The organism is Pseudomonas sp. NPDC089392 (assembly GCF_044749595.1).
In the GTDB taxonomy this organism is placed as follows: Bacteria; Pseudomonadota; Gammaproteobacteria; order Pseudomonadales; family Pseudomonadaceae; genus Aquipseudomonas.
In genome coordinates this window covers 10562-67456 of sequence record NZ_JBIVIF010000029.1, presented here as the reverse complement: position 1 = coordinate 67456, position 56895 = coordinate 10562, and the positions used below count along the sequence as shown (strand labels likewise).

The 56895-nt window shown below is 59.1% G+C and carries 51 protein-coding genes and 1 pseudogene; 35 read left to right on the top strand and 17 right to left on the bottom strand.

Features of this window, described 5'->3' with window-relative positions:
• The first annotated feature begins 166 nt into the window (after positions 1–166).
• The gene (locus ACIP1G_RS22075) at positions 167–439 is read left to right on the top strand and encodes a DUF3509 domain-containing protein (RefSeq protein ID WP_346646575.1); all 273 of its coding nucleotides are present in this window, start codon (positions 167–169) and stop codon (positions 437–439) included.
• 138 nt (positions 440–577) lie between these two features.
• On the opposite strand, the gene ACIP1G_RS22070 is transcribed toward ACIP1G_RS22075, so the two are convergent.
• The 3 genes from ACIP1G_RS22070 to aroC all read right to left on the bottom strand — a co-directional run bounded on the left by ACIP1G_RS22070 (position 578) and on the right by aroC (position 3491).
• On the bottom strand, positions 578–1114 hold the full coding sequence (locus tag ACIP1G_RS22070; RefSeq protein WP_400740760.1) for an oxidase: 537 nt from the start codon (positions 1112–1114) through the stop codon (positions 578–580).
• Positions 1114–2268, bottom strand: coding sequence for an MFS transporter (locus tag ACIP1G_RS22065; protein WP_400740758.1), 1155 nt, complete (start codon positions 2266–2268; stop codon positions 1114–1116). The genes ACIP1G_RS22070 and ACIP1G_RS22065 overlap by 1 nt, the downstream gene beginning before the upstream one ends.
• 131 nt (positions 2269–2399) lie before the next feature.
• On the bottom strand, positions 2400–3491 hold the full coding sequence (gene aroC, locus ACIP1G_RS22060; RefSeq protein ID WP_400740756.1) for a chorismate synthase: 1092 nt from the start codon (positions 3489–3491) through the stop codon (positions 2400–2402).
• Positions 3492–3727: 236 nt separating this feature from the next.
• On the opposite strand from aroC, the gene ACIP1G_RS22055 reads away from it, so the two are divergent.
• Both ACIP1G_RS22055 and ACIP1G_RS22050 read left to right on the top strand, forming a co-directional pair.
• Complete coding sequence (locus tag ACIP1G_RS22055; RefSeq protein ID WP_400740799.1) at positions 3728–4690, top strand: alpha/beta hydrolase; 963 nt, start codon at positions 3728–3730, stop codon at positions 4688–4690.
• Positions 4691–4876: 186 nt separating this feature from the next.
• Positions 4877–5659 (top strand): hypothetical protein, encoded by a 783-nt coding sequence (locus ACIP1G_RS22050; RefSeq protein WP_400740754.1) that lies wholly within the window; start codon positions 4877–4879, stop codon positions 5657–5659.
• A gap of 124 nt (positions 5660–5783) precedes the next feature.
• Here the strand turns inward: ACIP1G_RS22050 and prmB are convergent, their stop codons facing one another.
• Complete coding sequence (gene prmB / locus ACIP1G_RS22045) at positions 5784–6692, bottom strand: 50S ribosomal protein L3 N(5)-glutamine methyltransferase (RefSeq protein ID WP_400740753.1); 909 nt, start codon at positions 6690–6692, stop codon at positions 5784–5786.
• Positions 6693–6872: 180 nt separating this feature from the next.
• Here prmB and ACIP1G_RS22040 point away from each other — a divergent pair, with 180 nt between their 5' ends.
• The 5 genes from ACIP1G_RS22040 (at position 6873) to ACIP1G_RS22020 (ending at position 9635) form a co-directional block, all read left to right on the top strand.
• The gene (locus ACIP1G_RS22040; RefSeq protein WP_400740752.1) at positions 6873–7463 is read left to right on the top strand and encodes a cysteine hydrolase family protein; all 591 of its coding nucleotides are present in this window, start codon (positions 6873–6875) and stop codon (positions 7461–7463) included.
• An 86-nt stretch (positions 7464–7549) separates the two neighbouring features.
• Entirely contained in the window at positions 7550–7870 is a 321-nt protein-coding gene (locus ACIP1G_RS22035) for a hypothetical protein (RefSeq protein WP_400740750.1), read from the top strand.
• A gap of 157 nt (positions 7871–8027) precedes the next feature.
• Positions 8028–8588: a Smr/MutS family protein gene (locus ACIP1G_RS22030; RefSeq protein ID WP_400740748.1), complete on the top strand. Its 561-nt coding sequence runs from the start codon at positions 8028–8030 to the stop codon at positions 8586–8588.
• Positions 8589–8658: 70 nt separating this feature from the next.
• Entirely contained in the window at positions 8659–9204 is a 546-nt protein-coding gene (gene folE / locus ACIP1G_RS22025; protein ID WP_012271077.1) for a GTP cyclohydrolase I FolE, read from the top strand.
• 59 nt (positions 9205–9263) lie between these two features.
• Positions 9264–9635: a glutaredoxin family protein gene (locus ACIP1G_RS22020; RefSeq protein ID WP_400740746.1), complete on the top strand. Its 372-nt coding sequence runs from the start codon at positions 9264–9266 to the stop codon at positions 9633–9635.
• 160 nt (positions 9636–9795) lie between these two features.
• Here ACIP1G_RS22020 and ACIP1G_RS22015 read toward each other — a convergent pair whose 3' ends face one another.
• Positions 9796–10398: a glutathione S-transferase family protein gene (locus ACIP1G_RS22015; RefSeq protein WP_400740744.1), complete on the bottom strand. Its 603-nt coding sequence runs from the start codon at positions 10396–10398 to the stop codon at positions 9796–9798.
• A 144-nt stretch (positions 10399–10542) separates the two neighbouring features.
• Between ACIP1G_RS22015 and ACIP1G_RS22010 the strand changes: the two genes are divergently transcribed.
• Entirely contained in the window at positions 10543–11733 is a 1191-nt protein-coding gene (locus ACIP1G_RS22010; protein ID WP_400740743.1) for a benzoate/H(+) symporter BenE family transporter, read from the top strand.
• Between the two features lie 302 nt (positions 11734–12035).
• On the opposite strand, the gene ACIP1G_RS22005 is transcribed toward ACIP1G_RS22010, so the two are convergent.
• Both ACIP1G_RS22005 and ACIP1G_RS22000 read right to left on the bottom strand, forming a co-directional pair.
• Positions 12036–12899: a methyl-accepting chemotaxis protein gene (locus ACIP1G_RS22005; protein WP_400740797.1), complete on the bottom strand. Its 864-nt coding sequence runs from the start codon at positions 12897–12899 to the stop codon at positions 12036–12038.
• Positions 12897–13094 (bottom strand): annotated as a pseudogene (locus ACIP1G_RS22000) (HAMP domain-containing protein); the annotation flags it as partial. The gene ACIP1G_RS22005 and the pseudogene ACIP1G_RS22000, both read right to left, overlap by 3 nt.
• 1287 nt (positions 13095–14381) lie before the next feature.
• Between ACIP1G_RS22000 and ACIP1G_RS21995 the strand changes: the two are divergent.
• On the top strand, positions 14382–15125 hold the full coding sequence (locus ACIP1G_RS21995) for a hypothetical protein (RefSeq protein ID WP_400740741.1): 744 nt from the start codon (positions 14382–14384) through the stop codon (positions 15123–15125).
• Here the strand turns inward: ACIP1G_RS21995 and ACIP1G_RS21990 are convergent.
• Entirely contained in the window at positions 15115–16524 is a 1410-nt protein-coding gene (locus ACIP1G_RS21990) for a PLP-dependent aminotransferase family protein (protein ID WP_400740740.1), read from the bottom strand. The genes ACIP1G_RS21995 and ACIP1G_RS21990 overlap by 11 nt on opposite strands.
• Before the next feature lie 226 nt (positions 16525–16750).
• Here ACIP1G_RS21990 and ACIP1G_RS21985 point away from each other — a divergent pair, with 226 nt between their 5' ends.
• Positions 16751–17926, top strand: coding sequence for an MFS transporter (locus ACIP1G_RS21985; RefSeq protein ID WP_400740738.1), 1176 nt, complete (start codon positions 16751–16753; stop codon positions 17924–17926).
• A 252-nt stretch (positions 17927–18178) separates the two neighbouring features.
• Here ACIP1G_RS21985 and ACIP1G_RS21980 read toward each other — a convergent pair whose 3' ends face one another.
• The gene (locus tag ACIP1G_RS21980) at positions 18179–18940 is read right to left on the bottom strand and encodes an SDR family oxidoreductase (protein WP_400740736.1); all 762 of its coding nucleotides are present in this window, start codon (positions 18938–18940) and stop codon (positions 18179–18181) included.
• 176 nt (positions 18941–19116) lie between these two features.
• Between ACIP1G_RS21980 and ACIP1G_RS21975 the strand changes: the two genes are divergently transcribed.
• Positions 19117–20118, top strand: coding sequence for an NADP-dependent oxidoreductase (locus ACIP1G_RS21975; RefSeq protein WP_400740734.1), 1002 nt, complete (start codon positions 19117–19119; stop codon positions 20116–20118).
• Positions 20119–20927: 809 nt separating this feature from the next.
• On the opposite strand, the gene pyrF is transcribed toward ACIP1G_RS21975, so the two are convergent.
• Positions 20928–21629, bottom strand: coding sequence for an orotidine-5'-phosphate decarboxylase (gene pyrF, locus ACIP1G_RS21970; RefSeq protein WP_010952851.1), 702 nt, complete (start codon positions 21627–21629; stop codon positions 20928–20930).
• 358 nt (positions 21630–21987) lie between these two features.
• On the opposite strand from pyrF, the gene ACIP1G_RS21965 reads away from it, so the two are divergent.
• On the top strand, positions 21988–22155 hold the full coding sequence (locus ACIP1G_RS21965; protein WP_346645854.1) for a DUF2897 family protein: 168 nt from the start codon (positions 21988–21990) through the stop codon (positions 22153–22155).
• A 192-nt stretch (positions 22156–22347) separates the two neighbouring features.
• Here the strand turns inward: ACIP1G_RS21965 and ACIP1G_RS21960 are convergent, their stop codons facing one another.
• The 3 genes from ACIP1G_RS21960 to ACIP1G_RS21950 form a co-directional block, all read right to left on the bottom strand.
• Positions 22348–22710 carry a type II toxin-antitoxin system YafO family toxin gene (locus ACIP1G_RS21960; protein ID WP_400740795.1) on the bottom strand — a complete coding sequence of 121 codons (363 nt, stop codon included), beginning with the start codon at positions 22708–22710 and terminating at the stop codon, positions 22348–22350.
• Between the two features lie 66 nt (positions 22711–22776).
• On the bottom strand, positions 22777–22932 hold the full coding sequence (locus ACIP1G_RS21955) for a hypothetical protein (RefSeq protein ID WP_400740732.1): 156 nt from the start codon (positions 22930–22932) through the stop codon (positions 22777–22779).
• A gap of 156 nt (positions 22933–23088) precedes the next feature.
• The gene (locus tag ACIP1G_RS21950; protein WP_400740731.1) at positions 23089–23424 is read right to left on the bottom strand and encodes a ComEA family DNA-binding protein; all 336 of its coding nucleotides are present in this window, start codon (positions 23422–23424) and stop codon (positions 23089–23091) included.
• An 819-nt stretch (positions 23425–24243) separates the two neighbouring features.
• On the opposite strand from ACIP1G_RS21950, the gene ACIP1G_RS21945 reads away from it, so the two are divergent.
• Complete coding sequence (locus ACIP1G_RS21945; protein ID WP_400740730.1) at positions 24244–24519, top strand: DUF3077 domain-containing protein; 276 nt, start codon at positions 24244–24246, stop codon at positions 24517–24519.
• 285 nt (positions 24520–24804) lie between these two features.
• Here the strand turns inward: ACIP1G_RS21945 and ACIP1G_RS21940 are convergent, their stop codons facing one another.
• Complete coding sequence (locus ACIP1G_RS21940; RefSeq protein WP_400740729.1) at positions 24805–25518, bottom strand: hypothetical protein; 714 nt, start codon at positions 25516–25518, stop codon at positions 24805–24807.
• Between the two features lie 333 nt (positions 25519–25851).
• On the opposite strand from ACIP1G_RS21940, the gene ACIP1G_RS21935 reads away from it, so the two are divergent.
• On the top strand, positions 25852–26241 hold the full coding sequence (locus ACIP1G_RS21935) for a hypothetical protein (protein WP_400740728.1): 390 nt from the start codon (positions 25852–25854) through the stop codon (positions 26239–26241).
• A gap of 325 nt (positions 26242–26566) precedes the next feature.
• Positions 26567–27928: a phosphomannomutase gene (locus ACIP1G_RS21930; protein ID WP_400740727.1), complete on the top strand. Its 1362-nt coding sequence runs from the start codon at positions 26567–26569 to the stop codon at positions 27926–27928.
• 353 nt (positions 27929–28281) lie between these two features.
• Here ACIP1G_RS21930 and pgi read toward each other — a convergent pair whose 3' ends face one another.
• Positions 28282–29946, bottom strand: a complete 1665-nt coding sequence (pgi, locus tag ACIP1G_RS21925; RefSeq protein WP_400740726.1) for a glucose-6-phosphate isomerase — start codon at positions 29944–29946, stop codon at positions 28282–28284.
• 553 nt (positions 29947–30499) lie between these two features.
• Between pgi and ACIP1G_RS21920 the strand changes: the two genes are divergently transcribed.
• The 10 genes from ACIP1G_RS21920 to ACIP1G_RS21875 all read left to right on the top strand — a co-directional run bounded on the left by ACIP1G_RS21920 (position 30500) and on the right by ACIP1G_RS21875 (position 41562).
• Positions 30500–31201: an ABC transporter permease gene (locus ACIP1G_RS21920; RefSeq protein ID WP_400740725.1), complete on the top strand. Its 702-nt coding sequence runs from the start codon at positions 30500–30502 to the stop codon at positions 31199–31201.
• A gap of 13 nt (positions 31202–31214) precedes the next feature.
• Positions 31215–31868, top strand: a complete 654-nt coding sequence (locus ACIP1G_RS21915) for an ABC transporter ATP-binding protein (protein WP_400740723.1) — start codon at positions 31215–31217, stop codon at positions 31866–31868.
• A 58-nt stretch (positions 31869–31926) separates the two neighbouring features.
• Positions 31927–33033: an ABC transporter permease gene (locus ACIP1G_RS21910; protein ID WP_400740721.1), complete on the top strand. Its 1107-nt coding sequence runs from the start codon at positions 31927–31929 to the stop codon at positions 33031–33033.
• Positions 33026–34117: a polysaccharide biosynthesis/export family protein gene (locus tag ACIP1G_RS21905; protein WP_400740719.1), complete on the top strand. Its 1092-nt coding sequence runs from the start codon at positions 33026–33028 to the stop codon at positions 34115–34117. Before ACIP1G_RS21910 ends, ACIP1G_RS21905 begins: the two co-directional genes overlap by 8 nt.
• 30 nt (positions 34118–34147) lie before the next feature.
• Positions 34148–35578, top strand: a complete 1431-nt coding sequence (locus ACIP1G_RS21900) for a mannose-1-phosphate guanylyltransferase/mannose-6-phosphate isomerase (protein ID WP_400740717.1) — start codon at positions 34148–34150, stop codon at positions 35576–35578.
• A gap of 81 nt (positions 35579–35659) precedes the next feature.
• Positions 35660–37102, top strand: a complete 1443-nt coding sequence (locus ACIP1G_RS21895; RefSeq protein ID WP_400740715.1) for a hypothetical protein — start codon at positions 35660–35662, stop codon at positions 37100–37102.
• A gap of 6 nt (positions 37103–37108) precedes the next feature.
• Positions 37109–38662: a glycosyltransferase gene (locus ACIP1G_RS21890; RefSeq protein WP_400740713.1), complete on the top strand. Its 1554-nt coding sequence runs from the start codon at positions 37109–37111 to the stop codon at positions 38660–38662.
• Positions 38663–38685: 23 nt separating this feature from the next.
• A complete protein-coding gene (gene kdsA / locus ACIP1G_RS21885; RefSeq protein ID WP_400740711.1) occupies positions 38686–39528 on the top strand; it encodes a 3-deoxy-8-phosphooctulonate synthase in 843 nt (280 codons plus the stop codon).
• A 29-nt stretch (positions 39529–39557) separates the two neighbouring features.
• On the top strand, positions 39558–40844 hold the full coding sequence (kdsB, locus tag ACIP1G_RS21880) for a 3-deoxy-manno-octulosonate cytidylyltransferase (protein WP_400740709.1): 1287 nt from the start codon (positions 39558–39560) through the stop codon (positions 40842–40844).
• 43 nt (positions 40845–40887) lie between these two features.
• The gene (locus ACIP1G_RS21875; RefSeq protein ID WP_400740707.1) at positions 40888–41562 is read left to right on the top strand and encodes an acyltransferase; all 675 of its coding nucleotides are present in this window, start codon (positions 40888–40890) and stop codon (positions 41560–41562) included.
• Between the two features lie 129 nt (positions 41563–41691).
• On the opposite strand, the gene ACIP1G_RS21870 is transcribed toward ACIP1G_RS21875, so the two are convergent.
• Positions 41692–42789, bottom strand: coding sequence for a glycosyltransferase family 61 protein (locus ACIP1G_RS21870; RefSeq protein WP_400740706.1), 1098 nt, complete (start codon positions 42787–42789; stop codon positions 41692–41694).
• Positions 42790–42894: 105 nt separating this feature from the next.
• On the opposite strand from ACIP1G_RS21870, the gene galU reads away from it, so the two are divergent.
• Complete coding sequence (gene galU, locus ACIP1G_RS21865; RefSeq protein WP_400740794.1) at positions 42895–43734, top strand: UTP--glucose-1-phosphate uridylyltransferase GalU; 840 nt, start codon at positions 42895–42897, stop codon at positions 43732–43734.
• Between the two features lie 54 nt (positions 43735–43788).
• Here the strand turns inward: galU and ACIP1G_RS21860 are convergent, their stop codons facing one another.
• Positions 43789–44721, bottom strand: a complete 933-nt coding sequence (locus ACIP1G_RS21860; RefSeq protein ID WP_400740705.1) for an SIS domain-containing protein — start codon at positions 44719–44721, stop codon at positions 43789–43791.
• Positions 44722–45316: 595 nt separating this feature from the next.
• Between ACIP1G_RS21860 and ACIP1G_RS21855 the strand changes: the two genes are divergently transcribed.
• The 8 genes from ACIP1G_RS21855 (at position 45317) to ACIP1G_RS21820 (ending at position 56096) form a co-directional block, all read left to right on the top strand.
• Positions 45317–46375: a phosphotransferase gene (locus tag ACIP1G_RS21855; protein WP_400740703.1), complete on the top strand. Its 1059-nt coding sequence runs from the start codon at positions 45317–45319 to the stop codon at positions 46373–46375.
• A gap of 284 nt (positions 46376–46659) precedes the next feature.
• Positions 46660–48681 (top strand): capsular polysaccharide biosynthesis protein, encoded by a 2022-nt coding sequence (locus ACIP1G_RS21850; RefSeq protein WP_400740702.1) that lies wholly within the window; start codon positions 46660–46662, stop codon positions 48679–48681.
• A complete protein-coding gene (locus ACIP1G_RS21845) occupies positions 48621–49940 on the top strand; it encodes a capsule biosynthesis protein (protein ID WP_400740701.1) in 1320 nt (439 codons plus the stop codon). Before ACIP1G_RS21850 ends, ACIP1G_RS21845 begins: the two co-directional genes overlap by 61 nt.
• Entirely contained in the window at positions 49937–50713 is a 777-nt protein-coding gene (locus ACIP1G_RS21840; RefSeq protein WP_400740699.1) for an SDR family NAD(P)-dependent oxidoreductase, read from the top strand. The genes ACIP1G_RS21845 and ACIP1G_RS21840 overlap by 4 nt, the downstream gene beginning before the upstream one ends.
• Positions 50714–50720: 7 nt before the next feature.
• Positions 50721–52292, top strand: coding sequence for a sulfatase-like hydrolase/transferase (locus ACIP1G_RS21835; RefSeq protein WP_400740793.1), 1572 nt, complete (start codon positions 50721–50723; stop codon positions 52290–52292).
• Positions 52293–52296: 4 nt separating this feature from the next.
• The gene (locus tag ACIP1G_RS21830) at positions 52297–52863 is read left to right on the top strand and encodes a GNAT family N-acetyltransferase (RefSeq protein WP_400740697.1); all 567 of its coding nucleotides are present in this window, start codon (positions 52297–52299) and stop codon (positions 52861–52863) included.
• 62 nt (positions 52864–52925) lie between these two features.
• On the top strand, positions 52926–55049 hold the full coding sequence (locus tag ACIP1G_RS21825; protein ID WP_400740792.1) for a capsular polysaccharide biosynthesis protein: 2124 nt from the start codon (positions 52926–52928) through the stop codon (positions 55047–55049).
• Between the two features lie 3 nt (positions 55050–55052).
• Entirely contained in the window at positions 55053–56096 is a 1044-nt protein-coding gene (locus tag ACIP1G_RS21820; RefSeq protein ID WP_400740696.1) for a phytanoyl-CoA dioxygenase family protein, read from the top strand.
• Positions 56097–56895 lie beyond the last annotated feature (799 nt).

Sequence of the window (56895 nt, the reverse complement as noted above, 5' to 3'; positions counted from 1 at the left end):
GTGCAAATTGCACTGTGCAAAATGCACGACCATGCAACCTGCACGGCACCGCTTGCGCAAATACCGCTTAATCGCCTGTATTTACTGGGCTTTTTCCAAATCCTCTTTCTGGCACGGTCGCTGCAACCATCAACTCACGTCTGCCCCCCAACAGCCAGGAGTTGATATGGACCTCATCCAGCAAAAGTTCGTCTCGGTATTTTCGGCCTACCAGGTGAATACCCAAGCCCGCCCCGACGGTGGTGTGCTGCTGACCCTGCGTGCGGCTGATGGCAAGGTCACCCGCCGGGTGCTGACCTACGGGCAACTGCACAGTGCCGAGCAGCTGTCCTGGGCGATCAGCGCCATCCGCCGGGACCTGGCCGAGCAGGCCAGTGAGTTGCCGGTGATTTCCATGCTGCAGAGCCAGCAGCGGTTTGCCTTGCCGACTTACCGCTAAGTATTGTGTTGGCTGGTCTGGCCTCTTCGCGGGTAAACCCGCTCCTACATTGAATGCGCGATGCCTGAGGGCGGCGCAACCTTTGTAGGAGCGGGTTCATCGAGGCGTCGAACCGCCGCGAAGAGGCCGGCAAAGCCATTACAACTCGTCGATCCCCAGGAATGCCCGCGCAGTCTCATCCCCGGTCAACCGCGCCTGCACGCCCTCCTCACTGCCATACAAGCGCAACGCCAGGCAGAACGGTGTATCACCCAGCTCCACCCAACGCCGGGTCCCGGCCGGCACCAGCAACTGGTCGCCCTTTTCGCACAGCACCGAATACACCCAATCCCCCAAACGCAACCCAACCTGGGCACGCCCGCTGACCACCGCAAACACCTCATCGGCGTCATGCACATGCTCATCGCGCACATCGACCTGCGCCGGGTCTTCACCGTCGCGGTTGAGTAGCACAAAAGCCTTGCTGCCATGCGCGGTCATCAACTGGTCCAGGTACTCACGGCAGGCGCCCAGCACCTCGTCCGGCGCGGTACCCGGGCGCACCCGCAAGCCATGCTCGGCATGCACAAAGCGCACGCCCTGCTCGGCCAGGGTGGCGGCGATGTCGTCGTGGTGGGTCAGCAGCTTGTTCGGCAGCGCCGGGCTGGCGGGGTGGAAAACGCTGAGAATGCTCATCAGGGGCGGGTCCTGGTCGGTTGCGAACAAAAGGCAATGATAACGGCTGCGGCCAAGGCTGCGGCACTGGCCATACCAAAGGTGAAGGCGGGCCCCAGCAGTTTCCAGCTGTAGCCCGAGTACAACGCCCCCAGCGCACCGCCGGTACCCGACAGCGCCGCATACAGCGCCTGGCCCTGACCTTGCTGGCGGGCGCCGAAGCTGGCCTGGACAAAGGCGATACTGGCGGCGTGGAAGCAGCCGAACGTGGCGGCGTGCAGCAACTGGGCAAAGATCAGTACCGCCGGCTCCTGGGCCAGGTTGCCCAGCAGCAGCCAGCGTAACGTCGCCAGCAGAAAGCTGGCCAGCAATACGCGCTGCACGCTGAAGCGGGCGAACAGGCGGCTCATGACCATGAACATCAGCACCTCGGCCACCACCCCCAGTGCCCACAGCAGGCCGATGGCACCACGGCTGTAGCCCAGATGCTCAAGGTGCAGGGTAAGGAAGGTGTAGTACGGCCCGTGGCTGAGCTGCATCAACGCCACACAGGCGTAGAACGCGATCACTCCAGGGGCACGCAGCTGCTGCAAGAAGCCGCCCGCGCCGCTGCGCTCGCCCTGCTCCACCGGCTGGGCATTGGGCACCCACAGGCTGGCGGCGACGATGCCGGCCATGATCGTGACCAGCGCTACCGGGTAGATGTCCAGGCTTAGCCATTCGAACAGCCGGCCCAGGCCAACCACGGTGAGGATGAAGCCGATCGAGCCCCACAGGCGCACCTGGCTGTAGCGCGCGGTTTGCCCGTGCAGGTGGGCCAGGGTAATGACCTCGAACTGCGGCAGCACCGCATGCCAGAAGAACGCGTGCAGGGCCATCACCAGCGCCAGCCAGGCATAGCTTTTGCCGAAGAAGATCAGCGAAAAGGTAGCCAGGGTGCACAGCGCGCCAAGGCGCACGATCAGCAGGCGCTGGCCGGTGCGGTCGCCCAGCCAGCCCCACAGGTTGGGGGCGATGCAACGCATAAGCATGGGGATGGCCACCAGTTCGCCGATGCGCGCCGGGGAGAAGCCCAGGTGGTCGAAGTACAGCGCCAGGAACGGGGCGGTGGAACCGAGCAGGGCGAAGTAGAACAGGTAGAAGCTGGACAGGCGCCAGTAGGGGATGGGTTGCATGGGGTGGCCTTGTGGTGCCTGTGCCGGCCTATTCGCGGGTAAACCCGCTCCTACAGGGATATCACAGGCCCCGAGGGCAGCGGGATACCTGTAGGAGCGGGTTTACCCGCGAATAGGCCGGTGCAGGTGAATCAGAGCTGGCCCAGCACCGGGGTATTCACATGCACATCGGCATTCTGCGCACGGTGGCGCAGCAGGTGGTCCATCAGCGCAATGGCCATCATCGCCTCGGCGATCGGCGTGGCGCGGATGCCCACGCACGGGTCGTGGCGGCCCTTGGTGATGACATCCACCGGGTTGCCGTCGATGTCGATCGAGCGGCCCGGGGTGGTGATGCTGGAGGTTGGCTTCAGCGCCAGGTGGGCAACGATCGGCTGGCCCGAGGAAATACCGCCGAGGATGCCGCCGGCATTGTTGCTGAGGAAGCCTTCCGGGGTCAGCTCGTCACGGTGTTCGGTGCCGCGCTGGGCCACGCTGGCGAAGCCCGCGCCGATTTCCACGCCCTTGACCGCGTTGATGCTCATCAGCGCGTGGGCAAGCTCGGCGTCCAGGCGGTCGAAGATCGGCTCGCCCAGGCCAGGCATCACGCCCTCGGCGACCACGGTGATCTTGGCGCCTACCGAGTCCTGGTCACGGCGCAGCTGGTCCATGTAGGCCTCCAGCTCTGGCACTTTGCTGGGGTCGGGGCTGAAGAAGGCGTTCTGCTCCACCGACTCCCAGGTCTTGAACGGGATTTCGATCGGGCCCAGCTGGCTCATGTAGCCACGCACGGTAATGCCCTGGGTGGCCAGGTACTTCTTGGCGATGGCACCGGCGGCCACGCGCATGGCGGTTTCGCGGGCCGAGCTGCGGCCACCGCCGCGGTAGTCGCGGATGCCGTACTTGTGGTGGTAGGTGTAGTCGGCGTGGGCCGGGCGGAACAGGTCCTTGATGGCCGAGTAGTCCTTGGACTTCTGGTCGGTGTTGCGGATCAGCAGGCCGATCGAGCAGCCGGTGGTACGGCCTTCAAACACGCCGGAAAGGATTTCCACCTCATCGGCTTCCTGGCGCTGGGTGGTGTGCCGGCTGGTGCCGGGCTTGCGCCGGTCGAGGTCGTGCTGCAGGTCGGCGAGGGAAATTTCCAGGCCTGGTGGGCACCCATCGACAATGGCGACCAACGCCGGGCCATGGCTTTCGCCAGCGGTGGTGACAGTGAACAGCTTGCCGTAGGTATTGCCGGACATGGACGCTCCGCGAGATCTGCCTGAAGTGGACGAAAGGGGCAGTATACAGATGGTTTGATCGCCTGTGCTGGCCTCTTCGCGGGTAAACCCGCTCCTACAGGGATCGCACAAGCCCGCGGATTGTGGTGACCTTGTAGGAGCGGGTTTACCCGCGAAGAGGCCGAACCTGCCGAGCACACCCCGAGAACCTTCCCGCAAACATTGGGTCAAACCCACATCTCCCCATGTAGTACCGCCTGATGCCGCGCCTAGTCGCCCTGTTCTTCCTGCTGTGCACCGGCCTGGCCCAGGCCGCCGCCCCCACCGTGCTGCAACGCCCGATCGACCTGGACACCGGCCAGGGCGTGCTGCACGGCAGCCTGTTGCTGCCGCAACAAGCCACCCCGCCTCCGGTGGTGCTGATCATCGCCGGCTCCGGCCCCACCGACCGCGATGGCAACAACCCGGCCTCGGGCAGGGTCGACAACCTCAAGCGCCTGGCCCTGCTGCTGGCCAACGAGCACATCGCCAGCGTGCGCTACGACAAGCGCGGGGTGGCCGCCAGCCAGCCGGCCACGCCCGACGAACGTGACCTCAGCGTGGAGCGCTACGTGGCCGATGTGGTCGCCTGGAGCCGCAAGCTCAAGGCCGACCCGCGGTTTGGCCCACTGATCCTGATCGGCCACAGCGAAGGCGCCCTGATCGCCAGCCTGGCCGCCGAACAAGCCGGTGCCAGCGCGGTGATTACCCTGGCCGGCAGCGGCCGGCCGCTGGCCGACGTGCTGCGCGAGCAACTGGCCCAGCGCCTGCCGCCTGCGCAAATGGCCGGTAGCAGCGCCCTGCTCGACCGCCTGCAGGCCGGGCAGACCAGCCTGGAGATACCGGCGCCGCTACGCCAGGTGTTCCGCCCCAGTGTGCAGCCGTACCTGATTACGCTGTTCCAGCAAAACCCGGCTGCCGCCTTTGCCCGCCTGCCCATGCCCGCGCTGATCGTGCAGGGGCGCAACGACGTGCAGGTGGGCGTAGTCGACGCCGAACGGCTGAAAGCCGCCAAGCCGGATGCGCAACTGGTGCTGATCGACGGCATGAACCACATGCTGCGCATCAGCCCCAAGGCCATGAGCCAGCAGCGCGACAGCTACCTCAACCCCGAGCTGCCGTTGGCGCGCGAGCTGGGTGAGCGAATTGTGACGTTCATCCAGCATTTACCGGCGGTCTGACCCTCAGGTCTTGGCCGGGACGGCCGATAAGAGGGGTAACGGTGAGATTGGGGCCGCTGCGCGGCCCATCGCGACACAAGGCCGCTCCTACAGGGGATCGCGTTTTCTGTAGGAGCGGCCTTGTGTCGCGAAAGGGGCACGCAGTGCCCCCTCTTGCAGCCGGCACGCACTTGAGGACAAGCCCTGATGACCACCGCCCCCGCCGCCGTAGAGCCGGCCGAAGAACCCCATGAACACCCTGCCCTGCCCTGGGCCGACTTGGGTGCAGAACACTTCCAGCTTTTGCGCCTGGCTGCCCTGCCCACCGACCGCAGCACCGGCGCGCGGCCGCTGCGCTTTGTGCAGTTCGGCTATGCCGAGCGCCACGACAAGGCCCACAGCCTGCTGCACATGGAAATCCAGCTGCCTGGGCAGAAGGTGCACAAAGAGCAGAACCGCCTGGATATCCGTGTCGACCATGCCCAGCGCCTGGTACGCATTGGCAACGAACACGGCTTGCAACTGGAGCCGGTGAACCGTGGCATCGGCCGCTTCATGCTGGCCCAGGCGGCGCAGTGGCTGCAGCGCCACTGGTCGCACTACCGGGTCGAGGGCATGGCGCTGCCGAACAAGGATGCCCTGAACGAGGACTCACGCCTGCGCCGTGACCACTGCTTGCGCGGGGTGGGGATTGAAGTGCAGTACGAGGACAGCCAGCACCTGAAGGGCCGTGCCGTGGAAATGACCGTGGGCCAGCTGAAAGCAGCCTGGAGCAACGAGCGCTTGCAGCGGGTGGATATCCTGGATGCCGCCAACCTGTTGCAGCAGGCGGACCAGCAATTGCTGGAAAAGGAAGGGCAACTGCGCGAGCGTGATGAGCGAGTGGCCAAGTACCAGCGCGAAGACGGCGGGTTGCGTTTTACCATCACCTGCCTGGTGGCGTTTGCGGTGTTTCAGGCGGGGTTGCTGATCTGGATTGCTACCCGGTGAGACCGCGTCGCCTGCTTCGCGGGTAAACCCGCTCCTACAAGGGACCGCGCATCGCAAGGACGGCGCGTACGTTGTGTAGGAGCGGGTTCACCCGCGAATGGGCTGCAAAGCAGCCCCAAATGGCTCAGACGCGGGCCTTGAACAGTTCCTGATGCTGGCGGCACTGCTCAGCCGTGAGCATGAACACGCCATGCCCGCCACGTTCGAATTCCAGCCAGGCAAAGTCCACCTCGGGGTACAGCGCCTCGACATGCACCTGGCTGTTACCCACTTCGACAATCAGCAAGCCCTTGTCGGTCAGGTGGTCCGCCGCCTCGGCCAGCATGCGCCGCACCAGGTCCAGGCCGTCATTGCCACAGGCCAGGCCCAGCTCGGGTTCGTGGTGGTACTCGGCCGGCATGTCGTCGAAGTCTTCGGCATCGACGTACGGCGGGTTGGACAGGATCAGGTCAAAACGCTGCCCCGGCAAACCAGCAAAGCCGTCGCCCTGCACGGTGAACACGCGGGTGTCCAGGCCATGGCGCTCGATGTTCTGGTTGGCCACTTCAAGGGCATCGAACGACAGGTCGGCCAGCACCACCTCGGCCTCGGGGAACACGTCGGCGGCGACAATGCCGATGCAGCCGGAACCTGTGCACAGGTCGAGGATGCGCGCCGGCGCGCTGGCCAGCCACGGCTCGAAGCGTTTTTCGATCAACTCGCCAATGGGCGAACGCGGCACCAGCACGCGCTCGTCGACAATGAACGACATGCCGCAGAACCAGGCCTCGCCCAGCAGGTAGGCGGCCGGCACGCGCTCTTCGATGCGGCGTTTCAGCAGGTGCTGCAGGTGTACCCGCTCGTTGTCCTCGAGCATGCAGTCCAGGTAGCTGTCGGCCACCTCCCATGGCAGGTGCACGGCGCCCAGCACCAGCAGGCGGGCCTCGTCCCAGGCGTTGTCGGCACCGTGGCCGAAGAACAGGTCGTGCTCGTGGAAGCGGCTGACCGCCCAGCGGATGTAGTCGCGCAGCGTGCGCAGACGGGATGTGATCACGGGGTACTCCTAATTCAGACCGGACAAAAGTCTAACAGCCCAACCCGCAGTTTTGTTCGTTTGGGTTACCCAATGGCTAGCCACACGCCAGTAACCATGCCGCTTGCATTGTCAACCATTCCCATTGGCGCCAATGCAAGGGACAATAGGTGTACAAAAGCCCTATCCAAGGAGCCCTTGATGTCCGTTCCAACCACGATGTTCCGCCTCACTGGCCGCGACTACCCGCCGGCCAAGCTGAGCCACGCCAGCCTGATCATCATCGATGCGCAAAAGGAGTACCTCAGCGGGCCCCTGCAGCTGTCGGGCATGGACGAGGCTGTGGCCAACATCGCCAGGTTGCTCGACGCCGCGCGCAAGAGCGGCCGTCCGATCATCCATGTTCGCCACCTGGGCACCGTCGGTGGCCGTTTCGACCCACAGGGGCCAGCTGGCCAGTTCATTCCGGGGCTGGAGCCTCTGGAAGGCGAAATCGTCATTGAAAAGCGCATGCCCAATGCATTCAAGAACACCCAATTGCACGAGACGCTGCAGGCGCTGGGCCACCTGGACCTGATCGTCTGCGGTTTCATGAGCCATTCCAGCGTCAGCACCACCGTACGCCGCGCCAAGGACTATGGTTACCGGTGCACCCTGGTGGAAGACGCCTCGGCGACCCGCGACCTGGCATTCAAGGATGGGGTGATCCCGGCCGCGCAGATTCACCAAAGTGAAATGGCCGTGATGGCCGACAACTTCGCCTGTGTAGCACCCACCGCCAGCCTGATCTGAGCGGCTTAGCACGACCGCCCGGCAGCCGGGCGGAACCCGATGGGCGGCAGCAGGTCGAATTCCGGATATCCAACGAGGAGAGCGGAATGAAGCTTAAAGGCAGTTTCGACGCCAAGCGCCTGCGCCCGCGGCAACCGCGCAACTGGGGCGCCCGCCTGGCGGCCGGCCTGTCGGCCCTGCTGGCGACCCTGGGCGTGCTGCTGGCCATGGCCGGCATCGCCGGCCTGCTGGGCAACTACCCTGCCCTGCAAGAACTCAACGCCAACAAACCGCTGTCCAGCATCCTGACCGGGGCTGGCTTGCTGCTGCTGTGGCTGGGCGTGCGATTTTGGCGGCGCAGCCGTATTCGCCTGCGCCGTGGGCGGGAACTTAACCTGTCGCCGCACCTGATGAAGAAGCATGATTGATGGTTTTGTATAACCTGTGCGGGCCTCTTCGCGGGTAAACCCGCTCCTACAGGGGCTTGTGATTTCCATGTAGGAGCGGGTTCACCCGCGAAGAGGCCCGCACAGGCTGCACACCGCCCCACAGTCGCGTAAACTACGCCGCCCACGTGGAGGCATCATGCAAGACGACGATTTTTCCCTGTTCAAGGCCGAAGTGCGCGGTGTCAAACCGATCCGCCACGACCGTGCCGAAGTCGGCAAGCCCAAGGCCGACCGCCAGCAGCTGGCCGGCCTGCGCCAGGCGGCGACGGTGCGCAGTGACAAGGCCTTGGTGATCGACGGCATGTCCGACCAGTTCGTCATCGACGTTGGCGCCGAAGACGAGCTGATGTGGCGCCGCGACGGCGTGCAGGAAGGCCAGCTGCGCAAGCTCAAGCTGGGGCAGATCCCGTTCGAAGGCAGCCTCGACCTGCACGGCATGACCGTGGAAAAGGCCCGCGAAACGCTGTGGGCCTTCATCGCCGAAGCCACCAAGCTGGAAGTGCGCTGCGTGCGGGTCACCCACGGCAAGGCTGCGCGCCTGGACGGCAAGCGCCCGATGATCAAGAGCCACGTCAACACCTGGCTGCGCCAGCACCCGCAGGTGCTGGGTTTTGCCTCGTGCAGCGCCCGCCACGGTGGCACCGGCGCGGTGTATGTGATGCTCAAGCGAACCATGCTCGAAGGCCGCGACGAGTAACGCCGCGCTTGCAGCGCCGCCCTCACCGCCGTACCCTTCGTTTTTGCGATTTTTTCCCACAGGTAGATCCATGTCCCTGGAACAGAACTACACCGAGATCCTCAGCCAGATTGGCGAGGACGTCTCCCGTGAGGGCCTGCTCGACACGCCCAAGCGGGCTGCAAAGGCGATGAAGTACCTTTGCCGCGGTTATGAGCAAACACTGGAAGAAGTCACCAACAACGCTTTGTTCAGCTCTGACAACAGCGAAATGGTGCTGGTCCGGGACATCGAGCTGTATTCGATGTGCGAACACCACATGCTGCCGTTCATCGGCAAGGCGCACGTTGCCTACCTGCCCAAGGGCAAGGTACTGGGCCTGTCGAAGGTGGCGCGCATTGTCGACATGTACGCCCGCCGCCTGCAGATCCAGGAAAACCTCAGCCGCCAGATCGCCGAAGCGGTGCAGCAGGTTACCGGTGCCGCAGGCGTGGCGGTTGTGGTCGAAGCCAAGCACATGTGCATGATGATGCGCGGTGTCGAGAAGCAGAATTCGACCATGATCACCTCGGTGATGCTGGGTGAGTTCCGCGAAAACGCCGCCACCCGCAGCGAGTTCCTCAGCCTGATCAAGTGATTGGCTGCAGACCCCAAGCCGACCCTGCCGGGTCGGCTTTTTCATTTCAGGAGTTGCCCATGATCGTCAAAGCCCTGCGGGTTGGCCTCGGCCAGCTCATCGTGTTCGGCGACTGGATCAGCCGCCCGGCCAAGCGCAAGCGCGACGCCGCCGCCCAGGCCCGCGTCGAGCAAGCGGCCAAGGGCCTGGCGCTGTACCAGTTCCATGCCTGCCCGTTCTGCGTCAAGACCCGCCGCACCCTGCACCGCCTGAATGTGCCGGTGGCGCTGCGCGATGCCAAGAACGACCCGGTGCACCGCCAGGCCCTGCAAGAAGGCGGCGGCCGGGTGAAAGTGCCGTGCCTGCGCATTGAAGAAGCGGGCAAGGTGACCTGGATGTATGAGTCCAAGGCCATCATTGCTTACCTGGATGAGCGGTTTGCCGCCATCTGATACCGCGATCGCCCTGTAGGAGCGGCCTTGTGTCGCGATCGGGCCGCAAAGCGGCCCCAGCAATTTATGCAGTGATGTCAAAATTCCTGGGGGCGCTTCGCACCCCTATCGCGACACAAGGCCGCTCCTACAGGGTGCCAGGTTTGCTTCAGAAAGGTGCTTAGCCCACCATCGGCACATGCCTTGGGTGGCTGGCGACCCGCTCCAGCCAGGCTCTCACCGCCGGGTAATCGGCCAGGTCGAACCCGCCCTGCTGCGCCACATGGGTATAGGCATACAACGCCACATCGGCGATCGAGTACTGCTCACCGACCAGGTACGGGGTCATCTGCAACTGCCGCTCCATCACCTTCAGCGCCTTGTAGCCGCCCTTGTGCAACTTGCGGTACTCGTCCACGCGCTCATCCGGCAGGCCCAGGTAGAACTGGATGAACCGCGCCACGGCAATGTACGGCTCATGGCTGTACTGCTCGAAGAACTGCCACTGCAACACCTGGGTGCGCAAGCGCGGCTCGCTGGGCAGGAACTCGCTGCCGTCGGCCAGGAAGTTGAGAATGGCATTGGACTCCCACAGGTAGCTGCCGTCTTCCAGCTCCAGCACCGGCACCTTGCCGTTGGGGTTCATCGCCAGGAACTCGGGCGTTTCGGTCTCGCCCTTGAGAATGTCCACCGGGTGCCACTCATACGGCTTGCCCAGCAGGCTCAACATCAGCTTGACCTTGTAGCAGTTGCCCGACTGGTAGTCGCCATAGACCTTGTACATCGCCTTCCACTCCCAAGCAGTTCTGCATTTGCGCCCAATAGTTGGTGACTGTACGGCTAAAAGCAATGGCCGCTGTATGGCAAGGATCAACCTTGCTCGCTGTAGTCTGAAAAAACTGCTTACACCTTTACAAGGATTTTGTTCATGACCGATGCCACTTCCGCACGCCTGCGGCCCCTGGCAGACACCTCTCCGTCGGCGGTGGTCGCCGGCTTTATCGCCATGCTCACCGGCTATACCAGTTCGCTGGTGCTGATGTTCCAGGCCGGCCAGGCGGCCGGGCTGACCAGCGCGCAGATTTCTTCATGGATCTGGGCTTTGTCGATCGGCATGGCGGTATGCAGCATAGGCCTGTCGCTGCGCTACCGCACGCCGATCACCATCGCCTGGTCCACCCCTGGCGCCGCCTTGCTGATCACCAGCCTGGGCGGGGTGAGCTATGGCGAGGCCATTGGCGCCTACATCACCTGCGCCGTGCTGGTGCTTGTCTGCGGCCTGACCGGCAGCTTCGAGCGCCTGGTCAAGCGTATTCCCGCTTCGCTGGCCTCGGCGCTGCTGGCGGGCATCCTGTTCAAGATCGGCAGCGAAATCTTCGTCGCCGCGCAGCACCGCACCGTGCTGGTGTTGGGCATGTTCTTCAGCTACCTGCTGGTCAAGCGCCTGTCGCCGCGTTACTGCGTGCTGGCCGCGCTGCTGGTGGGCACTGCGTTGTCTGGCGCCCTGGGCCTGCTGGACTTCAGCGGCTTCCACCTGGAAGTGGCCAAGCCGGTGTGGACCACGCCAAGCTTCTCGCTGGCGGCCACCATCAGCATTGGCATTCCGCTGTTCGTGGTGGCCATGACCTCGCAGAACATGCCCGGCGTGGCCGTGCTGCGTGCCGACGGCTACCAGGTACCGGCCTCGCCACTGATTTCAGCCACCGGCTTTGCTTCGCTGCTGCTGGCGCCGTTTGGCTCGCATGGGGTCAACCTGGCGGCGATCAGCGCGGCGATCTGCACCGGGCCACATGCCCATGAAGACCCGAGCAAACGCTACACCGCTGCGGTGTGGTGCGGGATTTTCTACGGTATTGCCGGGGTGTTCGGCGCGACGTTGGCGGCGCTGTTTGCGGCGTTGCCGAAGGAACTGGTGCTGTCGATTGCGGCACTGGCGCTGTTTGGCTCGATCATGAACGGGCTGACCGTGGCCATGAGCGAAGCGCGGGAGCGTGAGGCGGCGGTGATTACCTTCATGGTGACGGCTTCGGGGCTGACCTTGTTCTCGATTGGCTCGGCGTTCTGGGGGATTGTGGCGGGGGTTTTGGCCCTGGTGATTCTTAACCCGCGCAGGGTATGACGCTTGGTAAGTGTCGCCGTTGAGATCGAGCGCCGCCCGCGCGGCGCTTCGCAGCACAAGGCTGCTCCTACATCTGTTTCGGGCCAATTATTCCTGTGCCAGGTGGGTGACAGCCTTGGTGCATGGCTGGAGATTGATGAAGAGCAGCGTCTCCTTCGATATCGAAGGGAACAAACAAGGCGGACAGCGATGACCTCACAGGATGGACTGGCCCGAAACAGATGTAGGAGCAGCCTTGTGCTGCGAAGCGCCGCGCGGGCGGCGCTCGATCTCAAACTCAACAAAAATTCCGAGCCAGGCATCTAAAGCCTGAAATGCCCAACCATACCCTTCAGGTCGGTGCCTAGCTGCGCCAGCTGGACACTCGACCGGGCATTGTCCTGCATCGCCAACGCCGCCTGGTCGGCACTGCCACGGATCTGCGTAACACTGCGGCTGATCTCTTCGGCCACCGAGCTTTGCTGCTCGGCCGCCGCCGCAATCTGCTGGTTCATCTGCTGAATCAATGACACCGCCGCCGCAATGCTGCCCAGCGCACTTTCCGTCTGCAGCGCATCCGCCACCGCCAGGCGCACCAGCTCGGTACTGCCGCGAATCTGTGCCACCGACTGCTGGGCATTGCCGCGCAAACTGGCCACCAGGGTTTCGATCTGCTCGGTGGACTGCCGGGTACGCCGCGCCAACGCACGCACTTCATCGGCCACCACGGCAAAACCACGGCCCTGTTCGCCAGCCCGGGCCGCTTCGATCGCGGCATTCAGCGCCAGCAGGTTGGTCTGCTCGGCCACGCTCTTGATCACTTCCAGCACATCGCCAATGGTGTGAATCTCGGCACTTAGGCTGTCGATGCCGGCACTGGCGGTTTCTGCCGCTGCTGCCAACTGCTCGATGCGCTGCATGCTCTGGCGCACCACCTGTTGCCCCGAATCAACCTTGCTGTCCGCCGCCTGGGCCGCCTGCGCCGCCTCTTCGGCATTGCGCGCCACATCGTGCACGGTGGCGGTCATCTGCTGCATGGCAGTGGCTACCTGTTCGGTCTCTTCCTTCTGGCTGCCCACCTCGCGGTTGGTCTGCTCGGTCACTGCCGACAACGCCTGCGCATTGCCAGCCAGTTGCTCGATACCTTGCTGCAAACCGCTGACGATGCCCGACAGGCCTGCCGCCATCTGCTGCATGGCCTGCATCAGTTGCCCCACCTCGTCACGGCGTGGCGCCTGGGCGTCGAAACCCAGTTCACCCGCAGCAATGCGCTGGGCGCGGGCAATCACGTGTTTGAGTGGGCCAACCACGGCGCGGGTGATAAGCCAGGCAGCCAGCACGCCCACCAGCAGCGCCAGGCCAGTGGCCAGGGCGATGGCCATGGCATTGCGTTGCAGCTCACCCTGCAGGGCCTGCTGCTGCCCCAGGTAGGCCTGGTCGACACGGCCTGTCACCTGTTCGGCACTGGCTTGCAACTGCGCCTTCAGCCCCTGCTCGCGGGCCAACTGGTCGGTGTATTCGTTGAGTTTTTCCGAGAAGCTGCCAATGTGCCCCGCCACTTCGCCCAGCACGCTCTGGTAGCCAGCATCGCCGACCGCGCCCTGCAGCTGGCCGACCAGGCTGGCGGCCTCGACGGTCTGGGCGATGCGCTGCTGGCCCGCGCCCTCTTCGCCTTTGCGGCTTTTTTCCAGGCGCACCCGCGCTTCGTCCATGGCCTGCAGCATGAGCCGCGACACCTGCGCCACCTGCGCGGCCTGCTCAAGGAACTCGCCACCTTGCTGGCCCTGGGACTGCTTGAGGGTGTACACACCGTCATCGGCCAGGCCGGCCTGCAGCACGTCGAGGTTGTTGGCCACGGTGGACACCGACCAGCTGGCCATGTCCAGCGCCAGCTCCTTGGCCTGCACGGCCGCGACAAAGGCCTCGAACGCCTGGCCGTAGGCTGCCAGGTCGGTTTCGGCCGCCGCCAGCGCCGGCAAGCCGCGGGCGCGTTCGGCCAAGCCCTGCAGGCCACTGCGCAAGGCCTCGGCCTGCTGCAAGTCGGAGCGCAGGGCAAATGCCTGCTCGTGCTGGCGCAAGCGCAGCAGGTCGGTGTTGAACTGGGCCAGCTGGCGCAAGCTGTCGAACCGCTGGCCAACGCTGTGCAGCGCGGCAATGCCGATGGCCGCCACCGCCAGGGTCAGCAGCAACACCAAGGCAAAGCCCAGGCCAAGTTTGCGGGCCATGCCCAGGTTAGCCAGCACACCGTGCTTGCTCGCGCCCATCGCCGATCCCCTTTCAGCCTGTGAGGTAATCCCGAGGGCCAAGGGTGGCAACGTTGTCGGGCGATGAACAAGGGGCTGGCGCCAGAATAGTGTCAATTAGCTATAAGTTGTCGCTTTTGGCTGTATAGAGGTCGTTTTCAATGCCTGCCGCGCGCAACATCATTAGGCCATCAATCTTAGCTCATGGATAAACCTGGCGCAGGGCGGCAATCTATTTAATCGACGTAAGCTAACTTCGGATTTATTCCAATCCACTCTTTATATACCTGTATTGACGCCATTAAATTTGCGCCAAAAGTGGGGCATTAAAAATTTATTTAACAGCCCTGCGCTTAATTAAAACGACGCTATCGTGATCGGTAACTGGCCCGCCTCCGGACCCGTAGTGCACCCCTGGAGCCTTCCATGAAAACAGCCATGCTAACTGCTGTGGTCACCCCGTTGCTGCTGATTACTGTGCCAACGGTGGGTCATGCGCAAACTTCCACCGCGCCGTTATTTACGGTTGGGCTTCAGGGGAGCTACACGCAACTGGAACTGAACGGGCGTGGTAATGACACCGAACATATGCCAGAAGGCGGGCTGTTCATAAACTTCGGCAACAAGATGACCGCCACAGAGGGCGTGGTTTACCAGGCCGAAGCCAGCGGCATGTACTCGAAAAAGCAGAACCAGAAGCTCAAGGACGGCCAGGCCGACCTGGACCTGGGCTGGCGCCTGGCGCTGAGCGAGCGCCACTCCCTCGACCTGCTGCTGGGCGCTGGCTATAAATGGAACCGCCTGCAACCCAATACCAGCCGTTATGACGTCGACCTCACCAACCGCACCCCGTTTGGTAAAATTGCCGCCGGTTACAACTACCGCTTCAATAATGCCACCCTGCGTTTCGAAGCCGGCATCCGCCAAGTTATCAATGGCGATTCGCAATTGGAAATACATGGCATCAGCAGTGAAGACGTTGACCTGAACGATACCAGCAACCCCTTTGTCGAACTTAGCGTGCTGTTCAATCAACACGGTACAGTGCCGATACTCGCCTCGCTTTATTTCAGCCGCTACAACTATGAACTGGATGGGCAGTTCCTGATGACCGACTCGAACGAGCAGACCCGCGATGAGTATGGCCTGAAAGTGGGTATCAGCTTTTAGCCAGCCGGCTGGGTAACTGCCCTGCCTGTTCAAGAAAAGCCTGGGCGCGAGCATCCTGCCCATAAGCGACATTGATGCGCAGCCAGTCACTGGCGGCGCCTTGGTAATCGAAGGCACTGCCAGGGGTAATCAACACGGCATGTTCCAGGGCCAGGCGCTCCAGGCTGGCGAAGCCTTGCCCCGGCATCCGCGCCCAAATGAACATGCCGCCATATGGCTCGCAGAACACCTGCCAACCCCATTGCTCCAGTTGCCGCAGCAACCGGGCCATGTGCTGCGCCAGGCGCACGCGCAGCCGCTGCGCACTCTTGCGGTAACTGCCATTGGCCAACATCTGCCCCACCACCTGCTCGGCAAAACGCGACGTGCCGATGCTGCTGACCATCTTCAGCTCGGCCAGGCGCGCCAGCAGCGCCGGGTCGGCAACCAGGTAGCCAACCCGCAGCGAGCTGCTGAGGGTTTTCGAGAAACTGGCCATGTAGATCACCCGCTGCTCGCTGTCGAGGGTGGCCAGGCGCGTGGCTTGGCCCTCCTGGAAGTCGGCGTAGATATCGTCCTCGATAATGCGCAGGTCGTGCTCGCGGGCCAGTTCCAGCAGGCGATAGGCCACCTTGGGCGTCAGGCTGGTGCCCGTGGGGTTGTGGTACAGGCTGTTGATGAACAGGCAGCGCGGCCGGTGCGTGGCCAGCAGGGCTTCGAGGGCGTGCAGGTCGGGGCCTTCGGCGGTACGCGGTAGCGGCAACATGTGTACCTGGTGCAGGCGCAGCAGGTTGTACAGGTTGTAGTAGCCGGGGTTTTCCACCAGCACCGTGTCGCCTGGGCGCAACAGGGTGCGCACCAGCAGGTCGAGGCCGTGGCTGGCGCCGTGGGTGGTAAGGATTTGCTCGGGGCCGGCGGCAATGCCCACCAGTGCCAGGCGCTTGTGCAACTGCTGACGCAGGCTGGCCAGGCCCAGGGGTGGGCTGTAGTCGAACAGGTCCTGCGGGTTGCCACGGCTGACCTGGCGCAGCGCCTGGGCCAGTTCGGTGGCGGCGCGCCAGTTACCGGGCAGCCAGCCGCAACCCAGCTTGAGCAGCTCGTCATGGCCCTCGCGGAACTGCCGCCAGCTGCCGTCGCCGGCCTCACCCCAAGGTTGCGCGTCTTCCTCGGCGAGCCCGGGTTTGCGTTCGGCGACGAAAAAGCCGGTGCCGTGGCGCGCCTCCAGCCAGCCGTTGGCAACCAGGCGGTCGTAGGCCTCGATCACACAGGACGCGCTGACCGCCTGGCTGCGGGCCAGTGCGCGGATTGACGGCAGACGCGCGCCGGGGCGCAGGCGTTGCTGGGCGATCCAGGTTTGCAGGTGGTCGGTGAGTTGCTGCACCAATGGCGTGGTGCTGGTGCGGTCGAGGGGAAAGTGCATGGGCTAAGTGTTCGCTGGTTTTGAGCGAACAGTTAAGCATAAATGGGGTGGGTGTGTGTCTGGTGAGGGGAACAGGCTGGCATCAGAGTTGGCAGGCCCGGCCCTTTCGCGGGTGAACCCGCTCCCACAGGTACTGCACCCGCTCTCGGGCTGGGTGCGATCCCTGTGGGAGCGGGTTCACCCGCGAAAGGGCCGGAACAGCCACCACATAATCAGGACCCTACCCATGCCCTCCGCCCCGGCCCGCCTGGCCTTCGCCCTCTGCCTCATCACCCTGGCCGTCAACCTGCCAGCGCCGTTGTACATCACCTACGCCGACCTTTCCGGCCAAGGCGCCGCATCCACTGCGGTGGCCTTCTCCGGCTATGTGCTGGGCGTACTGCCGGTGCTGCTGGCCTTGGGCGGGCTGGCCGACCGGGTCGGGCGCAGGCCGCTTATTCTGGCCGCCCTGGCCCTGTCGATGCTCGCCACAGGACTGATGTCGCTGGCCCCCAGCCTACAAACCCTGGGCCTGGCGCGCATGTGCCTGGGCCTGGGCACGGGCCTGGCCACTGCCACGGCAACCGCCTACATGGGCGAACTGATGGGCAGCGAGCAAGGCCCACGCGCCGCCACGTGGGTTACTGCCAGCACCTCGCTGGGCTTTGGCCTGGGCGCAGCGCTGACCAGCCTGTTCCTGCTGCGCGGCCCCAGCCTCACCCCAGGCAGTTTCCACCTGCAACTGCTGCTGGCGGCGCTGGCCATGGTGCTGGCATGGCGCCTGCCCGACCCACGCCCGGCACAGCGCACCTCCATGCTGCGCCTGCCCTGCTACCCGCGCGGCAGCGTGGGTTATGGCCTGGCCATTTTGCTGGCGTGGGCCTGCTCGGGGGTAGTTATCGCCCTGCTGCCGGGCATCTTGCGCCAGCATGGGCTTAGCGCCTGGTCGGGGTTCTCGACCTTCTGCGTGATCAGCTGCGGGCTGTTGTTCCAGCCGATGGCACGGCGCCTGAGCAGCCAGAAGGCCACGCTGCTGGGGCTGCTGATACTGCCGTGCAGCTATGCGGTGTTGGCCTGGGGGGCGGACAGCGGGCAGCTGGGTGCGGTGTTGCTGGGGGCGGTGGCGGCCAGCAGTGCCTGCTACGGGTTTATCTACCTGGGCGGGCTGGCGGCGGTAAACCAGTTGGCTGGCAGCGAGAAGACACGGGCCAGTGCCGGGTTCTTCTTGCTGGCGTACCTGGGGTTCAGCTTGCCGGTGATTTTTACCGGGCTGTTGAGTGACCGGCTGGGGTCGCGGCTGGCCTTGCTGGTGTTTGGTGGGGTGCTGGTGGTGGGGTGTGCGCTGGTTGGGCTGGTTTTGTGGTGGTCTGCACGGGCCTCTTCGCGGCTAAAGCCGCTCCTACAGGGATCGCACAGGGCCTGAGGGCAGCGAGATCCCTGTGGGAGATCGCCCAGCCCTGTGGGTTGCGCTGTCGCGTAGAGAACTCAGTTCGCAAGCGGTCCGCATACCCTGTGGGAGCGGCTTTAGCCGCGAAGAATCCAACGCGGTGCATGGCACCGGCTGCGCCGGTGTTCGCGGCTAAAGCCGCTCCCACAGTGTCCCTGCTAATTCAATTAGTTATGTGCAGTTCTATGAGAGCGGGTTTACCCACGAAGAAGGCGACGCGGTTTCGACCTAGATCGCAGTAGCCCCACCATCCACGGTCAGGCAATGCCCGGTGGTAAACGCCGCGCCATCGCTGCACAGGTACAGCACGGCGCTGGCAATTTCCTCGACCTTGCCAATGCGCCCCACCGGGTGCATGGCCGCAGCGAACTCGGCCTTGCGCGGGTCGGCCTCATAGGCGCGGCGGAACATGTCGGTGTCGATCACCGCCGGGCACACGGCATTCACCCGGATGCCTTTCTTGGCATACTCGATGGCCGCCGACTTGGTCAGGCCGATCACCGCATGCTTGCTGGCGCTGTAGATACTCATCTTCGGCGCCGCCCCCAGGCCCGCCACCGAGGCGGTATTGACGATCGCCCCACCGCCCTGGGCCAGCAGCAAGGGCAGCTGGTACTTCATGCACAGCCACACACCCTTCACATTGACGCCCATGATGGCATCGAACTCTGCCTCGCTGCCCTCGGCCAGGCGGCCCTGCTCTATCTCGATGCCGGCGTTGTTGTAGGCGTAGTCCAGCCGGCCGTAGGCGGCGATCAGGCGCTCGTGCAGCTGGCGTACTTCGGCGTCGCGGGTTACATCGCAGGCAATGAACAGCGCCTCACCGCCAGCCGCCTGGATCAACGCCACGGTGGCCTCACCGCCAACCGGGTCGAGGTCGGCCACCACCACCTTCAGGCCCTGCTGGGCGAAGGCCAGGGCCGTTGCCCGGCCAATGCCGGCGGCGCCACCGGTGACCAGGGCTACCTGGCCGGAAAAGGTCATGCTCATCGCGTGCTCCTGTTGAGGGGTTGTGGGGTTCAGAGCATAGTCAGCCACCACCCGGCCGGGCAGCATCATCACACCAACGGTTGGGCTACCATGCTTGTCAGTGATGTTAAGGACCTGCCTTCATCAACAAGGTAGATTGAACGCCTAATCTCCTCCACTGCCCACAAGGACCCGCCATGACCCAGACCAACCGCCGCTTCCTGCTTGCCAAACGCCCGGTCGGCGCCGTGCGCCGTGACGACTTCAGCTTCGAAACCGTACCTGCCGAACAACCCGGCGAAGGCCAGGTGCTGGTGCGCAACCTGTACCTGTCGCTGGACCCGGCCATGCGCGGCTGGATGAACGAAGGCAAGTCGTATATCCCGCCCGTGGCCCTGGGCCAGGTGATGCGTGCGCTGGGCGTTGGCGAAGTGGTCGCCTCCAACCACCCGGGCTACCAGCCGGGCGACCATGTAAGCGGTGCCCTTGGCGTGCAGGACTACTTCACCGGCGAGCCCCAGGGCCTGCACAAGATCGACCCCAAGCTGGCGCCGCTGCCGCGCTACCTGTCGGCGCTGGGCATGACCGGCATGACTGCCTATTTCGCCCTGCTGGACGTTGGCCAGCCCAAGGCCGGCGACACCGTGGTGATTTCCGGCGCGGCCGGTGCGGTGGGCAGCATTGTCGGGCAAATTGCCAAGCTTAAAGGCTGCCGGGTGGTCGGCATTGCCGGCGGTGCCGAGAAGTGCCAGTACCTGAAGGACGAGCTGGGTTTTGACGGGGTGATCGACTACAAGGCCGAAGACGTGCTGGCCGGCCTGAAGCGCGAGTGCCCCAAGGGCGTGGATGTGTACTTTGACAACGTCGGCGGCGAAATTTTGGATGCCGTGCTGACCCGCATCAACTACAAGGCGCGCATCGTGATTTGCGGCGCAATCAGCCAGTACAACAACAAGGAAGCGGTGAAAGGCCCGGCCAACTACCTGTCATTGTTGGTAAACCGTGCGCGCATGGAAGGTTTTGTGGTGATGGATTACAGCAAGGACTACGGCAAGGCCGCGCTGGAGATTGCCGGGTGGCTGGCCAGTGGGCAGGTGAAGAGCAAGGAAGATGTGGTGGACGGGCTGGAGACCTTCCCGGAGACACTGCTGAAGCTGTTCAGTGGTGAGAATTTTGGCAAGTTGGTGTTGAAGGTTTAACCGCCGGCCAATATCCATGGCCATTCACCGTTACCGCCGCCATCGTATTTGCGGGTGAACCCGCTCCTACACCGATCGATGTCGTTGGCACGGTCGTCGTAGGAGCGGGTTTACCCGCGAAAGGGCCGGGCCTGCCGGCCAATTCCTACCGACCGTTCACCGTTGCAGCCGCCACCGTATTCGCGGGTGAACCCGCTCCTACATTGATTGATGATGTTGGCACGGTCGTCGTAGGAGCGGGTTTACCCGCGAAAGGGCCGGGCCTGCCGGCCAATTCCTACCGACCGTTCACCGTTGCAGCCGCCACCGTATTCGCGGGTGAACCCGCTCCTACATTGATTGATGGTGTTGGCACGGTCGTCGTAGGAGCGGGTTTACCCGCGAAAGGGCCGGGCCTGCCGGCCAATTCCTACCGGCCGTTCACCGTTGCCGCCGCCACCGTATTCGCGGATGAACCCGCTCCTACATTGATCGGTGATGTACACACATCGGTGGTTCGGCACCGCCCGGTGTAGGAGCGGGTTCACCCGCGAAAGGGCCGGGCCTGCTGGCCAACTTCCAAGGGCCGTTCAGCGTTGCCACCACCACCGCAAATCATGATTTGCCTCCGGGGCATATCCCTTCAGCGAACGGCTTGTGAACCTCATGATCATCGAGATCCCCCCGCTGTCCACAATCCATAAAACGTGGACACTTGACGCATGCGCATTTTCACCGTGTCAAGAAAAACCCATTTCAGACTGCACAGCCGCGCCAAACGAAAAAGGCCAGCACCTTCGTGCTGGCCTTTCTGTCTTTCTTTGGGTTGTTTACCCACGAATTTCCGCTACCACCGCCGCCAGCGCTTGCGCCGGGTCGGCGGCCTGGCTGATTGGCCGGCCGATTACCAGGTAATCCGAACCCGCATCCAGTGCCTGGCGCGGGGTGAGGATACGCCGCTGGTCATCCTGCGCACTGCCCGCCGGGCGAATGCCCGGGGTCACCAGCTGCAGCGACGGGTGGGCGGCCTTCAAGGCCGGGGCTTCCAGCGCCGAACATACCAAACCGTCCATGCCCGCCTTTTCGGCCAACGCCGCCAGGCGCAGCACCTGCTCTTGCGGGTCGACATCCAGGCCGATGCCGGCCAGGTCTTCACGCTCCATGCTGGTCAGCACGGTCACGCCAATCAGCAACGGCTGCGGGCCGCTGCGCTTGGCCAGCTCTTCACGGCAGGCGGCCATCATGCGCAGGCCACCGGAGCAATGCACGTTGACCATCCACACACCCATCTCGGCAGCGGCCTTTACCGCCATCGCCGTGGTGTTGGGAATGTCGTGGAACTTGAGGTCCAGGAACACTTCGAAGCCCTTGTCGCACAGGGTTTCGACAATGCCCGAAGCGCTGCTGGTGAACAGCTCCTTGCCAACCTTTACCCGGCACAGCGCAGGGTCAAGCTGGTCAGCCAGCTTCAGGGCGGCCTCACGGGTAGGGAAATCCAGGGCGACGATCAGGGGCGTCTGGCAGGCGGACATGGGCAGGGTCTCTTGGCAAGTCGAAAACGGCGCGCATTGTAAACGAAGTGGCGCAGGCTTTGGGGGCCGCGGGTCATGGAATTGGCCTCACAGTGCATGGCTCACCTGCAAGTGCACATAACTCTTTGACCTGCCACGCCCCCTGTAGGAGCGGCCTTGTGTCGCGATGGGCTGCGCAGCAGCCCCGGCAATTTGTGCTTGAGCTGAAATCTTGGGGCTGCTGCGCAGCCCATCGCGACACAAGGCCGCTCCTACATGGGCCTGTGTTGGGCGATCTCCTATAATTGAACCAACGGAACGGCCAATTGATCAAAATTCGTACACGCGTTGCCCATGGCCCGATTAAAGGAGAACGACAATGCCCTGGTATGCCTGGCTGATACTCATCTTAGCCCTTGGCTCGATCGTCGGCGGGCTGATGCTGCTGCGCGACACGGCCAAGAAACTGCCGCTGACCGAAGAACAGTTGCGCAAGGTGCATGAGCGCAATGCCGAAGCGGACGCCAAGGATGCGCAAGACCGCTAACCCCAAGGCGCCAGCAGCCCTTTACGCGGGAACTGCGCCCCCTCCGCTATCAAATGGAACAAACAAGGCGAACAGCGCTGACCTCACAGGCGTGACTGGCCAGGTGGGTTACAGCCGCGGTGCATGGCGGGAGGTTGATGAAGGGCAACTGTATCCCCTATCCGAACAAATGCCTGATTCCCGTGAAAAGGCTCATTCGGCTTCGTCTGGATCGGCATAGATGACCTGCCCCTTGATCCAAGGGTCGACGATACTTGAGTGGAGATCCCGCAGATACGCGCCCCATTGCGCCCGGCTATGCGCCCCAGGGAGCAGAATCGTCAGTAGCAAATACTCATCCCGAAGCAGGTCATAGGCATAAATCAGCCAGAAATCGTCCTCCGGATGATCTGGATCCGTCGTACGCCTGAATTGCAACCTGGCTGCGCGCCACTTCGCCTGTACTGCTTCAGTGGTTGCAAGATGAATGTGAAACATATCAGCGAGGTCAAGCTCCTCGTCCCGGCCAAAAATGTCAGGAAGATCACCACAGAGCTTGTAATCATGAAAAACGATCTAAAAGTCGTACCACCCTATCGACTCTTTGAAGAGGTCGGAAACCTTTACTGCTGACAAATTCGCTCACTTAGAGACTGGAAGCTTTCCGTTCTCGGCGTAGTAGCGGAAGGCAGACTCACCACCACGAGCTGCAACACGCACGTCTTCGTGAGTGAGTTGCTTGTCGGTCTTTTTGCGCTTGGCAACGACCTTTTTAGGGGCTGCTGTTTTTACAATCATCTTCGCCTCCTGTCGCGTGATTCTTCATGCACATGATAGGTGCTGCCCAATTTTTGATCAACGTGCTGCCGGCCAGGCGCAACGCACGCACAATGCCACCGCTTTACACGCACCCTCAAAAGGCCGGGCCAGGGCACCGCCCCAGCCCCCCCCCTCTTACTCCACCATCACCTTGTCCCGATTACGCTCCAGCAACGCATTGCCTATCCCTTTAATCTCCAGCAGCTCATCCACCGAAGCAAACGGCCCATTGGCCTCGCGGTAGGCCACGATGGCCTCGGCCTTGGCCTTGCCGATGCCGTTCAGCTCCTTCTGCAGGGTCAGCGCATCAGCCTTGTTCAGGTCCAGCCGCTGCGGCTGCTCGACCTGCTGCTGGCTTACCACCGGCACCGGCTCGGCCACCGCCGTGGTACTGGCCGGTGCAGCGCTAAGGGAGAAGGACAAGCTGGCGAACAGCGGCAACAGCAGGTACGACAGAACGTTATTGCGCATGGTGAACACTCCTTGGGTTGGTCATTTTCCAGCAGCCGTTTTCCTTCGGCTGCGCAACCAACCCTAGCGGCTAACCCTGCAGCGGACAGCAGCGAATGGTTACCGAATCGGTCACCAACCCGCCCAACTTCGCCCACCCAAAAGCCGCGGCGATTTCGCCCCAGCCCGCCCCGGCCCAGCGTCATCAATGCCTTGGCCCAGCACCTGTAGCCATGTCCCGTTTTTCCCGATACCGCCTTCCCACCCATACCCGGCCAATGCCCTACAACACTCGCCGAACAACGCCCGCCCGACATAAACACCCGCCCCACCACCCATCAATGTAGGAGCGGGTTCACCCGCGAATACGCCAGCCGCAGCAACACCAAATGCCCGCTGCAAACTGGCCAGCAGCCCCGGCCCTTTCGCGGGTAACCCGCTCCTACAACGGCCGGCGATCGCGGCTAAGACATTTTCCCTGGCATGCTGGCCAATCCCCTTCGGCCTCACAGCACACACAGCGCGTCAGACTTTCCTGAAACCTCGCCCCCACCCCTTCAGCTTGGATAACCAGGCGAACTATCCTACACCCCAGTCAGAAGCAGCTGAATTGTCGGGGAAATGCCCCAGGGATAACTTCACCGGGTCGCCATGTTGGTGACCGGGTGTGAGAACCTGACAAGCACTGCTGCTCTACTGTTCAATGGCAGCCATTCGCGGGCAAGCTTCGGCTTGGCCGGTTTTTCAGTGCATCGGTTTCTCACCCCGCGCAATGGCTGCCACCTTTGTCCGTGAGAAAGATCGAGGTGGTGGATTCTGTTAACGCACTGGAATTTCACCATGAAAACCAACGACCACTCCCCCATCCTCACCGCAGGCATCGAAACCTTCCTCGAAGCCGGCAACCCCACCATAGACCTGCTCCGCGTCCAACCCGGCGTCCCCGTCGATGATGCCTACGAACACGTCTCGGTCCTGCTGGGCTACTGCAAGCACCTGGTGCGCGAAGGCGACATGGAAGACGACCACAAAATGCTGGGCGCAGCGGATTACCTGCTGGCCATGGCCAAAGCCCTGATGAACGACATCGAGATTGCGAAGAACAAGCGCCACTAAAAGGCCAAGCCCAGGCGAGGCTATGCCTCGCTTGCCGCGAAACGGAAGGATGAGAAGCTCGCCACCTCATGAGGCGCGCTTTTTGTAGGAGCGGGTTTACCCGCGAATGCGTCCGCACCGACAACACCACACGTCCGGTAGAAACTGGCCAGCAGGCCCGGCCCTTTCGCGGTCAAACCCGCCCCTACATCAGAGTGGCCTTCTGTGGGAGCAGCCTTCTGTGGGAGCGGGCTTGCCCCGCGAACACCGGCAAAGCCGGTGCCATCCACCACCCCCTATCAGCCCTCAAATCACCGTTCGAGGATAAACACTGATAAACGCCGAAATGGCAATCGCATCCCCATCATCAACCTTCACCCGCGGGCTCTGCCCCGAGCGTTTGATGTCAGAAGCAAACTCAGCCGTCTTGAACGCCTGCTCAAGCTCATCGCTGCCCGCCCCGGCATACACAACCACCTGGGTACCGGTATTGTGCTTTTGCAGCGGCAGCTGCTTGATCTGCACCTGTACACCCGCCTTGGTCAGCGCAACGGCAATTTCCTTGGCAAAGCGCACAGCTTCTTTGTCATCTTTGTGGATATTGAGCAGCACCACCGGCGCCAGCGTTTTAGCCTTCAGCTCCCCCGCCAATGCCTTGAATGCATCCTGCGCCTGCGGCGTCAGCGCTCTGGGCTTGAGGCTGGCCTCCAGCTTGAGCCGATCAGCCCTCTCACGCTCCAGTTCGGCCTTCAGCGCGTCGTTCTGCTCCAGAAGTTGCTGGATTTCCAACTGCGCCTGGACCTCCGATTCATTGACGCTAGTAACCTCCTGCGAGGCCCGCGAAATGGTCACTTCGGAATGCTGGTTTTTCACATCCGAGGTCATATGAGCCAGGATCATTGCACTGGCCGCGATCAACGCCGCGATTACCGCAGTGGCAGAGGCTATGGCATGAATAAGGCTGGCTGTGTCTGCTGAAATATCAGGCATAAACAACTTCTTGAGGTTAAGGGTTTTCATCGTTTCACGTTCAGGGAGACCGGCCAGTGGGTGGCCTGGATGATGCAGCCGGCAAGCTTAGCAGCAAGCGCCGACATAGCACAGTGCCACAAATCGGTGCACCCAGTGGCACGTCAGCCATAAATAGCCAAGTTCTATTTCCGCAGGGTGACGATCCGCCAGTGCGCGGTCGATTTTGCACGAGCAAGAGCCGCTTCGTAGTCGCGTTGAGAGAACTGACAATTCGCCCATAGACAGCGCACGTCAGCTCAGATCTGCCAGTTATCCCCATAAGCTGGCAACCCGGCGCGATCTGCTGTAAGTATGTCGCCCTTTCGGCACAAGGAGAAGGTTGTGGAGTGGTACGAGTCGCTTTTTTTACAGATGTGCAGCCATGTACTTACCCAAAGCAAACTGGCACATCGTCGCGGCCTTAATGGCGCTTTGAATATGGACATCGCTTCGACTCGTGAGCTGGTAGAAACTTATCAGCGCAACACGGCCGTAGCATTCAGCCTTACAGAGATGAAGTTACATCTTTCACAAGGTGCGGACTCGGTCGCTTTGATAATAGTGAAAGAACACCAATTTCAAAATTACTTGGCGGAAATCAACCGTCAGCAAGAGGTAGTTTTGAGCGCCACTTTGCGCACCGAAGCGCGCTCCACCGAATATGCCAACTACCACGTGGATATAGCGATCATTCGGCCTACCACCTCAAGCCCAACCGATATCGCTCACTGATGGCTGCGTGGCTCAAGATAAGGGGCTGAGTTGCCGCCAGCACGGCCTAGACCGCTTCGGCTCGGCAAACTCACCCCAAGCATCCTCTGGAAAGTCCAGCTATGATGCCTCCGGCTCTGATCGAAGTGCAGAGCGGCGGCCGTCTCAATGAAGATGCCCTCGCCCGCTTCGATAGCCAGACCCTTGAAACAACTGAGCGCCGGCGATTGTTGCCGGGCTCCGCCTGCCTCAGCGAGGCAGCGCAGCAACATTCATGCGGCTAATCATTTTGCCCACCATCCCCTTCTAGACGGTGCCTGCAGTCGGCACCGCATATGAGAGATGTATGTACGCACCTATCGAAACTCGCTGCTTCAAAGCCTATGACATCCGCGGCCAAGTGCCGACCGACCTCAACGACGACATCGCCTACCGCATTGGCCGCGCCTTGGTGGCCCAGCTGGGTGGGCGCAGCTACGTGGTCGGCCGTGACATGCGCCTTGAAAGCCCAGGGCTGTCCCGTGCCTTGATGCAAGGCCTGACCGAAGGCGGTGCCGACGTGATCGACATCGGCCTGTGCGGCACCGAGGAAGTCTATTTCGCCACCAGCCATTACCAGGCAGACGGCGGCATCATGGTCACTGCCAGCCACAACCCAAAGGGTTACAACGGCATGAAACTGGTGCGCGAGCAGTCACGCCCGATCAGCGGTGACACCGGCCTGAACGACATCCGCCAGCGCGTTGAAGCTGGCGAACTTGGCACTCAGGCGGCCACGCCGGGTACCGTGCGCGAAGCGTTCGACAAGTCTGCCTACATCGAACACCTGCTGACCTACATCGACCTGGGCGCACTCAAGCCCCTGAAAGTATTGGCCGACCCTGGCAACGGCGCGGTTGGCCCGGTACTGGAGCTGCTCAAGGCCCGCCTGCCGCTGGATATCACCATCATCAACGGCGAGCCAGACGGCAATTTCCCTAACGGCATTCCGAACCCACTGCTGCCGGAAAACCGCGAGCTTACCCGCCAGGCCGTGCTGGAAACTGGTGCAGACATGGGTATCGCCTTCGACGGCGACTTCGACCGCTGCTTCTTCTTCGACAATCAGGGCCGCTTCATCGAGGGCTATTACGTGGTCGGCCTGCTGGCTGAAATGCTGCTGGCCAAAAACCCCGGCAGCAAGATCATCCACGACCCACGCTTGACCTGGAACACCATCGAACAAGTCCGCGCTGCCGGTGGCCACGCCATTCAGAGCAAGACCGGCCACGCCTTCATCAAAGAGCGCATGCGTGCTGAAGACGCCGTGTACGGCGGCGAAATGAGCGCCCACCACTACTTCCGCGATTTCGCCTACTGCGACAGCGGCAACATCCCGTGGCTGCTGGTGGCCGCGCTGATGAGCCACACCGGCAAGAGCCTGGCCCAACTGGTGGACGAGCGTATCGCGGCATTCCCGTGCAGTGGCGAGATCAACTACGAAGTGGCCGATGTGAAGGGCACCATCGAGAAAATTCTGGCGTTCTACCTGCCGCAGGATCCAAGCGTTGACCGCACCGACGGGATCAGCGTCGAGTTTGCTGACTGGCGCTTCAGCCTGCGCGGCTCCAATACCGAACCCCTGCTGCGCCTGAACGTCGAGAGCCGGGCCGATGAGGCACTGGTTGCCCAGCGTGTCGCCGAAATCGCTCGCATGATCCAGGAATAGCTCTGATGACATGCTCTTGGCCACCGAAGACCACAGAGACTTCATTTGGTTTGCGGTATGCCAAGAGCATGCAGCGCAGAGCCCCGGCATTTTGGAGCCGCAATGCAGCTCCTCGTCTTCTGCATTCCTCCGTGGGAGATTTTGCTATACAAAAGCTAAAAAGGCGTATCGGAATGCGTTCTGAACAAAATCCACATGGGCATCGCAGTTTGTGTGAACGGATACTGCATGGGATCGAAGTGATTACCAAGATATGAACAGGGACAGAGATAGCGGATTGGCAATAACTCCAAATATTGGCTGCCCCTTATGGGACAGCCTGGTGCGCGACTGTATTTTCAGTTCAATCACGATCAGCCACGGTGACGACCGCGGAAGTAGTTGATCAGACCTTGGGTGGAGCCATCTTCGGCACTTTCTTCCAGGCTCCCGACCAGGCGTTGGTAAACGCCCTCCCCCAGCTCCTTACCCAATTCGACGCCCCATTGGTCGAAGCCGTTGATACCCCAGATCACGCTCTGCACGAACACTTTGTGCTCATACATCGCTACCAGGGCGCCCAGGCGGCGCGGGCTGATGCGTTCCACCACCAAGGTGTTGCTCGGGCGGTTGCCCGGGATCACCTTGTGTGGGGCCAGCTTCTCGATGTCCGCTTCGTTCAGGCCTTTGCTGCGCAGCTCGGCTTCGGCTTCTTCGCGGGTTTTACCCTGCATCAGCGCCTGGCTCTGCGACAGGCAGTTGGCGTACAGCCACTGGTGGTGGTCGGCCACCGGGTTGAAGCTTACGACCGGCACGATGAAGTCGGCCGGAATCAGCTGGGTGCCTTGGTGCAGCAACTGGTGGTAGGCGTGCTGGCCGTTACAGCCGACACCGCCCCAGATCACCGGGCCGGTTTCGGTCTTCACCGGGCTACCGTCCTGCAACACGCTCTTGCCGTTGGACTCCATGTCCAGCTGCTGCAGGTGCTTGGTGATGTTGCGCAGGTAGTGGTCGTACGGCAGGATCGCGTGGCTGCTGGCGCCCCAGAAGTTGCCGTACCACACACCCAGCAGGGCCAGCAGCACCGGCATGTTCTTGTCGAACGGCGCGGTCTGGAAGTGCTGGTCCATGGTGTAGGCACCCGACAGCAGTTCCTTGAAGTTGGCGGTACCGATGGCCAGGGCGATCGGCAGGCCGATGGCCGACCACAACGAGTAGCGCCCGCCTACCCAGTCCCACATCGGGAAGATGTTCTCTTCGCGAATACCGAAGGCCACGGCGGCGGCCTTGTTGCTGGAAACAGCGATAAAGTGGCGGTACAGCTCGGCTTCCGAGCCGCCCTGGGCCAGGTACCAGGTACGCGCGGCCATGGCGTTCTTCAGGGTCTCGAGGGTGTTGAACGACTTCGACGAGACGATGAACAGGGTGGTTTCGGCACGCAGGTTGGCCGACAGCTCGTGGAACTCACTGCCGTCGATATTCGCCAGGTAATGGCAGCGCACGCCGCGCTGGGCGTAAGGCAGCAGCGCCTCGGAGACCAGCTCGGGGCCGAGGAACGAGCCGCCGATGCCAATGTTGACCACGTCGGTAATCGGCTTTTCGCTGTAGCCACGCCACAGGCCGTCGTGGATGCGGCCGACCAGCTCGGTGATCTGGTTGAGCACCTTGTGCACTTCCGGCATCACGTTCACGCCGTTGACGCTGAGCTTGTCGCCCACGGGCCGGCGCAGGGCAGTGTGCAGCACCGGGCGGCCTTCGGAGGCGTTGATGATTTCGCCGCTGAACATCGACTTGATGGCGTCCTGCAGGCCCACGTCATTGGCCAGGTTGACCAGCAGTTCGCGGCTTTGCTCGGTGATCAGGTTTTTCGAATAGTCGAGGAACAGGCCGCAGCAGCTCAGGGAGAACTGGTCGAAGCGTTTGGCATCGGCGGCGAACGCTTCGCGCATGCTGAAGCCTTGCATGACGTCGCGGTGTTGCTGAAGCGCCTTCCAGGTTGGCAAAGCAGTGACATTGTTAGGTGTACGGTAAAACGCCATTGCAAAGAAGTCCTTGTTGCAAGGGATGAGTTGATCAAAGCTGTGAACGTCAGATTCATTGACGGCCATTATACGCTATGGCCCCCATTGGGATGGGGTCGCGCCCTTCATTTAGAGGCTCTGACCCTTCTCCTGAGGCGAGCCTTCCCTGTGCCCAGGGTGAAGAATGGGACCGCAGGCACATTGCGTTAACGACGCTATTGGTAGCGTACCACCACCAGAAGATGCCAATATGCCACCATGGTGCAGCCTAGCCATTCGTCTTAAACAGAGTGGATTGAATCGAACTTTTTGGGCGAATCGCTGACCCTGCTTGACGCTTATGCCCTCGGCCGCTTAACCTTTCACCCCTTAGAACAGGGAAGTTTCCGGAATATTCCGAGTGAAGTCACCTAGGGTGAGCCTTTCCTGAAGATGAATTCCGGCGTGCTTAGGCGCGCTGCTTTGCTTTGCGGTCGCCATCTTGAAGCCTCGTTCCCCCCTCCAGATTCAAAAATCAGTCATCTTCGCTCTCGTTCTACGAGAGGCTCGTGCACGAGTCGGTGATAGCCGCATGGGCGCAGTGTGGATGCTACTTGAACCGATTTTTCATCTCCTGCTTTTCTCACTTTTGTTTGCGATGCTCCGCGGCCGCACCGTCGCCGGCGTAGAGTATCCAGTTTTCATTCTGATCGGAATGGCACCATTTCTGCTGTATCGCAACACAGCTACGCGTCTCATGGATAGCCTCCGTGAAAACCGATCTTTGTTCGGCTACAAACAAATCAAACCGCTAGACACCTATATCGCTCGTGTTCTCGTCGAGACATGCATCGCCGCTACGGTGTACGCAATTCTAGTATTTGGCTTTGCATGGTTTGGCTTTGACATGTCGGTACATAGCCCTCTTCAATGGGTCGTAACATTGCTCATAGGACTACTGTTCGCCTTTGGATTGGGAATGCTTTTAGCACTAATCACTCATGCCATGCCTAGCCTAAAAGTAATTATTCGCATGGCATTTTTCCCACTTTATTTCATTTCAGGGGTACTAATCCCTGCAAGCTATCTTCCTCAAGCGATGATGCCAGTTCTGTTGCTTAATCCATTCTTGCACATTCTTGAACTCATCCGCGCCCAAGTACTACCACACTACATTCCGGTAGATGGCGTCTCCGAGTCATATGTCATTACATTCACCTTGGTATTACTGTTCCTGTCTTTGGGCGCCTATCGCGCCCGCAGGATGCACCTGATTTCCACTAAAAACGGTTAAGTACAGGCCAAACGTGTTCGAGCTAAGAAACGTAACCAAGTCGTATCTCACACCGAAAGGACGTAGGTTCGTCTTCCGCAACCTTTCGCTGGCTATTCCGCCTGGAAAAAATATTGGCCTGATTGGTCGAAACGGTGCAGGCAAGTCGACCTTGATGAACTTGCTTGGCGGAGCCGATGTGCCTGACTCAGGCATTATCGCTACCGACCGAAGCATTTCCTGGCCCGTAGGTCTAACTGGGGGATTTCAAGGCAGTATGACCGGCCGCGATAACATTAAATTCGTGTGCCGTGTCTATGGCGCAACTGGCGAAGCCATGCGCGAAAAAGTCCGTTATGTTCAAGAGTTCGCCGAGATCGGAGATTGGATTGACGAACCAATCAAGACATATTCATCAGGTATGCGTTCGCGTGTCGCCTTCGGACTGAGCATGGCATTCAATTTTGATTATTATCTTATCGACGAAGTAATGTCAGTAGGCGATGCGCAATTCCGAAAGAAGTGCACAGATGTCTTTCAAGAAAAAATGCAAAAATCTAACATCGTGCTTGTCTCTCATAACATGCCAGAAATTAGAAAACTTTGCGACATCGTACTTCTCGTCAGAGGCGGCGAAATACAAATTTTTGATGACGTTGAGGAAGGCATAAAGGCCTACAACACCTAATCAATTGATTTCAACCAAAATTAAGTAGCACAGTTTGAATTCAAGGATGCATCTAAATATGAGCAGTACTGGTAAGAAGAAGCACTGGGGCCTGGCGATTGCCATGGTGGCTCTACCAATGATCCTTGCAGCAGTCTATTACGGCGCATTTGCCATCGACCGCTTCGTTAGCTCTGCACAAGTGGTCGTCCGCCAAGACGGAAGCAATCAAGGCGCTCAGGTCCCAGGCCTAGCAACTCTACTTACCGGTACAAACCCGGCCTCGCGAGAAGAAACACTTTATCTGAGGGAGTACATTACTTCCATGGATATGATGCTACTTTTGGAGCAACGCGTTCAATGGATTGAGCAGTACTCAGCTCAGAGCGGTGATGTGTTTTTCTGGCTCGATAAAAACGCCCCACAGGAAGACCTGCTTAAGTATTTCCAGCGAATGGTATCAGCCCACTACGACGAAACTACAGGCTTGCTGCGCGTAGAAGTACAAGCATTCACTCCCGAACTATCAGAAAAAATGCTCCGCGTTATACTTCAAGCCAGCGAACACTTTGTAAACGAAGTCAGCCACAACATTGCAAGAGAGCAGATGAAGTTTGCACAAGGCGAGCTCGAAACAGCCAGAACCAACTACTCCACGCGCAAAACTCAGCTTCTAAACTTCCAAAACGAGAACAAGGTATTGGACGGCGGCAACACGGCTCAAAACCGTGCAACGATCATTGCTGACCTGGAGAGCCAGTACACCAAAGAGCAAGCCGCGCTCACCGAGATGTCCTTTAAATTGCGAAGCGATGCACCACAAGTGCGCCAGCAAAAGCAAAAAGTTGAGGCGATTACGCAGCAACTGGCGAAAGAAAAGCGCTTGTTGGTATCGTCTCCGCAAGGATCTCAATTGAACGTTGTCGCGTCCCGCTACCAACAGCTCACTCTAGATGCAGGTATTGCCGAAGAGACTTATAAAACTGCGGTCGCCGCTCTCGACAACGCGAGGATTGAAGCGAGCAAAAAAATTCGCACCTTGGTGACCGTAGTTAGTCCTAATGCACCACAGCTCGCCCTGTATCCAGAGCGGCTATATAACCTTGCCACGATTTTGCTTGGACTGCTGATGCTTTACGGTACCACCCGCTTCATTCTGGCTTCGATCGAGGATCATCGTGATTAAATCCCTGGCTGTTCCCAAGACGTTAAACTTGAAGCTAGCAGCTCTCGCGCTGGCGACCATCGGGCTGGCAGGTTGTGGCGGCACGTTGTCTGGCGCGGGTCCGTACAAGGGCACAATTGAAAGTAAAAATGAGGCCTACAATCTCGTTGATATCAATGCCAGTACTATCGCCCCGTTCATGACAGGTGCCCCTCGCCCTGCCCTAGCTAATATTACTAAGCCTCAATCAGCCGAAGTACGCCTAGCCGCTGGTGATACGCTAAACGTGCTAATCGCCGACACCGCTCCCGAAGGATCTGCGGTTTTTGCGCCCCTCGCTACTGGCGGCACTCAACTGAAGTCACGTATCGATGCACAAGGTATGCTCTCCCTGCCGTATGTGGGTCGCCAATTTGTAGCTGGCATGACGCTGAATCAAGTTGAAAATATGATTCGACGCCAACTAAAGGGAATTACGACTGACGTACAAACACATGTAGAGCTGGTCGGCGATTTGTCCGGCTCGGTGTTAGTAGCAGGCGCCGTCAAAACTCCAGGCCGGTTTAGCACTCTGCAGGGCCCTCTTACCCTTCTGGATGCAGTGAATCAGGCCGGCGGCCCAGTGATGGAACCACACCTTGTCAATGTCACAGTTCGTACAGGCAGCGAAGTACTTCAGTTCAATTACGAAGACGTTCTCGCTGGAAACAACATGGTCTTACGCCCGAACTCAGAGGTCGTGCTAGATCGCGCCCGCCAACGATTTGTTGCAATGGGTGCAGTAACTGAGCCAGGCCTAAAAGACTTACCAAGCCAAAACACAAGCTTGTTAGATGCACTAGGAAGCGTTGGCGGACTGCGGGAAGCTAATGCAAACCCAGAGGGAGTGTTTGTCTTCCGCATGGGTAACGGTAAAAATGTTAAACCAACAGTTCTGCGCCTCAACATGCGTGACCCGGCAGCAATATTCTATGCCCGACAAATTGCCGTTAAACCTGACGACACGATTTATGTAACTAACGCAGCGGTATACGAATGGCAGAAAGTCATATCTCCTATCGTACAAACGATGCTATTGGGCCGGGCCACCGGCGCTTATAAATAACTCACACTGATCAAAGGATAGGGAAATTACATGATCCCGGTAATACTTTCGGGCGGCTCGGGTTCCAGACTATGGCCGCTATCACGCGCCCTTCACCCGAAGCAGTTTCTGAATATAAACGCAGACCAGTCACTCTTTCAGACAACTCTGACACGGCTGGCGAAAGTTATTGATGACCCCATTTCCCCAATAGTCGTCAGCAACGAAGATCACCGCTTTCTCGTTGCAGAACAGTGCAGGTCGCTGGGCATTAAGCCCAGCGCAATCCTACTAGAATCTGTAGGCCGCAATACTGCCCCAGCAATTGCCGCTGCAACTCTGACAGCCATCAACATAGGGCGCGATGAGTTACTACTAGTACTACCTGCCGATCATGTTATCCATGACCTCTCCGCACTGAAATCCGCTATAGAAATTGGTATTCCCGAAGCAGAAAAAGGCGACATTGTCACCTTCGGAATCATTCCAAGCAAGCCTGAAACAGGCTATGGTTATATTAAAGTAAGTGAAGTTGGGGCGCACGCACAGGCAGCAGTAGCCTTCGTTGAAAAGCCAAACCTTGACACCGCCAGGAAATATTTGGAAGACGGGCGCTACTATTGGAACAGCGGAATGTTCCTATTTAAAGCTAGCGCAATGTTAAAAGAGCTTCAGACCTACGCACCAGAGGTTCTGTCTGCAGTGGAAATGGCATTAAACGGAGTCTCAACAGATCTTGACTTTCAGCGTTTAAGCCCTGACGCCTTTGCCAAGGCCCCAGACATCTCTATTGACTATGCCGTTATGGAGCGCTCATCCAAGGTTACCGTTGTACCCCTCGATGCCGGGTGGAACGATGTTGGGTCGTGGTCAGCCGTCTGGGAAATTGCCGAGAAAGATCAAAGCGGGAATGCTAGCCGAGGCGACGTACTGATAGAGAATACAAGCAACACATACATTCATGCCGAGCACAGGCTCGTATCGGTAGTTGGCCTCAAGGATGTGATTGTTGTTGAGACAGCTGACGCGGTAATGGTCGCGGCAAAAGATAAAGCGCAAGATGTAAAAAACATTGTCGATAGACTTAAGAAGAATTATCGACCAGAAGCAACCAGCCATCGAAAAGTGTATAGACCCTGGGGTGCTTACGATTCCATTGACTATGGCGATAGATACCAAGTCAAACGCATCACTGTAGCTCCCGGACAGAAGCTATCTGTGCAGATGCATCACCATAGAGCGGAGCACTGGATTGTAGTTACTGGCACAGCAAAGGTCACAATCGGCGGCGAAGATATCTTACTTACAGAGAATCAGTCAACATATATACCTGTAGGCATCGTTCACGCTCTGGAAAACCCAGGAAAGATTCCGCTTGAAATGATTGAGGTTCAATCAGGTTCCTATCTAGGCGAAGATGATATCGTGCGATTTTCCGACAGGTATGGTCGTGTAAATACGTCCGAGACGGTTGCGCCTTAACTTATCCAGAAATGCCATCCACGGATGGCATTACATCTTGCGGGCCTGTGCGCGCAAAGCATTCTGTCCATTAGAGTACTCATGAAAATACTTATCCAGTGCGGCGATCATTTCGAGAACCAAAACAGGATCATGACTCTGGCGTCGACCCTACGAGATTTAGGGTGCAAGCCAATTGTTCTGCTGTATTCGAACAAAAAAGGTCGTTACTTTGAGAACGAAGGCATAGAAACGATTGCTTTCGAAGACCACATTCCTAACAGCCCTGTTCCAGTTGGAACTAAAATTGAAAGTCTTTTGGAAGAAGGCATCACCTACAACGATGTTATGCAGCCGGAGCAACGTCGACGCCCCCGCATAGGTTGGCCTGGTCAGCGAGTGAGGACGATTAATGACATTTACCGTCACTACACCGCACTAAATTCTATAATTGACTCCTGCCAGCCTGAAAAAATTGTTGTGTGGAATGGATTTACAGGCTACGTAGCCAATATCCTGCGCCTAATAACTGCAAACAGAAAGATTCCTAGCGCCTTTCTCGAGCGTGGCCTACTGAAAAACTCGCTATTCATAGATCGGCAAGGTGTGAACGGCGCTTCTTCGCTAAATGATCTTAACGCAGAAAAACTCGACCAGATCTCGTTACCAGAGCCAGAGTACAATAATACTGTACAACTTTTCAATGTGGCACCGGAACACCCTGAACCTGCGACTAAGTCAGCACAGAATATTTTCTTCCCACTGCAGGTACAGCTAGACACTAACATCATTATGTACAGTTCGTACAGGTCGATGCGCGAAGCCTTTTTTGAAATTTACGATGCCTTAAATAAACACAATACTAGCTTCTTAGTGCGGCCACATCCTGAAGAACTACCAGAGACAGCACCAAACATTCCTCGTTATAAAAATATCCGCGTTTCCACGGAACAATCTCTTGACTACTGGCTCAACTGGTCAGACGTAGTAGTTACTATTAACAGCACCGTAGGCCTGGAAGCGCTGATCAAAGGAAAGAAAGTAATATCCCTTGGCGGGTCGATTTATTCCTCGGCAGGACTGACTTCGACTTTATCGTCAGACTTGGGGCTAAGCGCCAAAGCTATACGGGAAAGACTAATCAAGTACTTGGCGTATTTGACTCATTCTAACCTACTGCTTGAAAAAGGAACATCTAACCACCTTGCCATCGCAAAGCAGTTAGATCTATCAGCGGATGATTACAACCCAGAAATCAAAAAGCATACCCCTATGCAATTGCTCGATAGCGCAGTTATTGAGCTAGATATCCCACTCAATACAACACTTGATCTTACTTACAGAAAGAACAAAGTTAAAATTGATTATGCATGGATCGAATCAATTGCCAAAGCACACGTCTCGGCAAAAAAATACTCTATAATCCCTTATCGTTCATCGGAAAGCCGCACCGCCGCCATAAAAATCGTCAACGAAGGGAAATCCGCCAAGCCGGACCCACGATTTATTAAAACCATTGACATTTACGGAAATCTCGTACGGTAATCAGCAATGAAAAAAATCGCTATATTCGCCACTTCCGCCACAACCGTACAGATCGAGACTGTAAATAAACTTGCGGCGAGCGAGCCTAACAATATTTATTTTGTTCAGGGAACTAAGATTAAAGGTGATAACTTAACACAAGTTACCGAAAACGATAAGTTCCTGAATATATGTGGTGACGCCGACGACTTAATCGTCCTCGGTAACATTGACTTCAAAATTGAAGAAAAAATGCTTAATAGTTTTTATTCTCACCGACTGGGCAATGTATGGCACATGCTTCCAGATGGTGAGATGAAACGATATCGTCAAAACCCACGACGCAAAGCCTCCGTCCTCTTAATTTTTCCAGGCCCTATTTTACCTCTAACACTTGGCTCACACCAACGCGCCTTCAACTTAATTTTCAACATGAGCAAACAGGGCGTTGCTGTAGACCTGTTAATCACCGCACCAACCAATACACCACAAACACGATACAAAACCGCCCTAGAAACATTCTGCAATAATGTCTATTTCTATAAAAACAACAAGAAAAAGCCCTCGAAATTTCAACAATATAAAAGAACAATTGAAATTAGAGCTCGAAAGGCTCTTGGAAAATCCGCTGATTTGCCGGATCTTTTTTCCGAGCGAGCTGAATTTAGGCCAACTGAGTCCTGTAAGCGCTGGGCTAATTCGCTACATGTTGCCAACCGCTATAAATCAATCATCGTATCATATGCATGGATGATGGACTCAGTAAAATACATAAAGCATGATCGCGATAATTTCAAACTTATCTGCGACACTCATGACGTTCAATTTACCCGAAACCAACAGATTCTTGACCGCAGCGAGCGACTGTTCTTTAACGCCAACAACGAAAAACGTCGAGAACTAAGAAAGCTAAAAATTTGTGATTCCGTACTTGCCATCTCCACTTCGGATGAACAAATTCTGAGCGAGACATTACCGAAGTCTGTCAATGTAATCAAAGCATCATCTGGCTTTGATTACGCGCTTTCACCTATAAGAAGACGAGCGCCAGGCAAGCCATTAGCGTTTGGATTCATTGGGGGGCAAATGTCCGCGAATGTAAAATCCTTGATTCACATCTTGGATGAGTGGTGGCCTGCAATTAAACAACACTCCCCCGACAGCAAACTCTACATCGCAGGATCTGTGAGCAATGCGCCAGCAATATTGCCAAAGACATTTTACGATGCAAATATTGAATCGCTGGGGTTTGTAGATAATATTAGCGAATTCTACGACAAAATTGATGTATCCTTGAATCCAGTGATCGTGCAGGGCGGACTAAACTTTAAAAGTGTCGAAGCGGTATTTGCCGGAAAGCATCTCTTCACCAACCCTCTTGGCCAAGAGTGCTTGGGATCAGACTTCCCTTCGACAATAATAAAGAGCGAGTCTGACATTAAGAAATTCTTGAAAAGCTTTGAGTTTGACATAAAAAAAGACACGGGCGCCCGCACCCACAACCAAAATAAAGCCAAGAATCTGTTTTCGAACAAATCTGTGTACCGCGAACTTTTCAACTACTTTGCAATGCAGCACTGACAGTCTAACTGGAGAATTTTCTTATGATCAAAATTAATCAAACCATCCAATGTTCGAATTCGTCTCCTTTCGTTCTTTTCGGTGGCATCAATGTACTAGAATCCGAAGAACTTGCTCGCACTGCCTGCGCGGAATACGTGCGCGTGACCGAAAAGCTAGGAATTCCTTACGTTTTTAAGGCTAGCTTCGACAAAGCTAATCGCTCCTCCATTCACTCATATCGCGGCCCAGGCTTGGAGGAAGGCCTGCGAATCTTTGAAAAAATCAAGGCTGAGTTCGGCGTCCCGATTATCACCGATGTGCACGAAATTTATCAAGCAAGTGCAGTTGCCGAAGTCGCTGATGTACTCCAACTACCTGCATTCCTAGCACGCCAAACTGACTTGGTCGTTGCACTAGCCAAGACTGGAAAGCCAGTTAATATCAAAAAGCCTCAATTTCTTAGCCCTTCACAAATGCAAAATATCGTTCACAAGTTTAAGGAGGCAGGTAACGATCAGTTGATCTTGTGCGATCGCGGCTCCTGCATGGGGTACGATAATTTAGTTGTAGACATGCTTGGCTTTGGTGTGATGAAGCGAACCTGCGACGATCTCCCTATCATCTTTGACGTGACTCACGCCCTCCAGAATCGCGATCCATCTGGCGCCGCCTCCGGTGGTCGTCGCGAACAAGTTGTAGATCTTGCCCGAGCGGGAATGGGAGTTGGTTTGGCCGGTCTCTTTCTAGAGGCCCACCCAAACCCAGATCTTGCTAAGTGTGATGGTCCAAGTGCGCTGCCACTAGACAAACTGGAGCCGTTCTTGGCGCAAATCAAAGCGCTGGACGACTTGATCAAGTCGTTCCCTCAGCTAAATATTTCGTGAGAAAGACCTGATTAACGAGGATGGTACACATGGCAGTTTCTGAAGAGCGGGTCGCAATCGTCATACCTGCACGCTACGGTTCGACTCGCTTGCCAGGTAAACCGCTTGCTGAAATAGCTGGCAAACCCATGGTGCAGCACGTCTACGAACGGGCGCTTCAAGTCAGTAATGCGCATGTTGTAATCATTGCTACCGATGACGAACGAATTGCCGATGCTGTGCGCGCATTTGGTGGTGAATGCATCATGACATCACCTGATCATCCATCAGGTACAGATCGACTAGCTGAAGTCATGACTCAAATAGATGCAGATATATTTATAAATCTTCAGGGTGATGAGCCTTTAGTACGACCAGGCGATATCGAGCAACTTGCGAGAGGCATGCTGGCCGATGATAATGTCAGCATAGGAACCTTATGCCATTCAATAGACGCGCACGAAGCAAACAACCCTAACACAGTTAAGGTAGTGCTAGCTGAAAACGGCAATGCATTATATTTTAGTAGATCGCCAATCCCCTACGCTCGAGATAGTGAAGCGGCGACCTATCTTAAACATATCGGTGTTTACGCATACCGTCGGAAGATACTTGGTGAATACAGTCGCCTACCTCAACCGATGATTGAACATGCTGAAAAGCTGGAGCAATTGCGCTTAATGGCTAGCGGCTACTGCATACGAGCTTTCAAAATAGAACCAACCAGCCCCGGCGTAGATACTCCTGAGTGCCTCGAAAAGGTGCGCGCATTGATGGCCGGATTGACACCCTCGCCAAAACCGGCTCTTTCTGACGTTAGGTTAGTTATAACAGATGTCGATGGCGTATTAACTGACGGCGGGATTTACTACGACGCTACCGGAGAATGCTTTAAACGCTTTCATGTGCGAGATGGCATGGGCATGCGACTCCTCGAAGAAAATGGCGTGAGAGTGGCAGTACTTTCTGGGCGAGATTCTGCTGCTCTTCGAAAAAGGGTTGCAGATCTAGGAGTGTCGCTATTCCAATTCGGCGTAAAAGACAAGCTAACCGCTTGCAATAAGCTAATGTCAGAAGCAGGTGTTACAGCGAACCAAACAGCATGTATTGGTGATGACTGCATCGATTTACCAGCATTCGAGGCCTGCGGAATTTCATTTGCGGTGGCGGATGCACCAGTTTATGTCAAAGCTGCAGCGAACTACACCCTTACTTCTTCAGGGGGCTCCGGTGCATTTCGTGAGGTTGCTGACTCGATACTTTTCGCACAGGGTAAAGGCGGCGTTTTAAGCTCCGCTTTAGACTACGCAAAAGTTATGCACAGGATGGCACAATAATGAGCCTAAAACAAAAAAACCCAACCATCTAGGAATTCTAAACATGCCGATAAAAATCTTAGACAACGGGTCGGGCAATATCTTTGACATCCCTGACGATGCTAAAGGCAACATCCAAATTTATGTAAATGGAAACAACAACTACGTCAAGATAACTAATCTTCGCCGTGTCGACTCCCTCAAAATCACTATTGATGGTGATCATGGAGGATTTGACATGGATCCTTTCCGAATTGGAAATTTATCTATCGGAATTAAAAACGGTAGCACGATCAAGATTGGAAAAGGGACTAGCATTGAAGGAGCCTACATACTAGCCGATCATGCTACAAATGTATCAATCGGAGAGGACTGCATGCTCTCATACAATGTGCAGATCCGGACAACTGACGCTCATGGGATCTATAGCGTTGAGACTGGCGAGCGCATGAACCCAGCCAACAGCATCTCAATTGCTGATCACGTATGGATAGGACAAGCAGCGCTAATCAGTAAAGGAACGAGAATATCAAGAAACTCCGTTGTCGGAGCTTCATCCTTCATCCAAGGCAAAGAATTCCCCCCATCATGCATTGTTGCTGGCTCGCCCGCCAAACTCGTACGCGAGGGGATCATATGGGATCGAAGAGAGGCCGAGAGGGTAGAATTCGATGATGACAGCATGGATCCTTTGTTTGAGCGCTGGTGGGCAGCAGCCCAGGAAGATAGAACTAGCTAAGCCAAGCAATAACTCTAGCAAATTCATCAGCAAGCGCTAAAAACTTACCTCCTACCGTAGAAGTGACCGACGACTGCTCAATCGGTCACTTCAACAGCAAGTCAATCTAATGATTTTCACCAAACTCGATTACGACCTAGCTACTAGCCCCCATTTTTCTACAATTACTTGCTCAAGCCGCACCAGATCAATTTCAATATGTTTTTGATATGGAATAAAATCACCGGAACTCTCACAAGCCAAGATATCGTAGCGTTCAGCGTTGGACAAAAGCCCCAACGACCAAAACACCTGCGTGTAGGCATCTTTTGCCTGCATCTCTAGGAAACAAGCACCAGGCTGCGCATGTATCACATTTGCCAAGCCAGCACCATGGGGAGCCACTACAAATCTCGCGAATTTAAACACACTTGCTTGCTGCTTGAGAGTAAGATCGCCCAACCTTACAATCGAAAAGTCATACTTTTCAAGTAAAGAAATTAAGGCGTCTTCATTCAAAATCTGGCGATTACCTTTAATCGCATCCTTTCTAGAAATGTATACTCGTTCACCGACGCCGAATACTTTCTCATCCGTAGAAAGAAGATTTTTAAGCCAGTTAACATGCCCCAAAGAATGAATTGGATTTGAAAACAAGGTCGGCACAATGGCATCTTCAATCAGAACAGGCTCATTGCTCTGAACAAAATGACAGTTTTTCCCACCGCTCACGCCCAGCTTGAATAGTGTTTCCCACTGGAAGCGCTCGATCGGCCCATTAAGCACTAAACTTTTTACTTCTGGCCAATACCCGGAACCTGTCAACGCAGTAAACTTTGACAACCAATTAAACAGCCAATGATAAAAGTTCTGCTGCCCACCAATCACTGCAGCTGGCTCACTTATAACGCTCGCACATTTCCCACCAAGTTCAAACGCACCTTTCGATACTTTTTCCGCCATCGTATTACTATGCTCATCGAGCATTGTATCACGCAGGATCCATCCCTCTTCAGTCACAACCAGCCCATGCGACTTGTAAAAACGAACGTTTTTCAGGCGCGCCACTGTTAGCGATCCATGCGAAAACGATGATGAGAACCGCGCCCCATATTTCTCAACCAGTGACTGAGCACTTGGAATTTTTATTTCCTCAAAGCTAGCGCCTTTGAGAATTGCATATTCTTTAACCGTCAAAACCCGCACATCAGCCCCCACACTTGACTCAAAAAGAAATAGAATATACATTCTTTACCAGAAATACAAATGCACCGGCCATGCTAAATACTTAAAAATCATTCAAGATTTTAACAGCATCCGACCAATACATTTCAACCATAGCAATGAATCATGATGATCAAAAAATGCCTATTCCCCGCCGCTGGCTATGGAACCCGCTTCCTACCAGCCACCAAAGCCATGCCCAAGGAAATGCTGCCTGTGGTCAACAAGCCACTGATCCAGTATGGCGTTGAAGAAGCATTGGATGCGGGTCTGAGCGAAATTTCCATCGTCACCGGTCGTGGCAAGCGCGCCCTGGAAGACCACTTCGACATCAGCTACGAGCTGGAAAACCAGATCAAGGGCACCGACAAGGAAAAATACCTGGTCGGTATCCGTCGCCTGCTCGACGAGTGCTCGTTCTCCTACACCCGCCAGACCGAAATGAAAGGCCTGGGCCACGCCATCCTCACCGGCCGCCCGCTGATCGGCGACGAGCCGTTTGCCGTTGTCCTGGCGGACGACCTGTGTGTCAACCTCGACGGTGACGGCGTGCTGGCGCAGATGGTCGAGCTGTACAAGCGCTATCGCTGCTCGATCGTCGCCATCCAGGAAGTCGACCCGCAGGAAACCAACAAGTACGGCGTAATCGCCGGCGACATGATCCGTGACGACATTTTCCGCGTCACCAACATGGTCGAGAAGCCGAAGCCTGAAGACGCCCCGTCGAACCTGGCGATCATCGGTCGTTACATCCTGACCCCGGACATCTTCACCAAGATTGAACAGACCGAGCCGGGCAAAGGTGGCGAGATCCAAATTACCGACGCGCTGATGAAGCAAGCAGCCGAAGGCAACGTGATCGCCTACAAGTTCAAGGGCAAGCGTTTCGACTGCGGTGGCGCCGAAGGCTACATCGACGCGACCAACTTCTGCTTCGAAAACTATTACCAAACAGGTAAAGCTTATTAACTGGAAAACGGGGATCAATTCCCCGTTTTTTTTAACGCACCGATAAAATATAAATCAATCAAATATCTCAACAACCCCAACCACTACTCCGCCAGCATCCGTTACTGCTAACGCACGGATTTTATTATCAAGCATGTAAGCTTCGGCCTCCGAGAGCTGAGAGTCCTCTTGAATAGTATGAGGGCTGCCAGTCATAAACTGATCAACAGTGGCCTGAACAATACTTTCATCATCCAGTAACGCCCGGCGCAAATCGCCATCGGTAACAATGCCCACCAGCTTCTCATTATCCATCACCACGGCCATGCCCAAGCGGCTGCGTGTCATAACTAGCAAACAATCATGAAAGCTAGTAGCGGGGGAGACCACCGGAGCCGGCGAATGCATGACGTCACAAACACGAGTCAACAGTTTGCGCCCCAGGCTACCACCGGGGTGATAACGTGCGAAGTCCATCGGCTTGAACTGGATAGCTTCAATCAGAGCTACCGCCAACGCGTCCCCCATGGCCATGGTCGCAAGGGTCGAGGTGGTAGGCGCCAAATTGTTCGGACAGACTTCACGCTCAACCGAAATATCGAGCCAGATGTCTGCGTGCTTGGCCAAAGTAGACTTTCCGTTCCCTGTCATTGCAATGATCTTATTACCGAACGACTTTAGGCTCGGAATCAGCTTGATCAGCTCTTCGGTCTCACCGCTGTAGCTGATGAGGATCAGCACATCGATCGGCTTAAGCATGCCCAGATCACCGTGGAAAGCTTCAGCTGGGTGCAGGAAGAAGCTGGGGGTACCTGTGGAGGCGAAAGTAGCGACCATTTTCTGGCCTATCAGCCCGGACTTACCCATGCCACAGACCACTGTGCGGCCTTTGCAACCGAGGATCAGTTCAACGGCGCTCTGGAACTCGCCGTCCAAGCGATCAGCCAGTTGATTAACGGCTTGGGCCTGAGCAATAAGGGCTTCTTTGGCGATGCTGAGGTGATTCATTTTCGTCCCTGACGACAGCTAAATATATGCGAAGCCGCGAATGGTAAGGTTTTTGTAGCAGCAAGCAAAGCGTGGCGAAGCGCATTGGACGACAATCTGACTGATGGAGGCCGAGCAAAGCCTCAGACTGATCGCTTGACAGCGCTACGCTCACACGACTTTAGACGTTGCAGTGACGGCGACGGGGCATGGTTGCCCCCCGACAGCGAGCTCAGCTTCTCAATTGCTGATAAGGTCATCGATTTTGTCTGCAGGAAGAATCCTACTCAATCAATAGAGACTCACCCTACCGCCCCTTGATATAGGCTCATCTACGCGCCATTGGCTTCCGGGCCCTGCCGTGAAGCCGAATCTGCCGTCTTGACCTAACTGGCGGGCCAATGAGGATTAAGTTTGAGTAGGTGATGATGGCGCATACAGAAGCCCAGTCCTACACCACCAGCAGTACGGAAGAAGCTTTCTCTCTCAGTACTCCCTCCCTCATCGACACCTACAAATCAAGGGATTACTGTGAATTTTTCATTGTGCACAACGCTCTGTTACAGCAGCATAGCCTTCCTTGACAGCGTGAAATTGGACGTATGGCATTGCCAGCATGGATGTTATGAACCCTCCTGAAAGCCAGCATCTGCCTAGCAAGACACTGTACCGCTGGCAGCGCACCACTATCGAAGACCACTTGAGAGCTTTGAGGCCCCATTGGTGCGACATGCCGCTAGAGATCACCACCGAGGTGCTGGGCGGGAATGCCTCATTCGTAAATTACGTACGCCACCATCGCTTCCTGGACCCGTGCACGGGGCAACCTGTGGAGGTGGTGGAAAAATCGATTCGCAAGGTAGCGCTCATCGGTAGCCAAGAGGCGCGCTTTCATCGCGCTGACGGGATACTGACGGGCAGCACGCACTTCAACTATCCCTCCTGTCTGGGCGTGATCGAGACGCCTTGCGAAAGCTTGATCTTCACCGAGTTCGTTCGCGGCAAGCCGCCTCGCATGCACAGGATTGGAAGGCAATTGGCACTAGGCATCACCGAGATCGAGGCGCTCAGCCATGACTACTTGCAAGCACAGCCGCTCAGAAAAGCCCCTCTGCTATGGAGTATGGATTTCTTCAGGCCATGGTTCCTTCTGCGCCCACGGTTCAACTTTTCCCGCTGCTTGCCGACACTTGTACAACTCGGACTCGAAGACGATCGCTTTGCCGGCCTCGCTGAGCGCTTCAAGGCTTTCGTGCCTTTGACTCGAAGGATGGCAGCCGAAGCCCGGCGTAGTCCACACTGCATCAGCCATATGGATTACCTGCAGAAGAACCTTTTCATGGATAAGGGACAACTGCACCTGATCGATTGGAGCGAGGTCAAGGTTGGGCGGGTTGGTTTTGATGGCGGGGCCTACCTGGGCAGTTTGTTCCGCCGCAAAGACATGAAGGTGTTCCTGGCGGCGCAAACTGAGTTCATCGAGACCTATCGCACCGCGCTGCCGGAGCGATTTGACATTGACCAGGCGCTGGGGAACCTACGCTATGTGTTTCTACTCACAGCGCTGTTCCACTGCCTGCGCCCAGAGACAGTCGCGGAATATCGGGAGCGCGACCGGATGCCGTTGCTGCTGGAAAAATACACCTATTTGCTGGGGTTGCTGGATCGGAAATAGATGGGATTTTACATCTAGGAGCCAAGAATCTTCGCGGGCAAGCCCGCTCCTACACCAAGGCGCGTGACGCATGCGATTTCAGGGAGTTTGCCGGGATTAGATATCAATTTGATGGCATAGATCAGCATTTGCACAGATCGTCTAATTTCTTTTCGTGAATTTTGCCCAACGGCGCGCCTACAAAAGTGAATTTGTATTAAGATTCGCCGTCTTTTATTTCGATCGGACCCGCAGGGCTATTGGCCCCTGCCGCCCCTTTGCTGAATGGATGCCGCTCCTCGTTTATGGACGACGCTTCGCCCCGCCCTCGCTTGCTGGTCCTGTCAAAAGGAGCCCAGCGGATCAGTACGTTGCCTGCATTGCTGCCCGAATTCGCGCTGCAAAACGGTGCCGTGCGCGATGTCGAGCTCGCTGACTGGGTAATGGCCTGGGGCCGCAAGCCAAGCGCTATCAAGGCTATGGCCGAGGCGCTGAAGGCTGGCAAACCCGTCCTCACCCTGGAAGACGGCTTCATCCGCTCGGTAGGCCTGGGCGCCGACGAGCCGCCCCTGTCACTGATCGTCGATGACGTCGGCGTGTACTACGACGCCTCCCAGCCATCCCGCCTCGAACAGCTGATCGCCACCCCCCTCGACACCGAGCAAACCCAACGTGTCCTGGCGCTGCGCAGCCTGTGGCAGCAACAACGGGTGTCGAAATACAACGACGCACGCATCGAGCTGCCAGCATTGCCGGCGGACTGCGTGCTGGTGGCCGACCAGACCTGTGGCGATGCCTCGTTGCAAGGCGCAAGCGCCGATGACTTCCGGGCCATGCTGGATGCGGCGTTGGCGCGCTACCCGCACAGCACCATCGTGCTCAAGGTGCACCCCGACGTGGTGGCCGGGCGCAAGTCCGGGCACTTCGACCTGGCGGCGCTGGCCAGCAACCCGCGCGTGCGCGTGCTGGCACGCAATATTCACCCGGCCGACCTGCTGCCGCGCATGCGTGCGGTGTTCGTGATGACGTCGCAACTGGGCTTCGACGCCCTGCTTTGGGATGTGCCGGTGCACACCTGGGGCATGCCGTTTTATGCCGGCTGGGGGCTGACCGATGACCGCTTGCCGGCGCCTTCGCGGCGCCAGCCCGTGCCTTTGGCGCAGCTGGTGCATGCCAGCCTGGTGGCTTACCCGCGCTATGTGTGCCCGGAACGTGGCGAGCCATGCACGCCAGAGGTGCTGATCAACTGGCTGGGCCTGCAACGTCGGCACCGCAGTGTGCTGCCACAGGCCGTGCAAATGCTGGGCTTCAGCCGCTGGAAAGAGCCGCTGGCCAACCTGTTTTTCAATGGCGCGGCCATTCGTTTCGTCAAGCCCGAGCAACCGCTGGCGCAAGACGTGCCGGTGGTGTCCTGGGGCTGCAAGCACGACACCGACCTCACTGCCCACCCACTGCCGGTCAACCGGGTGGAAGACGGCTTTCTGCGTTCGGTCGGCCTGGGTGCCGGCAAGGCGCGGCCGTTGTCGTGGGTGGTCGATGACCTGGGCATCTACTACGACGCCACCCGGCCTTCGCGCCTGGAGCGCATTCTGCTCGACGAGCCGTTCGACGCGCAGTTGCTGGCCCGCGCACAGGCGTTGCGCCTGGCCATTTGCGCGGCGGGGCTGACCAAGTACAACTTGCCCGGCGCCAGCTGGCAGCGCCCGGCGCATGCGCAACGGGTGATTCTGGTGCCTGGCCAGGTGGAGGGCGATGCGTCGATCCGCTTTGGTGGCAACCGCATCCGCAGCAACCTGCAGTTGCTGCGCGCGGTGCGTGAGCAAAACCCTGATGCGTGGGTGTTGTACAAGCCGCACCCCGAGGTGCTGGCCGGTACCCGCGCCCGTGGCGACGACGAAGCGCAAACCGTGCACTGGTGCGATGAAGTGATTGGCGATACGCCACTGCAGCAGTTGCTGGAAGTGGTCGACGAATTGCATGTGCTTACTTCGCAGTCGGGCTTTGAGGCCCTGCTGCGCGGTGTGCCGGTGACCACCTATGGCCAGCCGTTCTACGCCGGTTGGGGGCTGACACGTGACCTGGACCTGCAAGCACCGGTGCAGGCGCGGCGCAGCCGGCAACTCACGCTGGACCAGTTGGTGGCCGGCACGCTGCTGCTCTACCCCACCTACGTCAGCCTGGTGACCAACCGCTTTACCACTGCCGAACAAACCTTATACGAACTACAAAATTGGCACGCCTTACCGCAGCCTGGAGCTCCCTCCCGATGGCAGGACTTGAAACGACGCTTGAGCAGTTTGTTGGGCATGAAGCGCCCGACCAACTGAATGCAAGGGCGACGCGTGGTCCGCTGCTGCGTATCCCTACACACAATTTTCTGTTTCTGCAGGGTGTTAGCTCACCCTTCTTCAGCCGCCTTGCCAAGGGGCTGCGTGATATCGGCCAGCGGGTGCACAGCGTGCGCTTCAATGTCGGTGACGCCCTGTATGGCCCCGGTGGCGCGCAGCTGACCTGCCCGCACCGCCCGGAAGACATGGACGCCTGGTATTCCCAGGTGTTCAGCCAGCTGGACATCACCGACCTGGTGCTGTTTGGTGACTGCCGCCCGGTGCATCGCCCGGCGGTGGCCCTGGCGCGGCTGTCGGGCATTCGGGTGCATGTGTTCGAGGAAGGCTACTTCCGGCCCTACTGGGTGACGCTGGAGCGCGACGGGGTGAACAACAACTCGCGCCTGCCACGTGACCCGCAGTGGTACCGCGATGTAGGCAAGCACATACCGCGCTATCAGAATGGCAACCCGTTCAAGCTGTCGTTCGCCGCCCGTGCCACCCACGATGTGCTGTACCACGCTGGCGGCGCGCTGAACCGGCTGTGCTTTCCGCGGTACCGCACCCATGCACCGTTCAATGCGGCCATGGAGTACGCAGGCTTCATTCGCCAGGGCATGCGCCTGCTGCGCGCCCGTGTGCACGACGACGCGCTGGTGGCCGAAGCGGCCCGTGAGCGGCACCCCACGTTCCTGCTGCCCTTGCAGCTGGACAGCGATGCGCAAATCCGCGACCACTCGCCGTTCCAGAACATGACCCAGGTGATCGAACACGTGATCGACTCGTTCTCGCTCAACGCGCCCTTCGATGCGCGCCTGCTGGTGAAGAACCACCCGTTGACGCCGGGGCTGGTGAATTACCGCAAGGTCACCGAGCAGCTGGCGCGCAAGTATGACGTGGCCGAGCGTGTCGATTTCATGGAAAGCGGGCACATGCCCACGCTGTTGTCGCATATCACCGGTATGATCACCGTCAACAGCACTGCCGGCGCGTCAGCGATTCTGCACCACCGCCCGACCTGCACGTTGGCCGAGCCCATCTACGCCATGCCGGGGCTTACCCACCAGGGCGGGCTGGACGACTTCTGGCAGCAGCCCGAGGCACCCGACAACACATTGTTTCAACGTTTTCGCAATACAGTCATCCACACCACCCAGGTCAATGGCGGCTTCTACACCGCCTGCGGCATGGACATGGCCGTGGCCAACTGCCTGGAAGTGCTGATGGCGAAAACCTCAAGAATCGAAAAATACCTATGAGTTCGCACGCTTCACCCCGCTGCATCCTCATCACCGGCGCCACGGGCGGTATCGGCGGCGCGCTGGCGCCTGCCTATGCGGCCCCGGGCGTGACGCTGATTCTGCAAGGCCGGCGCAACGACCGCCTGGACGAAATGGCCGAGCAATGCCGCGCCCTGGGTGCCCAGGTGCTGCTCGAAGCCCTCGACGTGCGCGACTTGGATGCCCTGCGGGCGATGGTGCGGCGGGTTAGCGACGCGCATCAGCCCGACCTGGTGCTGGTGGGCGCGGGGTTGAATACGGCTGTGGGTGCCAATGGCGAACCGGAAAACTGGGACGACAGCCGCGCGTTGCTGGAAGTGAACGTGATGGCCGCCCTGGCTACCGTCGAGGCCGCCCTGCCGGCCATGCGCAGCCGTGGCAACGGGCAGATCGCGCTGTTCAGCTCGCTGGCGGGCTGGCGCGGCTTGCCGGTCACGCCTACCTACAGCGCCAGCAAGGCGGCCATCCGCGTGTATGGCGAGGCCATTCGCGACTGGCTGGCGCCGGAGGGGGTGAAGGTGAATGTGATTGTGCCGGGGTATGTGGAGTCGAAGATGTGCTTCGAAATGCCCGGGCCTAAACCGTTTTTGTGGACGGCCGAAAAAGCGGCCAGGCGTATCAAGCGCGGGCTGGCTGCGAACCAGGCGCGTATCAGTTTTCCGTTCCCGCTCAACCTGGGCACCTGGCTGCTGGGGCTTATCCCGCAGTGGCTTTCTTCGATGATCCTGCGTGGGCTGAAGTACAGTGATTGACGTTTCCTTGTTGCCGGTTGCAGTGATCGGCCTGGGCTTGACCGTGGCGGTCGAGCGCCTGCTGATCCCCCGCCCGGCCCTGCGTCGGCCGGCCGATTGCTGGCTGCTGCATGCCGGGCTGTGGTGTGTTGGGCTTGGGCTGTTGTATGCGCTGACGGCGCGGCCGTTGTTCAGTGGGGTGAACCTGCTGTTGCTGTGGCTGCTGATCGTGTTGGTGAGCAATTCCAAGTACCACTCGCTGCGCGAGCCGTTTGTGTGTGCCGACTTTGAGTACTTCAGCGATGCGGTGAAATTTCCGCGGTTGTATTTGCCGTTTTTCGGGTTTGGCAAGGCGGCGGCGCTGGCGGTGGGGTTTTTGGTGTACCTGTGGGCGGGGTTGAGCTTCGAGGTGCCGGGGGCGCGGCTTGAGGCACTGCTGCCGTTGGCGGTGGGGCTGGGGTTGTTGCGGTTGGGGCATCGGCGGGTGCAGCCGAGTTTTGATGCTGAGCGGGATGTGCGCGGCTGGGGGTTGGCGGCCAGTTTGTGGCGGTACTTCTGGGCGGCGCGGGCGCCGGTGGATCGGGCTGGGTTGGGGTCGCCGTTTGGCGGTGTGCCTGTGCCGGCCTCTTCGCGGGGCAAGCCCGCTCCTACATCGGCCAGTGGGCCGTCGCAGGGTGCCTGCGGGCAGGCTGGGGCGCTGCCAGACTTGGTCTCGGTGCAGAGCGAGTCGTTTTTCGATGTGCGCGATCTGTGGCCGGGTGTGCGCCCGCAAGTGCTCGACCAGTACGACCTGTTGGCCAGCCAGGCGCTGGCCCGGGGCAAGCTGCAGGTGGCGGCGTGGGGGGCCAACACGGTGCGTACCGAATTTGCCTACCTTACCGGCATTCCGGCCGACCGGCTGGGGGTGCACCGTTTCAACCCGTACCGCGTGCTGGCCCGCCAAGGCCTGCCGAGCATCGCCTCCAGGCTGAAGGCGCAGGGTTATCGCACCATCTGCATCCACCCGTACGACGGTGGTTTCTATGGGCGCAACAAGGTGCTGCCGGCGTTGGGCTTTGATGAGTTCATCGATGTGCGGGCGTTCAACGCGTCGCAAAAGGCCGGGCCGTTCATTGGTGACTGTGCGGTGGCGGACAAGATCCGTGAACTGCTGCAGGCGCCGGGCCGTACCCAGCCGCTGTTCATCCATGCGGTAACCATGGAGAACCACGGCCCGCTGCACCTGGAAAGCGTGGCCGCGCACGAACTGCCCGCCTGGTTCGACCGCCCGCTGCAACCGGGCATGCAGGACCTGGCGCCCTACCTGCGGCATATCGGCAATGCCGACCGCATGCTGGGCATGCTGCGCGAAACGCTGATGGCCCAGCCGAACGAGGCGCTGCTGTGCTTCTTTGGCGACCATGTGCCGATCTTGCCCGAGGTGTACCAGGTGATTGGCGCGCCAGCGGGTGACACCGACTACCTGATCTGGTCCAACCGGCGCCAGCCGGGCAGCCGTGCCCGTGCGCTGGCGGTGCAGCAGTTGTCCAGCACCTTGCTGGCCCATGCCCAGGCGCCTGCGCCGGCCCAGCACTCGCCCGCCGCCGCCGGGGTAGCCTGACAGCGTGGTGCGTATCGTACTGGGATCGGACCTGGCGCCGGAGCGCGCCGCAGACCCTGCCCTGGCCCGCTTGCTGGCCGAGGGGCGTGGGTCGCTGGCGTTTCTGATTGGCAATACCGCTTGCCGCTATCGCCTGCTGGGGGCGGCTATCCACTGGGACCGCGTGCTGCTGGCCTTCGACGGCGAGCAGGCGCTGGGCTTTGCCGCGCTCAAGCATGGCCGGCGTGGGCCGTTTGCCTTGCACTGGCGGCCGTTTGTTGAAGAGTTCGGCGTGGTGTGTGGCTGGCTGCGGTTTGCCGGGTTTTGCCTGAGCGAATGGCGTGAGTGGCGCTACCCGTTCTTGCTGTATGGGCTGCGGGTGAGCAAGGCTGCGCGCCAGCATGGCGTGGGGTCGGCGCTGGTGCAGGCGTGCTGCGCACATGCTGCAGCCTTGGGCTTTGCCCAGGTGGAGCTGGAAGTACCGCTGGCCAACGCACGGGCGCAAAGCTTGTACCTGCACAACGGCTTTGCCCTGCGCCGCAAGCGCTGGGTGCCGTTCCCGCCGGTGCGCAATATGTGGCGGGCTGTGTAGTGTTCGTCGCCACCCCCCCTGTAGGAGCGGGCTTGCCCGCGAACACCGGCAAAGCCGGTGCCATTCACCACCTACCCGAAGGTTTTTTACCGCCCGACGCCCTGGTAAACGGCACCGGCTGGGTCGGCATCATGTCGCAATGGGTGGCCTGGAAGGTCCTGCACCTGCCGCAGTTTCTCGGCCCCGAAGGCCCGCCCTTCTGGCTGTGGCGCCGCGGCCGCAAGGCGCCCAAGGGGCTCAAGGCCATTGCCGGTATCGGCTACAAGCAGTCGTCCGCCCATGCCCGGGTGCTGTGCCAGCGCTGGGGGCTGCCCTACATTGCGCTGGAGGACGGTTTTTTGCGCTCGTCCTCGCTGGGCATCGAGGGCGATACGCCGATGTCCATGGTGGTCGACCCGGTGGGCATTCACTACCTTGCCGACCGGCCTTCGCTGCTGGAAAACATCCTGCAGCAGCCCGAGGCCCTCAGCGAATACGAGCTGGGCTGCGCCCGCGAACTGATTGCCTTGATGCGCAGCACGGGCATCGGCAAGTACAACAACGCCCAGGACTTGCCCGCAGACGACCCGCTGGGCCGCGAGCGGCCGCTGGTGCTGGTGGTGGACCAGACCGCTGGGGACTATTCGATCCCCGGTGGCGGGCTGTGCGAAGCCGACTATGTGCGCATGCTGGATGAAGCCCTGGCAGAAAACCCGGGCGCCGATGTGCGCGTGCGCATTCACCCGGACTGCCTGGGCGGGCAAAAGCCCAGTTGCCTGCTGGATGCAGCGCGGGCCCGTGGGGTAACGCTGGAGGCACGGCCGGTGGCCTGGGCGTCACTGGCCCGCCGTGCCCGGCGGGTGTACGTGGGCACCAGCCAGGCCGGGCTGGAGGCGTTGATCCAGGGCGTGCCGGTGACTTGCTTCGGGCTGCCGTTCTACGCTGGCTGGGGGCTGACCGATGACCGCATGGCCATCCCCCGGCGCCAGGCCCGCCCAGACCTGGTGCAACTGGTGGCGGCGGCTTATGTACGCTACTGCCGCTATGTCGACCCGTTGACCGGCCAGCTGACCGATGCCTTGACCGTTGCCCGCCAGCTGGCCAGCAAGAAGGCCTGCGACGCGACGTTTGCCGGCCCCACCACGGTATTGGGCGTGAAGCGGCACAAGCAGCACAACATTCGGCGCTTCTTTGAAAGCCGTTGGGGGCAATTGCGCTTTGCCGTGGACGGGCCGCAACTGGTGCGCCAGGTGGCAGCCGAACAGGGCCGGCTGCTGGTGTGGGCTGCGCGTGAGCCGGCAGGGCTTGCCGAACGGGCGCGCCAGGCGGGTTTACCACTGTGGCGGGTCGAGGATGGTTTCTTGCGTTCCACCGGGCTGGGCGCCAGCAACAGCCCGGCGCTGTCGCTGGTGCTGGACCGGGGTGGCATTCATTACGACGCGCAGTCCGGCAGCGACCTGGAGCAGCTGTTGCAGCACGGTGAATTCGATGCCGCAACCTTGGCCGAAGCAGCGCGCCTGCGGGCGCAGATCGTTGCCAGCGGCGCCAGCAAGTTCAACCTGCGCAGCAGCGTGCGGCCGGCCCTGCTGGGGCAGCCGGGCCAGCGGCGGGTGCTGGTGGTGGGCCAGGTAGAGGACGATGCCTCGGCGTTGTGCAGTGGCGGCGGTGCGGGGTGCAACCTGCGCCTGCTGCAACAGGTGCGTGCGCAGTTGCCCGATGCGTGGGTTTTGTACAAGCCGCACCCCGACGTGGAAGCGGGCAAGCGCCGTGGGCAGATCGCCCCGGCACAGCTGGTGGGGCTGGCCGACCAGGTGCTGGCGGGCGTGGACATCGCCGGCCTGTATGGCCAGGTCGACGCGCTGCATACCTTAAGCTCTACTGCCGGTTTCGAAGCCTTGCTGCGCGGTGTGCCGGTTGTCACCTATGGCACGCCGTTCTATGCCGGCTGGGGCCTGACCGAGGACCACCAGCCACTGCCGCGCCGTACCCGGCGCCTGACCCTGGACCAGTTGGTAGCCGGCGCCTTGTTGCGCTATGCGCGCTATGCCGACGCCCAGCAAAACTTGCCCTGCGATGCCTGGCACGCCCTCGCCTGCCTCAGCGCGCCACACCCGGCGCGCGCGGCCCATCGGCGAGTGGCGCCGTTGCTCAACTATACCCGGACCATGCTCGGCTGCGGCCGGCCACTGGCCCCATCAAAGGACTAGAACATGCCTGTTTCGATCAAGGACATCGGCCGCTACGCGGCACTCCCCTGGCATTGCATGCAACTGGCCACCCATGCCAAGTCGTTCGAGAACAACCCGGTGCTTGGCAGTGCACGGCTCAATGCCCTGGGCCTGCATGTGCAGCGCCGCCAGTTGGCGATGGCCATGGCCGGTTACCGCCGTAACGCGCTGGCGTCGCGGCTGGATGCTGCCGAGCGCGAGCATTTTGAGCAGAACGGTTTTTTCATCCGTGAAAACGCCCTGCCTGCCGAGCAGTTCGCGGCTTTGCGTGCCGAGCTGGGCGCATTGCGCAGCACCGGTTGGGAAATGCGCCAGGGCCGTGCGGTTACCCGCCGGGTCAGCCTTGACCAGGACGTGCTGGCGGGCAACCCGGCCAGTGCGGCGTTTGTGGCCGACCGGGGTGTGCGCGACCTGATTGCGTATGCGTCGTCCAATACCGGTGGCATTACCTACCAGTTGCAGTCGATCGTGATTGACGCGGCCAATGCCGACCAGGATCCGCAAACCCGCCTGCATGCCGACACATTCCACCCTACGGCGAAGGCTTGGTTGTTTCTGGACGATGTGGCGGATGACCAGGGGCCGTTCAGTTATGTGCCGGGGTCGCACCGCCTGACGCCGGAGCGTTTGGCCTGGGAGTACCGCCAAAGCCTGGGTGCGGCGCGTTCCAGCGAGCAGATGCACCGTGAGGGTTCGTTCCGCATTGATGAGCCTGAGTTGGCCGCCCTCGGCCTGCCCCCGCCACGCCGTTTTGCCGTACCGGCCAACACCCTGGTGGTGGCGGACACCTCTGGTTTCCATGCCCGCTGCGCCAGCCACCAGGCCAGCCACCGCGTCGAGATCTATGCCAGCCTGCGGCGCAACCCGTTTATTCCGTGGCGCGGGGCGCACCTGTTTGCGTTGCCGTGGATTGCCAATCATCACATGCAGTGGGATATCCGGTTGAAGCGGTTGATGGGGTTTGGCAAGAAGAGCCATTGGCGGTTTGTGGAACAGTTGAATGCGTATGAGGCGCCGTATATTTGACCCACGGCTGGCCTGCCCGACGTAGGAGCGGGTTTACCCGCGAAAGGGCCGGGCCTGCTGGCCAATATCCCCCGGTCATTCACCGTTGAAGCCGCCACCGCATTCGCGGGTGAACCCGCTCCTACATTGATCGGTGGTGCATACACACCGGTGGTTCGGTACAGGCCGGTGGTGCACACACACCGGTGGTTCGGTACAGGCCGGTGGCGCATGCACATCGGTGGTTCGGCACAGGCCGGGGGTGCACACACATCGGTGGTTCGGCACAGGTCGGGGGGTGCACACACATTGGTGGTTCGGCACAGGCCGTTGTAGGAGCGGGTTTACCCGCGAATGGGCCGGGCCTGCTGGCCAATATCCCCCGGTCATTCACCGTCGCAGCCGCCACCGTATTCGCGGGTGAACCCGCTCCTACATTGATCGGTGGTGCATACACACCGGTGGTTCGGTACAGGCCGGTGGTGCACACACACCGGTGGTTCGGCACAGGCCGGTGGCGCATGCACATCGGTGGTTCGGCACAGGCCAGTGGCGCATGCACATCGGTGGTTCGGCACAGGCCGGTGGCGCATGCACATCGGTGGTTCGGCACAGGCCGGGGGTGCACACACATTGGTGGTTCGGCACAGGCCGTTGTAGGAGCGGGTTTACCCGCGAATGGGCCGGGCCTGCGGGCCAATATCCCCCGGTCATTCACCGTTGCAGCCGCCACCGTATTCGCGGGTGAACCCGCTCCTACATTGATCGGTGGTGCATACACACCGGTGGTTCGGTACAGGCCGGTGGTGCACACACACCG

What these genes read in the sequence shown, in the direction of transcription:
- ACIP1G_RS21870 (WP_400740706.1), bottom strand. Translation starts at nt 42,789, where the DNA reads ATGTATATTCTATTTCTTTTTGAGTCAAGTGTGGGGGCTGATGTGCGG.
- ACIP1G_RS21985 (WP_400740738.1), top strand. Translation starts at nt 16,751, where the DNA reads ATGCCCTCCGCCCCGGCCCGCCTGGCCTTCGCCCTCTGCCTCATCACC.
- ACIP1G_RS21920 (WP_400740725.1), top strand. Translation starts at nt 30,500, where the DNA reads ATGGGCGCAGTGTGGATGCTACTTGAACCGATTTTTCATCTCCTGCTT.
- pyrF (WP_010952851.1), bottom strand. Translation starts at nt 21,629, where the DNA reads ATGTCCGCCTGCCAGACGCCCCTGATCGTCGCCCTGGATTTCCCTACC.
- ACIP1G_RS21895 (WP_400740715.1), top strand. Translation starts at nt 35,660, where the DNA reads ATGAAAATACTTATCCAGTGCGGCGATCATTTCGAGAACCAAAACAGG.
- ACIP1G_RS22035 (WP_400740750.1), top strand. Translation starts at nt 7,550, where the DNA reads ATGAAGCTTAAAGGCAGTTTCGACGCCAAGCGCCTGCGCCCGCGGCAA.
- ACIP1G_RS22005 (WP_400740797.1), bottom strand. Translation starts at nt 12,899, where the DNA reads ATGGCGGCAGGCCTGTCGGGCATCGTCAGCGGTTTGCAGCAAGGTATC.
- kdsB (WP_400740709.1), top strand. Translation starts at nt 39,558, where the DNA reads ATGGCAGTTTCTGAAGAGCGGGTCGCAATCGTCATACCTGCACGCTAC.
- ACIP1G_RS21850 (WP_400740702.1), top strand. Translation starts at nt 46,660, where the DNA reads ATGGACGACGCTTCGCCCCGCCCTCGCTTGCTGGTCCTGTCAAAAGGA.
- ACIP1G_RS21845 (WP_400740701.1), top strand. Translation starts at nt 48,621, where the DNA reads ATGGCAGGACTTGAAACGACGCTTGAGCAGTTTGTTGGGCATGAAGCG.
- ACIP1G_RS21820 (WP_400740696.1), top strand. Translation starts at nt 55,053, where the DNA reads ATGCCTGTTTCGATCAAGGACATCGGCCGCTACGCGGCACTCCCCTGG.
- ACIP1G_RS22075 (WP_346646575.1), top strand. Translation starts at nt 167, where the DNA reads ATGGACCTCATCCAGCAAAAGTTCGTCTCGGTATTTTCGGCCTACCAG.
- galU (WP_400740794.1), top strand. Translation starts at nt 42,895, where the DNA reads ATGATCAAAAAATGCCTATTCCCCGCCGCTGGCTATGGAACCCGCTTC.
- ACIP1G_RS21855 (WP_400740703.1), top strand. Translation starts at nt 45,317, where the DNA reads ATGGATGTTATGAACCCTCCTGAAAGCCAGCATCTGCCTAGCAAGACA.
- ACIP1G_RS21860 (WP_400740705.1), bottom strand. Translation starts at nt 44,721, where the DNA reads ATGAATCACCTCAGCATCGCCAAAGAAGCCCTTATTGCTCAGGCCCAA.
- ACIP1G_RS22020 (WP_400740746.1), top strand. Translation starts at nt 9,264, where the DNA reads ATGATCGTCAAAGCCCTGCGGGTTGGCCTCGGCCAGCTCATCGTGTTC.
- ACIP1G_RS21900 (WP_400740717.1), top strand. Translation starts at nt 34,148, where the DNA reads ATGATCCCGGTAATACTTTCGGGCGGCTCGGGTTCCAGACTATGGCCG.
- ACIP1G_RS22040 (WP_400740752.1), top strand. Translation starts at nt 6,873, where the DNA reads ATGTCCGTTCCAACCACGATGTTCCGCCTCACTGGCCGCGACTACCCG.
- ACIP1G_RS21995 (WP_400740741.1), top strand. Translation starts at nt 14,382, where the DNA reads ATGAAAACAGCCATGCTAACTGCTGTGGTCACCCCGTTGCTGCTGATT.
- ACIP1G_RS21965 (WP_346645854.1), top strand. Translation starts at nt 21,988, where the DNA reads ATGCCCTGGTATGCCTGGCTGATACTCATCTTAGCCCTTGGCTCGATC.
- ACIP1G_RS21990 (WP_400740740.1), bottom strand. Translation starts at nt 16,524, where the DNA reads ATGCACTTTCCCCTCGACCGCACCAGCACCACGCCATTGGTGCAGCAA.
- ACIP1G_RS22030 (WP_400740748.1), top strand. Translation starts at nt 8,028, where the DNA reads ATGCAAGACGACGATTTTTCCCTGTTCAAGGCCGAAGTGCGCGGTGTC.
- ACIP1G_RS21875 (WP_400740707.1), top strand. Translation starts at nt 40,888, where the DNA reads ATGCCGATAAAAATCTTAGACAACGGGTCGGGCAATATCTTTGACATC.
- ACIP1G_RS21980 (WP_400740736.1), bottom strand. Translation starts at nt 18,940, where the DNA reads ATGAGCATGACCTTTTCCGGCCAGGTAGCCCTGGTCACCGGTGGCGCC.
- ACIP1G_RS21910 (WP_400740721.1), top strand. Translation starts at nt 31,927, where the DNA reads ATGAGCAGTACTGGTAAGAAGAAGCACTGGGGCCTGGCGATTGCCATG.
- aroC (WP_400740756.1), bottom strand. Translation starts at nt 3,491, where the DNA reads ATGTCCGGCAATACCTACGGCAAGCTGTTCACTGTCACCACCGCTGGC.
- ACIP1G_RS21890 (WP_400740713.1), top strand. Translation starts at nt 37,109, where the DNA reads ATGAAAAAAATCGCTATATTCGCCACTTCCGCCACAACCGTACAGATC.
- kdsA (WP_400740711.1), top strand. Translation starts at nt 38,686, where the DNA reads ATGATCAAAATTAATCAAACCATCCAATGTTCGAATTCGTCTCCTTTC.
- ACIP1G_RS21940 (WP_400740729.1), bottom strand. Translation starts at nt 25,518, where the DNA reads ATGAAAACCCTTAACCTCAAGAAGTTGTTTATGCCTGATATTTCAGCA.
- ACIP1G_RS22015 (WP_400740744.1), bottom strand. Translation starts at nt 10,398, where the DNA reads ATGTACAAGGTCTATGGCGACTACCAGTCGGGCAACTGCTACAAGGTC.
- ACIP1G_RS22010 (WP_400740743.1), top strand. Translation starts at nt 10,543, where the DNA reads ATGACCGATGCCACTTCCGCACGCCTGCGGCCCCTGGCAGACACCTCT.
- ACIP1G_RS22070 (WP_400740760.1), bottom strand. Translation starts at nt 1,114, where the DNA reads ATGAGCATTCTCAGCGTTTTCCACCCCGCCAGCCCGGCGCTGCCGAAC.
- pgi (WP_400740726.1), bottom strand. Translation starts at nt 29,946, where the DNA reads ATGGCGTTTTACCGTACACCTAACAATGTCACTGCTTTGCCAACCTGG.
- ACIP1G_RS21955 (WP_400740732.1), bottom strand. Translation starts at nt 22,932, where the DNA reads ATGATTGTAAAAACAGCAGCCCCTAAAAAGGTCGTTGCCAAGCGCAAA.
- ACIP1G_RS21840 (WP_400740699.1), top strand. Translation starts at nt 49,937, where the DNA reads ATGAGTTCGCACGCTTCACCCCGCTGCATCCTCATCACCGGCGCCACG.
- ACIP1G_RS22050 (WP_400740754.1), top strand. Translation starts at nt 4,877, where the DNA reads ATGACCACCGCCCCCGCCGCCGTAGAGCCGGCCGAAGAACCCCATGAA.
- ACIP1G_RS21950 (WP_400740731.1), bottom strand. Translation starts at nt 23,424, where the DNA reads ATGCGCAATAACGTTCTGTCGTACCTGCTGTTGCCGCTGTTCGCCAGC.
- ACIP1G_RS21930 (WP_400740727.1), top strand. Translation starts at nt 26,567, where the DNA reads ATGTACGCACCTATCGAAACTCGCTGCTTCAAAGCCTATGACATCCGC.
- ACIP1G_RS22065 (WP_400740758.1), bottom strand. Translation starts at nt 2,268, where the DNA reads ATGCAACCCATCCCCTACTGGCGCCTGTCCAGCTTCTACCTGTTCTAC.
- folE (WP_012271077.1), top strand. Translation starts at nt 8,659, where the DNA reads ATGTCCCTGGAACAGAACTACACCGAGATCCTCAGCCAGATTGGCGAG.
- ACIP1G_RS21945 (WP_400740730.1), top strand. Translation starts at nt 24,244, where the DNA reads ATGAAAACCAACGACCACTCCCCCATCCTCACCGCAGGCATCGAAACC.
- ACIP1G_RS21975 (WP_400740734.1), top strand. Translation starts at nt 19,117, where the DNA reads ATGACCCAGACCAACCGCCGCTTCCTGCTTGCCAAACGCCCGGTCGGC.